The 57,671-nt window shown below is 41.0% G+C and carries 64 protein-coding genes (2 of these 64 running past the window's edge); 36 read left to right on the forward strand and 28 right to left on the reverse strand.

Features of this window, described 5'->3' with window-relative positions; genetic code table 11:
• The 11 genes from infB to argH form a co-directional block, all read left to right on the forward strand.
• Positions 1–736, forward strand: partial view of a translation initiation factor IF-2 gene (gene infB / locus BK009_RS05945; RefSeq protein WP_100905853.1) — the end only. It extends 1,043 nt beyond the left edge of the window; 736 of the gene's 1,779 nt are visible here — the last part of the coding sequence; its start codon lies off the left edge, out of view; it ends in the stop codon at positions 734–736.
• A gap of 101 nt (positions 737–837) precedes the next feature.
• On the forward strand, positions 838–1,215 hold the full coding sequence (locus tag BK009_RS05950; RefSeq protein ID WP_100905852.1) for a 30S ribosomal protein S6e: 378 nt from the start codon (positions 838–840) through the stop codon (positions 1,213–1,215).
• 17 nt (positions 1,216–1,232) lie between these two features.
• Positions 1,233–2,459, forward strand: coding sequence for a translation initiation factor IF-2 subunit gamma (locus BK009_RS05955; protein ID WP_100905851.1), 1,227 nt, complete (start codon positions 1,233–1,235; stop codon positions 2,457–2,459).
• A 27-nt stretch (positions 2,460–2,486) separates the two neighbouring features.
• Positions 2,487–2,846, forward strand: a complete 360-nt coding sequence (locus tag BK009_RS05960; protein ID WP_100905850.1) for a type II toxin-antitoxin system VapC family toxin — start codon at positions 2,487–2,489, stop codon at positions 2,844–2,846.
• A gap of 136 nt (positions 2,847–2,982) precedes the next feature.
• Positions 2,983–3,504 (forward strand): inorganic diphosphatase, encoded by a 522-nt coding sequence (locus BK009_RS05965; protein ID WP_100905849.1) that lies wholly within the window; start codon positions 2,983–2,985, stop codon positions 3,502–3,504.
• Between the two features lie 129 nt (positions 3,505–3,633).
• On the forward strand, positions 3,634–4,203 hold the full coding sequence (locus BK009_RS05970) for a DNA-directed RNA polymerase (RefSeq protein WP_198517216.1): 570 nt from the start codon (positions 3,634–3,636) through the stop codon (positions 4,201–4,203).
• Complete coding sequence (spt4, locus tag BK009_RS05975; protein WP_100905847.1) at positions 4,204–4,386, forward strand: transcription elongation factor subunit Spt4; 183 nt, start codon at positions 4,204–4,206, stop codon at positions 4,384–4,386. It begins immediately after the preceding gene.
• Complete coding sequence (locus BK009_RS05980; RefSeq protein WP_100905846.1) at positions 4,386–4,892, forward strand: GTP-dependent dephospho-CoA kinase family protein; 507 nt, start codon at positions 4,386–4,388, stop codon at positions 4,890–4,892. The genes spt4 and BK009_RS05980 overlap by 1 nt, the downstream gene beginning before the upstream one ends.
• Before the next feature lie 12 nt (positions 4,893–4,904).
• Positions 4,905–5,213 (forward strand): 30S ribosomal protein S24e, encoded by a 309-nt coding sequence (locus tag BK009_RS05985; RefSeq protein ID WP_100905845.1) that lies wholly within the window; start codon positions 4,905–4,907, stop codon positions 5,211–5,213.
• Between the two features lie 47 nt (positions 5,214–5,260).
• The gene (locus BK009_RS05990) at positions 5,261–5,425 is read left to right on the forward strand and encodes a 30S ribosomal protein S27ae (RefSeq protein ID WP_008512911.1); all 165 of its coding nucleotides are present in this window, start codon (positions 5,261–5,263) and stop codon (positions 5,423–5,425) included.
• Positions 5,426–5,464: 39 nt separating this feature from the next.
• Positions 5,465–6,877, forward strand: coding sequence for an argininosuccinate lyase (argH, locus tag BK009_RS05995; RefSeq protein WP_100905844.1), 1,413 nt, complete (start codon positions 5,465–5,467; stop codon positions 6,875–6,877).
• A gap of 13 nt (positions 6,878–6,890) precedes the next feature.
• Here argH and BK009_RS06000 read toward each other — a convergent pair whose 3' ends face one another.
• The 3 genes from BK009_RS06000 to BK009_RS06010 all read right to left on the reverse strand — a co-directional run bounded on the left by BK009_RS06000 (position 6,891) and on the right by BK009_RS06010 (position 9,038).
• A complete protein-coding gene (locus tag BK009_RS06000; RefSeq protein WP_100905843.1) occupies positions 6,891–7,094 on the reverse strand; it encodes a hypothetical protein in 204 nt (67 codons plus the stop codon).
• A 214-nt stretch (positions 7,095–7,308) separates the two neighbouring features.
• Entirely contained in the window at positions 7,309–8,505 is a 1,197-nt protein-coding gene (locus BK009_RS06005; protein ID WP_100905842.1) for a 7-cyano-7-deazaguanine synthase, read from the reverse strand.
• 62 nt (positions 8,506–8,567) lie between these two features.
• Complete coding sequence (locus BK009_RS06010) at positions 8,568–9,038, reverse strand: YbhB/YbcL family Raf kinase inhibitor-like protein (protein ID WP_100905841.1); 471 nt, start codon at positions 9,036–9,038, stop codon at positions 8,568–8,570.
• 306 nt (positions 9,039–9,344) lie between these two features.
• Here BK009_RS06010 and hfoA1 point away from each other — a divergent pair, with 306 nt between their 5' ends.
• Positions 9,345–9,551 (forward strand): histone HfoA1, encoded by a 207-nt coding sequence (gene hfoA1, locus BK009_RS06015; RefSeq protein WP_004031063.1) that lies wholly within the window; start codon positions 9,345–9,347, stop codon positions 9,549–9,551.
• A gap of 328 nt (positions 9,552–9,879) precedes the next feature.
• Positions 9,880–11,655, forward strand: a complete 1,776-nt coding sequence (locus BK009_RS06020; protein ID WP_100905840.1) for a ribosome biogenesis/translation initiation ATPase RLI — start codon at positions 9,880–9,882, stop codon at positions 11,653–11,655.
• 137 nt (positions 11,656–11,792) lie between these two features.
• Here the strand turns inward: BK009_RS06020 and BK009_RS12645 are convergent, their stop codons facing one another.
• The 5 genes from BK009_RS12645 to BK009_RS06040 form a co-directional block, all read right to left on the reverse strand.
• Positions 11,793–12,005: a hypothetical protein gene (locus BK009_RS12645; protein WP_236951045.1), complete on the reverse strand. Its 213-nt coding sequence runs from the start codon at positions 12,003–12,005 to the stop codon at positions 11,793–11,795.
• Between the two features lie 3 nt (positions 12,006–12,008).
• Positions 12,009–12,170 carry a hypothetical protein gene (locus BK009_RS12650; RefSeq protein ID WP_169032588.1) on the reverse strand — a complete coding sequence of 54 codons (162 nt, stop codon included), beginning with the start codon at positions 12,168–12,170 and terminating at the stop codon, positions 12,009–12,011.
• An 87-nt stretch (positions 12,171–12,257) separates the two neighbouring features.
• Positions 12,258–13,418 (reverse strand): pyridoxal phosphate-dependent aminotransferase, encoded by a 1,161-nt coding sequence (locus tag BK009_RS06030; RefSeq protein WP_100909229.1) that lies wholly within the window; start codon positions 13,416–13,418, stop codon positions 12,258–12,260.
• Between the two features lie 201 nt (positions 13,419–13,619).
• Positions 13,620–14,318, reverse strand: coding sequence for a DNA repair and recombination protein RadB (gene radB / locus BK009_RS06035; RefSeq protein WP_100909230.1), 699 nt, complete (start codon positions 14,316–14,318; stop codon positions 13,620–13,622).
• A 286-nt stretch (positions 14,319–14,604) separates the two neighbouring features.
• On the reverse strand, positions 14,605–15,222 hold the full coding sequence (locus BK009_RS06040; RefSeq protein WP_100905839.1) for an L-threonylcarbamoyladenylate synthase: 618 nt from the start codon (positions 15,220–15,222) through the stop codon (positions 14,605–14,607).
• A 54-nt stretch (positions 15,223–15,276) separates the two neighbouring features.
• Between BK009_RS06040 and pgsA the strand changes: the two genes are divergently transcribed.
• The 4 genes from pgsA to BK009_RS06060 all read left to right on the forward strand — a co-directional run bounded on the left by pgsA (position 15,277) and on the right by BK009_RS06060 (position 17,663).
• Entirely contained in the window at positions 15,277–15,852 is a 576-nt protein-coding gene (gene pgsA / locus BK009_RS06045; protein ID WP_100905838.1) for an archaetidylinositol phosphate synthase, read from the forward strand.
• A 105-nt stretch (positions 15,853–15,957) separates the two neighbouring features.
• Entirely contained in the window at positions 15,958–16,200 is a 243-nt protein-coding gene (locus tag BK009_RS06050; RefSeq protein WP_100905837.1) for a DUF357 domain-containing protein, read from the forward strand.
• 58 nt (positions 16,201–16,258) lie between these two features.
• Positions 16,259–16,915, forward strand: a complete 657-nt coding sequence (locus tag BK009_RS06055) for a TIGR00153 family protein (RefSeq protein ID WP_100909231.1) — start codon at positions 16,259–16,261, stop codon at positions 16,913–16,915.
• A 70-nt stretch (positions 16,916–16,985) separates the two neighbouring features.
• Positions 16,986–17,663, forward strand: a complete 678-nt coding sequence (locus tag BK009_RS06060) for a DUF434 domain-containing protein (protein ID WP_100905836.1) — start codon at positions 16,986–16,988, stop codon at positions 17,661–17,663.
• Positions 17,664–17,675: 12 nt separating this feature from the next.
• Here BK009_RS06060 and BK009_RS06065 read toward each other — a convergent pair whose 3' ends face one another.
• From BK009_RS06065 to BK009_RS06075, 3 genes are all read right to left on the reverse strand, one after another.
• Positions 17,676–18,047 carry a response regulator gene (locus BK009_RS06065; protein ID WP_100909232.1) on the reverse strand — a complete coding sequence of 124 codons (372 nt, stop codon included), beginning with the start codon at positions 18,045–18,047 and terminating at the stop codon, positions 17,676–17,678.
• 73 nt (positions 18,048–18,120) lie between these two features.
• Positions 18,121–19,227 (reverse strand): fructose-1,6-bisphosphate aldolase/phosphatase, encoded by a 1,107-nt coding sequence (fbp, locus tag BK009_RS06070; RefSeq protein ID WP_100905834.1) that lies wholly within the window; start codon positions 19,225–19,227, stop codon positions 18,121–18,123.
• A 249-nt stretch (positions 19,228–19,476) separates the two neighbouring features.
• Positions 19,477–20,490, reverse strand: a complete 1,014-nt coding sequence (locus tag BK009_RS06075; RefSeq protein WP_100909233.1) for an isocitrate/isopropylmalate dehydrogenase family protein — start codon at positions 20,488–20,490, stop codon at positions 19,477–19,479.
• Between the two features lie 353 nt (positions 20,491–20,843).
• On the opposite strand from BK009_RS06075, the gene BK009_RS06080 reads away from it, so the two are divergent.
• Positions 20,844–21,401, forward strand: coding sequence for a HEAT repeat domain-containing protein (locus tag BK009_RS06080; RefSeq protein ID WP_100905832.1), 558 nt, complete (start codon positions 20,844–20,846; stop codon positions 21,399–21,401).
• A gap of 85 nt (positions 21,402–21,486) precedes the next feature.
• The gene (locus BK009_RS06085) at positions 21,487–22,452 is read left to right on the forward strand and encodes a malate dehydrogenase (RefSeq protein WP_100905831.1); all 966 of its coding nucleotides are present in this window, start codon (positions 21,487–21,489) and stop codon (positions 22,450–22,452) included.
• Positions 22,453–22,595: 143 nt separating this feature from the next.
• On the opposite strand, the gene BK009_RS06090 is transcribed toward BK009_RS06085, so the two are convergent.
• The 4 genes from BK009_RS06090 to BK009_RS06105 all read right to left on the reverse strand — a co-directional run bounded on the left by BK009_RS06090 (position 22,596) and on the right by BK009_RS06105 (position 25,753).
• Positions 22,596–22,880, reverse strand: a complete 285-nt coding sequence (locus tag BK009_RS06090; protein WP_100905830.1) for a hypothetical protein — start codon at positions 22,878–22,880, stop codon at positions 22,596–22,598.
• A 303-nt stretch (positions 22,881–23,183) separates the two neighbouring features.
• Positions 23,184–23,930, reverse strand: a complete 747-nt coding sequence (locus BK009_RS06095) for an MIP/aquaporin family protein (protein WP_100905829.1) — start codon at positions 23,928–23,930, stop codon at positions 23,184–23,186.
• Positions 23,931–23,935: 5 nt separating this feature from the next.
• Entirely contained in the window at positions 23,936–24,160 is a 225-nt protein-coding gene (locus BK009_RS06100; RefSeq protein WP_100905828.1) for a DUF2180 family protein, read from the reverse strand.
• A gap of 93 nt (positions 24,161–24,253) precedes the next feature.
• On the reverse strand, positions 24,254–25,753 hold the full coding sequence (locus tag BK009_RS06105; RefSeq protein WP_100909234.1) for a DUF2193 domain-containing protein: 1,500 nt from the start codon (positions 25,751–25,753) through the stop codon (positions 24,254–24,256).
• Between the two features lie 520 nt (positions 25,754–26,273).
• Between BK009_RS06105 and pdxT the strand changes: the two genes are divergently transcribed.
• The 10 genes from pdxT to BK009_RS06155 all read left to right on the forward strand — a co-directional run bounded on the left by pdxT (position 26,274) and on the right by BK009_RS06155 (position 36,245).
• Positions 26,274–26,858: a pyridoxal 5'-phosphate synthase glutaminase subunit PdxT gene (gene pdxT / locus BK009_RS06110; RefSeq protein ID WP_100909235.1), complete on the forward strand. Its 585-nt coding sequence runs from the start codon at positions 26,274–26,276 to the stop codon at positions 26,856–26,858.
• Positions 26,846–27,763 carry a class II glutamine amidotransferase domain-containing protein gene (locus tag BK009_RS06115; RefSeq protein ID WP_100905825.1) on the forward strand — a complete coding sequence of 306 codons (918 nt, stop codon included), beginning with the start codon at positions 26,846–26,848 and terminating at the stop codon, positions 27,761–27,763. The genes pdxT and BK009_RS06115 overlap by 13 nt, the downstream gene beginning before the upstream one ends.
• Positions 27,764–27,775: 12 nt before the next feature.
• Entirely contained in the window at positions 27,776–28,468 is a 693-nt protein-coding gene (locus BK009_RS06120) for a GltB/FmdC/FwdC-like GXGXG domain-containing protein (RefSeq protein WP_100909236.1), read from the forward strand.
• Positions 28,469–29,575 (forward strand): Coenzyme F420 hydrogenase/dehydrogenase, beta subunit C-terminal domain, encoded by a 1,107-nt coding sequence (locus BK009_RS06125; protein WP_100909237.1) that lies wholly within the window; start codon positions 28,469–28,471, stop codon positions 29,573–29,575.
• The gene (locus BK009_RS06130; RefSeq protein WP_100905822.1) at positions 29,576–31,075 is read left to right on the forward strand and encodes a glutamate synthase-related protein; all 1,500 of its coding nucleotides are present in this window, start codon (positions 29,576–29,578) and stop codon (positions 31,073–31,075) included. It abuts the gene before it with no gap.
• A gap of 385 nt (positions 31,076–31,460) precedes the next feature.
• Entirely contained in the window at positions 31,461–32,690 is a 1,230-nt protein-coding gene (locus BK009_RS06135; protein WP_100906921.1) for an ammonium transporter, read from the forward strand.
• A gap of 63 nt (positions 32,691–32,753) precedes the next feature.
• Positions 32,754–33,092, forward strand: coding sequence for a P-II family nitrogen regulator (locus BK009_RS06140; RefSeq protein WP_100905820.1), 339 nt, complete (start codon positions 32,754–32,756; stop codon positions 33,090–33,092).
• Positions 33,093–33,565: 473 nt separating this feature from the next.
• Positions 33,566–34,792 (forward strand): ammonium transporter, encoded by a 1,227-nt coding sequence (locus tag BK009_RS06145; RefSeq protein WP_100909238.1) that lies wholly within the window; start codon positions 33,566–33,568, stop codon positions 34,790–34,792.
• Positions 34,793–34,821: 29 nt separating this feature from the next.
• Entirely contained in the window at positions 34,822–35,160 is a 339-nt protein-coding gene (locus tag BK009_RS06150; RefSeq protein ID WP_100905818.1) for a P-II family nitrogen regulator, read from the forward strand.
• Positions 35,161–35,462: 302 nt separating this feature from the next.
• Complete coding sequence (locus BK009_RS06155) at positions 35,463–36,245, forward strand: Fpg/Nei family DNA glycosylase (RefSeq protein ID WP_100906922.1); 783 nt, start codon at positions 35,463–35,465, stop codon at positions 36,243–36,245.
• Positions 36,246–36,358: 113 nt separating this feature from the next.
• Here BK009_RS06155 and pdxS read toward each other — a convergent pair whose 3' ends face one another.
• Positions 36,359–37,240, reverse strand: coding sequence for a pyridoxal 5'-phosphate synthase lyase subunit PdxS (pdxS, locus tag BK009_RS06160; protein WP_100906923.1), 882 nt, complete (start codon positions 37,238–37,240; stop codon positions 36,359–36,361).
• Positions 37,241–37,811: 571 nt separating this feature from the next.
• Between pdxS and BK009_RS06165 the strand changes: the two genes are divergently transcribed.
• The 3 genes from BK009_RS06165 (at position 37,812) to BK009_RS06175 (ending at position 39,823) form a co-directional block, all read left to right on the forward strand.
• Positions 37,812–38,303: a hypothetical protein gene (locus BK009_RS06165; RefSeq protein WP_100905816.1), complete on the forward strand. Its 492-nt coding sequence runs from the start codon at positions 37,812–37,814 to the stop codon at positions 38,301–38,303.
• Between the two features lie 599 nt (positions 38,304–38,902).
• A complete protein-coding gene (locus tag BK009_RS06170; protein WP_100909239.1) occupies positions 38,903–39,391 on the forward strand; it encodes a tetratricopeptide repeat protein in 489 nt (162 codons plus the stop codon).
• Positions 39,392–39,529: 138 nt separating this feature from the next.
• Positions 39,530–39,823, forward strand: coding sequence for a 4a-hydroxytetrahydrobiopterin dehydratase (locus BK009_RS06175; RefSeq protein ID WP_100905814.1), 294 nt, complete (start codon positions 39,530–39,532; stop codon positions 39,821–39,823).
• A 247-nt stretch (positions 39,824–40,070) separates the two neighbouring features.
• Here BK009_RS06175 and BK009_RS06180 read toward each other — a convergent pair whose 3' ends face one another.
• The 6 genes from BK009_RS06180 to BK009_RS06205 form a co-directional block, all read right to left on the reverse strand.
• Positions 40,071–41,201, reverse strand: coding sequence for a DUF763 domain-containing protein (locus BK009_RS06180; RefSeq protein ID WP_100909240.1), 1,131 nt, complete (start codon positions 41,199–41,201; stop codon positions 40,071–40,073).
• Positions 41,202–41,437: 236 nt separating this feature from the next.
• Positions 41,438–43,189, reverse strand: coding sequence for an MJ1255/VC2487 family glycosyltransferase (locus tag BK009_RS06185; protein WP_100909241.1), 1,752 nt, complete (start codon positions 43,187–43,189; stop codon positions 41,438–41,440).
• A gap of 52 nt (positions 43,190–43,241) precedes the next feature.
• Positions 43,242–44,252 (reverse strand): hypothetical protein, encoded by a 1,011-nt coding sequence (locus tag BK009_RS06190; RefSeq protein WP_100909242.1) that lies wholly within the window; start codon positions 44,250–44,252, stop codon positions 43,242–43,244.
• Between the two features lie 60 nt (positions 44,253–44,312).
• The gene (nadA, locus tag BK009_RS06195) at positions 44,313–45,254 is read right to left on the reverse strand and encodes a quinolinate synthase NadA (protein ID WP_205835882.1); all 942 of its coding nucleotides are present in this window, start codon (positions 45,252–45,254) and stop codon (positions 44,313–44,315) included.
• 203 nt (positions 45,255–45,457) lie between these two features.
• Positions 45,458–46,237 carry an S-methyl-5'-thioadenosine phosphorylase gene (gene mtnP, locus BK009_RS06200; RefSeq protein WP_100905810.1) on the reverse strand — a complete coding sequence of 260 codons (780 nt, stop codon included), beginning with the start codon at positions 46,235–46,237 and terminating at the stop codon, positions 45,458–45,460.
• Between the two features lie 50 nt (positions 46,238–46,287).
• Positions 46,288–47,736, reverse strand: a complete 1,449-nt coding sequence (locus tag BK009_RS06205; RefSeq protein WP_100909244.1) for an RtcB family protein — start codon at positions 47,734–47,736, stop codon at positions 46,288–46,290.
• Positions 47,737–48,026: 290 nt separating this feature from the next.
• On the opposite strand from BK009_RS06205, the gene BK009_RS06210 reads away from it, so the two are divergent.
• Entirely contained in the window at positions 48,027–48,383 is a 357-nt protein-coding gene (locus BK009_RS06210; protein WP_100906737.1) for a hypothetical protein, read from the forward strand.
• A 226-nt stretch (positions 48,384–48,609) separates the two neighbouring features.
• Here the strand turns inward: BK009_RS06210 and BK009_RS06215 are convergent, their stop codons facing one another.
• The 3 genes from BK009_RS06215 to BK009_RS06225 form a co-directional block, all read right to left on the reverse strand.
• A complete protein-coding gene (locus tag BK009_RS06215) occupies positions 48,610–49,671 on the reverse strand; it encodes a DUF2927 domain-containing protein (protein ID WP_100909245.1) in 1,062 nt (353 codons plus the stop codon).
• Positions 49,672–49,724: 53 nt separating this feature from the next.
• Positions 49,725–50,171 (reverse strand): archease, encoded by a 447-nt coding sequence (locus tag BK009_RS06220; RefSeq protein ID WP_100905807.1) that lies wholly within the window; start codon positions 50,169–50,171, stop codon positions 49,725–49,727.
• A 122-nt stretch (positions 50,172–50,293) separates the two neighbouring features.
• Positions 50,294–52,576 carry a CDC48 family AAA ATPase gene (locus tag BK009_RS06225; RefSeq protein ID WP_100909246.1) on the reverse strand — a complete coding sequence of 761 codons (2,283 nt, stop codon included), beginning with the start codon at positions 52,574–52,576 and terminating at the stop codon, positions 50,294–50,296.
• Positions 52,577–52,811: 235 nt separating this feature from the next.
• On the opposite strand from BK009_RS06225, the gene BK009_RS06230 reads away from it, so the two are divergent.
• Positions 52,812–53,000: a hypothetical protein gene (locus BK009_RS06230; protein WP_100905805.1), complete on the forward strand. Its 189-nt coding sequence runs from the start codon at positions 52,812–52,814 to the stop codon at positions 52,998–53,000.
• Positions 53,001–53,097: 97 nt separating this feature from the next.
• On the opposite strand, the gene BK009_RS06235 is transcribed toward BK009_RS06230, so the two are convergent.
• On the reverse strand, positions 53,098–53,466 hold the full coding sequence (locus BK009_RS06235; RefSeq protein WP_100909247.1) for a hypothetical protein: 369 nt from the start codon (positions 53,464–53,466) through the stop codon (positions 53,098–53,100).
• A gap of 216 nt (positions 53,467–53,682) precedes the next feature.
• Here BK009_RS06235 and BK009_RS06240 point away from each other — a divergent pair, with 216 nt between their 5' ends.
• Together BK009_RS06240 and BK009_RS06245 are read left to right on the forward strand one after the other, a co-directional pair.
• Positions 53,683–54,903, forward strand: a complete 1,221-nt coding sequence (locus BK009_RS06240) for a DUF1616 domain-containing protein (RefSeq protein WP_169923157.1) — start codon at positions 53,683–53,685, stop codon at positions 54,901–54,903.
• Positions 54,904–54,969: 66 nt separating this feature from the next.
• Entirely contained in the window at positions 54,970–55,797 is an 828-nt protein-coding gene (locus tag BK009_RS06245) for an LCP family protein (RefSeq protein WP_100905802.1), read from the forward strand.
• Positions 55,798–55,887: 90 nt separating this feature from the next.
• Here the strand turns inward: BK009_RS06245 and BK009_RS06250 are convergent, their stop codons facing one another.
• Both BK009_RS06250 and BK009_RS06255 read right to left on the reverse strand, forming a co-directional pair.
• A complete protein-coding gene (locus BK009_RS06250) occupies positions 55,888–57,294 on the reverse strand; it encodes an undecaprenyl-phosphate glucose phosphotransferase (RefSeq protein ID WP_100909249.1) in 1,407 nt (468 codons plus the stop codon).
• A gap of 8 nt (positions 57,295–57,302) precedes the next feature.
• Positions 57,303–57,671: the 3' end of a glycosyltransferase family 2 protein gene (locus tag BK009_RS06255; protein ID WP_100909250.1), read on the reverse strand. 525 nt of this gene lie beyond the right edge of the window; the window shows 369 of its 894 coding nt (coding positions 526–894); its start codon lies off the right edge, out of view; it ends in the stop codon at positions 57,303–57,305.

Raw genomic sequence — 57,671 nt, forward strand, 5'->3', positions numbered from 1 at the left:
TACCGATGAGATGGGAGTCATAGTTAAGGCTGACACCTTGGGATCACTGGAAGCACTGGTGAACATGCTACAAGAAATGGAAGTACCCATCCGTGCCGCAGATATTGGTGATGTTTCCCGCAGAGATGTGGTGGACGCATCCATAGTCACCCAGGAAGATGACCTCCACGGAGTGATCATCGCCTTCAACGTTAAGATATTACCCTCAGCAGCTGAGGAAATTAAAAACACTGATTTGAAGATATTCCAGGCCAACGTGATCTACCAGTTAACTGAAGATTACCATGAATGGATCCGGGCCGCTGAAGAACGCAGGAAAAAAGAATGGTTCGATGCCATCATAAAACCGGGTAAGATACGCATAATCCCTAAACTGATTTTCAGACAGAGTAAACCTGCAATAGCAGGTATTGAAGTTTTGGGAGGCAGCATCCGAAAAGGTAGTTCTTTAATGGGTGAAAATGGTCTGCGAGTGGGGTCAGTGGAAAGTATGCAGGATAAGGGAGATAACTTACCCTCAATTTCCAAGGGACAAAAAGTGGCCATGGCCATAAAAGATGGAGTATTCGGACGTAATCTAGAAGAAGGAGATGTACTATACGTAGAAATTCCTGAACCCCATTATAAAGTCCTGGAAACTGAAATGAAATCAGATCTCAGCGAAGATGAAATAGATATACTGCAGGAAACTGTGGATATTAAGAGAAAAGATAATCCAAGCTGGGGAATTTATTAGTAAATCTCTAATATAGTTATAATATATAGAATCATCATTATAGATGGAAAACGATAAATAATATGAACTTAAAACACCAAAAATAATATGGAGGAGATAAATTGGCATTCAAATTAATTATTTCCCAAGGTGAAAACAGTCATCAGATGGAAGTGGAAGGAGCTGAGTCCAAAAAATTAATTGGGCTGAAAATCGGCGAGGAATTCGACGCTGCACCCGTAGGGCTTGCAGGATACACTCTCCGCATAACTGGAGGAAGCGACAAAAACGGGTTCCCAATGAAAAAAGACGTTGACGGACCTCGAAGAATAAAAAGCCTCCTTTCAGGTGGAGTTGGATTCAAACCACAACGAAAAGGTCAGCGAAGAAGGAAAACTGTCCGTGGGAACACAATTTCTGATGACATAGTACAGATCAACACCATTGTGGTGAAGAAAGGTACTAAATCAATAGAAGATCTATTACAAAGTGACGAGTAAATAATCAGGTGTGACGAGTGAAAGTACAGTCTGAGATTAACATTGGGCTAGTGGGGCATGTTGACCATGGTAAAACCACCCTCACCAAGGCCTTGTCCGGCATATGGACCGACACCCATAGTGAGGAAACCAAAAGAGGTATCTCCATTCGTTTAGGTTATGCAGATATAACCTTTATGAGATGTATGGAGTGCCCCGAACCCCAGTGCTACACCACTGCTCTGGTATGTGAACACTGCGGCAGTGAAACACAGACACTACGTAAAGTTTCCTTCGTGGATTCACCAGGACACGAAACATTAATGGCTACCATGCTATCTGGAGCAGCCATAATGGACGGTGCAGTGCTGGTGATTGCAGCTAACGAACCCTGTCCTCAACCACAGACCAAAGAACACCTAATGGCACTGGATGTTATTGGTGTGAAAGAAGTCATTGTGGTTCAGAACAAGATAGATATCGTGTCCAAAGAACGCGCTGTGGAAAGTTATCAGGAAATTAAAGAGTTTGTAAAGGGCACTTGTGCCGAAGACGCTCCCATTATACCTGTATCTGCCCAGCAAGGTGCGAATATTGATATTCTTATTGAGAATATTCAACATATTATAAGAACACCCCGAAGGTCCCTTAGAAAAGCAGCCCGTATGTATGTGGCTAGGTCCTTTGATATTAATCGACCAGGTTGCAGTCCTGATAAAATTCAGGGCGGAGTAATTGGTGGATCACTTATTCAGGGGAAATTGCACATTGGGGATGAAATAGAGGTCAAACCAGGAATACAGGTTAAAAATAAGGGTAAAGTAGAATGGATGAGCCTCCATTCCGAAGTCACTGGACTAAACGGTGGGGGAGAAACTGTGGATGAAGTAGGTCCCGGTGGACTTATAGGTGTTGCCACCAATCTGGATCCGGCACTCACCAAGGCAGATTCCCTTTCTGGTTCTGTAGCTGGAAAACCTGGAACATTACCAGACATCATGCACCAGTTCACCATGAAAACCCATCTCCTGGATCGGGTAGTTGGTACCAAGGAAGAGAAGAAAGTAGATCCCATCCGTTCATCAGAACCACTGATGATCAACATTGGAACTACCACCACCATTGGAGTGGTGACCAGCGCCAGGAAAAATGAAGTGGAAGTGAAACTCAAACTACCAGTCTGCACTGAATCCGGCCAGAGGGTTGCTCTCTCCCGAAGAGTGGGTGCCAGGTGGAGGTTGATTGGTTATGGAATCATACGTTAAAGAGGCGGTCTTAGACGCAAATTTTTTATGATGGCAGCCCAGTTCCCACTGGATCTAGTGGATGAACTGGAACGCACCTTACCATCTTACCATCTTTACGTCCCTTCACCAGTGCTATTTGAACTGGAAAAAATAAAAAAACGAAGCAAAGGCAAAAACAAAATAGCAGCTTCCATAGCCCTTAAAATAGCAAAGTCCCCTCCTTTCAAACTTAAAGAAGTAGAACTTTTAAAGGGAGAAATGGTGGACGATGCTTTACTTCGCATATCCCAGGTTCTGTGTACCAACGATCGGGAACTAAGAACCAAAGCAAGGGAAAGGGGGATTAGTGTGGTTTATCTGCGCCAGAGACGGTATCTGGCCGTGGATGGGCATCTTAAACTTTAGGTTTAAAGTCTTCATCTTGAAGATGAGATTGAAATTTATTTAATCATTGACTGTCTAAAAATAATTATAATAAATCTATCATGAATTGAAATATTATGCCAGCCATTATGGGCTGGTTTTTTGGAGGAAATTTGACATGAATCTCTGGAAGGATATAAAAAGTGGACCATCAGCTCCGGACGTGGTATACGCAGTTATTGAAATACCAAAGGGATCAAGAAACAAGTATGAATATGATAAGGACATGGAAGCATTTGCCCTAGACCGGGTGCTTTACTCCCCATTCCATTACCCTGGTGAGTATGGACTAATACCCCAAACCCTTTACGATGACGGGGACCCCATGGACATTATGGTGATCATGGATCAGGCCACCTTCCCGGGCTGTGTAATTGAATCCAGACCCATCGGAATGATGCGCATGATCGATGGTGGGGACAACGATGATAAGATCTTGGCAGTGCCAGTTGACGACCCCCGTTATAAAGATGTTAAAGATATAGGCGACGTGCCACAATCATTCCTGGATGAAGTAGCCCACTTCTTTGCTGAATACAAAAGACTGGAAGGTAAAGAAACCGAAATTTTAGGATGGGAAAACGCCCAGAAAGCCAAAGAAGCAGTAGAACACTCCATAAGATTATACCAGGAACTTTAATCAATTATATCACTTATCTTAATCCATTATCTTAATTCCTGTTTGGTCTTAAGAAACCGGTTAAGGGTTTGATTAATTGCAGTACTTGAAATAAAATGAAAAATAAACTGAGGGATTTGTTTGTATTTAATATCCAAAATAGAGGACACAGTGAGAATCCCACCCCACCGCTTTGAAGAACCCCTGAACGACGTGGCCATTGAAATTATAAACGAAGGTTACGTGGGCAAAATCGACAAGAAAATGGGATTAATGGTCACTGTTAAAGATATAGAAGAAATTGGTGTGGGTAAAGTCATAATGGGTGACGGAGCCGCCTATCATGAAGTGGTATTCACTGCACTGTTCTTCAAACCCGAGCTACATGAAATCGTGGAAGGGGAAGTTATCGAAGTAACCGAATTCGGTGCTTTCATACGCATAGGGCCCATGGATGGGCTGGTGCACGTATCCCAGGTCACCGACGATTACATCAACTACGATGGGAAGAGAGGTGCCTTAATCGGTAAAGAATCCAAGAAAACCCTGGAAGAAGGTAACAAGGTGCGTGCCCGAATCGTGGCCCTCAGCCTAAAAGGTAAATCTTCCAAGGAAACCAAAATCGGCCTCACCATGAGACAACCCAACCTGGGACGGGTGGAATGGATCGAAGCAGAAAAGAAGAAAAGAACAAAGAAAGGCAAGAAGGAGAAGAAATAAATGGTTACAAAAGCATGCACCAAATGTCATCGCCTCATGGAAGAGGACAGATGTGCAGTCTGTAATCTAGCCACTTCCAAGAACTGGAGTGGATTTTTGATCATCGTGGACCCTGATAACTCACCCATTGCCCAGGAATTGCAGATCAATTTACCTGGAGAATATGCTCTGAGGGTTCGCTAGTGCTAATACTAAATCAAAAATCACGATCTGAATTCAAAAAACCCATAGGAGTACTCTACCCTTCCCTTAGTGATGCGAAGGAGTTCATAGAGTCCAAATATCCTGATGAATTGCTGATCTCAGTAGGTGATATAACCACCCAAAATCTGCAGAAAGCAGGGCTGATCCCCCATCTAGGAATTATCGATAACGTGGTGGAAAGAAAACCCGCCACCTATGACGTGGTCTATGACAACGTTACTTTAAATGTTAAAAATCCTCCTGGAGTTATAACCGATGAACTACAGGAAGCCATCAGAAAAGCATTTAAGCTGATCAAAACCGGCTTCAGGGTATTGATCCTGGTGGATGGTGAAGAAGATTTAGCTGCCATTCCCTGTGCCCTTATGGCACCCTCAGGATCATTGATCCTCTACGGACAACCTGGTGAGGGCTTGGTGGTTTGTGAAGTTGATAAAGTTTTAAATAAAGTTAAAAAGTTGAAAAATAAATTAGAGGAAAGATAGGAGAGATTAATTATGGAGATAGACATAAAAGAACAGGTTGAAAATCCACTTTTAAACCGAACTGAAATACACTTTGACTGCATTTACCAGGGCGAATCCACCCCTAAAGTAATGGAAGTTAAAAACAGGCTCGTCGCACAGTTAAACGTGGACAAGAATCTTTTAGTGGTGGACCGTGTGAAACCAAGCTTCGGTGAAGGTCGAGCTGATGGTTACGCCAAACTCTACGATTCAGAGGAAAAACTGGCCCAAATAGAAAAGGAACACGTTCTCGAGAAAAACAAAGAAGCTGCTAAAGAAGAAGCTGAAGAAGAGGAATAAAATTCCACTTAACTGAAATTTGTTAACCTAAATCAGGAGAATGGAACATGAAAAAATTCGAATTATACGAAGTTAAAGATAATAAAATCATCCGTAAAAACCCTGAATGTGTGCGTTGTTCCCATGGTGTTTTCATGGCAGACCACGGAGACCGATACGCTTGTGGTAAATGCGGTTACACCCAGTGGAAAGGTAAAGAAGGTAAAAAATAATCCTTGAATAAAGGATAATTATAATCAAGGTGTATTTTTTTGAATCTTCGTTCGGGACGACTTAAGGGGCAGATGAGTCGTGAAGTGGCTGATTTCACATCTTCCCTGGAATTCGACCGTCGCATATTCCAGGCAGATATTCTCACCAATCGTGCCCACACCACCATGCTCATGGAACAGGAGATCATTCCCCATGAGGTAGGGGAAAAAATCATTGGTGCCCTTGATGAGTTGGAAAAGGAAGGTATTGATGCTCTGGATCTGGACACTGCAGTGGAGGACATTCACATGGCAGTGGAAAACTATGTCACCAGTGTGATGGGTCCTGATGCCGGTTTTATGCACACTGCCAAGTCACGAAACGATCAGGTGGCAACTGACCTTAAAATTGCGTTAAAAGAAGAGATTCAAAAAATACAAAAAGAAGTACTCACTTTTATTGAAGTCATAACTGAGATGGCTGAGGAAAACCTGGACACCCTGATGGTGGGTTACACTCACCTGCAGCATGCCCAGCCCACTACTTTTGCCCATCACCTTCTTTCTTATGCCCAGTCCCTTAAGAGGGATTACGGGAGACTCCATGATGCTTACCAGCGGATGGATCTCTGCCCACTGGGTTCAGCTGCACTCACCACCACCAGTTTCCCCATAAATCGGGAGCGGACTGCTGAACTCCTAGGATTCCAGGGTCCTATGGAAAACTCCATAGATGGGGTGAGCAGCCGGGACTTTATAGCCGAAACTATTTTTGCACTGACCATGCTGGGAACCACCCTCTCTAAGATCTGTGAGGAACTCATTATCTGGAGTACTTACGAGTTTCGGATGGTAGAACTGACTGATGAATTCTCATCAACCTCATCCATAATGCCCCAGAAAAAGAATCCAGACGTGGCTGAGATTGTACGTGGAAAAACAGCTGTTTTAAATGGTGAACTGGTAACCATTCTCACCATAATTAAATCACTACCCCAGAGTTACAACCGGGACTTACAGGAAGTCACCCCACACTTGTGGAAGGCCACCGATACCTTAAGCTCAGCCCTGAGAATTACCATGGGTATGCTTTCATCAGTAGAGTTTAAGGGAGAACGTGGTGAGGAACTGGCACGGGCTAACTTTTCAGCAGCCACTGAACTGGCCGATCTTATGGTTAGAGATGTAGGATTGCCTTTTAGAACCGCTCACCAGATAGTGGGGCGGGCAGTGACTGTTGCCCTGGATAAGGGTATGAAGGCTGAGGAGATCGATGCCCATTTCCTGGATGAAATCTCCCAGGAATTAACTGGTGAAACACTCCAAATAGATAATGCTGTGGTGAAGAAGGCATTAAATCCCCGTGAAATCATCCGGAGTAGAAAAGTTATTGGTGGACCTGCACCCTCCATGGTCCAAAAAGTGATCGGTAACTTGAGGGAATTTATTGATGAAAATATTTCCTCTTACTAATTTTTCTTGAGCATTACCCTGAATCAGATTCTTTTTCTTCCTTTTTGATTTCCTCTAGAAATTTTTCCCTGATCTCTTCAGCCATTTCTCCATCCTCAATAACCACCGCACCCTGATATCCACAGTCCCAACACTTCCAGATAGACCACATCTGGGGATTAACCCATTTTATATTCATTGAGCCACAATTTGGGCAGAATTTTGCTGACCTTTTCATGATTAACCTCATTTTGTAATAATTAAACTCTCTTCACAATATTTATATACATTCTATTACAAAAAATAGATGTATGAAAGAAAATACTACTCAAGAAATAATCGCAATAATTGCAATTATATTAGGGGTTTTGATGCTTATTTATCCCCAGCTAGTGGGTTATCTGGCCGGATTATTCCTGATAATATACGGTATACTGGAACTAATTAAATAACTATATTATTCCAGTCATCTGTTCTAAAGCCTCACCAGGTTCTAGTACTCCCGCCCTAGTTTCCCTTAGAACTCTTTGAATAGAAAAACGACGCATATGTGGATGTTTTCTGTGAACTTCTCCAATGAGTGGACAACCATAACCTCCTCGTTTTTTAACCCCCCAATCAGCAGCTATTTTTTCCACATCACCTTTTTTAAGGGATAACAAAGCAGGTAGATTGATTTTTAAAACATTTCCCTTACTTAAAAAATTCACTTTCCTTAAACCAGTTTTATCCCCTGAAATATTTCCGTTTTCTTGAAATAAAAAAGTACTGTTCACGGAACTATTTACTTCATCATTATTTAATCCTCTTGAAATACATTTTTCCATACTGTCAGAACTATATTCTTCCAAGTGGATGGACTGTGCGCCTGAAGAGAGTAAATCTCCATAGATCACAAAGGGAATATTATTCTCACGGGTGAAATGAAAAACAGTTTCTTCAATGGTTTTAGAACACCTTCCACAGGGGTGGAATCTTCCTTCCAGGGAACCCTCAATTACCTCTTTCATGTCCACATCCAGGTACTGGTGCTTAACTTTTAGTTTTTGAGTGAGGTTTTCCACGCTTTCACGGAAATATTTGGGAAGTATGATGTCCCCCGGATTAACCGTAACTGCCAGGGGATTGAATCCTAACATTTTGGCCATTATAAGGGATGTACTGCTATCAATCCCTCCCGATAATGCCACCACTGTTTTAAATTCACCATTAGTCAGTTCCCCTTCCTGATGGAGATCCAAACCATTGAAGTCTCTCAGAACAGACCCTAAATCATAGGGATTTTCAATACGGGCATTCAGGAGGATTTTTAGATTCACAAAGGGTTTATTATATTGAGAAGGATATTTTTCTATTATTGTCTCCAGTTTTTCCACAGCAAGGCCCATACGGTACCGGGGTACGATAAAGTCAGAATATGCTTCCACATGGATGGAATTAACTCCCAACTCTTCACGGAGCCGTCCCACCACCCACCCTCCTTTTCCAATTATCACTGATTTTTCAGGACGATCCGGAGTAATAATTAGGAGAATTCCAGACTCTTCATGAAAAATAATATCAAATATACATATATCAACATCCTTATGACCAATTTCTCTTCTTATTTTAGAAATTAAAGATGTTAAGTGTTTTTTTTCAATTTTCAATATTAATTCTCCAGATATTCTAAGTGGATATTTGTCTTAAATTAATTTAGAATGCCCTCAGTTTATTTACGGGTGTAAGTACCCATTATTTGACCTTCATCCAGAATATGGCCTTCCATGGCCTTTAAAACTTCTTTTTTGGTAGTTCCAGAGGGAAGATTAAGTTTGGTGTTCAGCACGTAGATTTTGAAGTAGTAATGGTGGGTTCCGCTGGGTGGGCAGGGACCACTGTAGCCAATGTTACCCCAATTATTGGCACCCTGTAATGCTCCGTTTTCCAGTTCCTCCCGTGGCATCACCATCTCAGGCAAGCTGCTGGTTTCAGGAGGCAAATTGAAGATAACCCAGTGAACCCAGGTGCCCCCTGGTGCATCAGGATCATCACATATAATGGTTATACTCCCCCCAGAAGGTACCGATAAATCGGATTCATCCCAGTTAAGAGGGGGCGAAATATTCACATCTTCACAACTATATCTGGGAGGTATTGGTCCTCCATCATTAAATGCAGGGCTTGTTACTTTAACAGTCATTTAAATCATCCTTGTTTAAGTTTACTAACTTTACACAGGTATTATTTGTATATTTACCCATATCTCTGTTTATTTATATGGACAACAAAGTACTTATAAATGAAGTGGTTGCACAACACCCAGTTGGATGGTGGTTTTTGTTATAGGGAACTCATGACAATATACATTGGGAAATGAATGTTGAACTTAGCCATAGTTAATTATAATTTTCAAGTTGAACACCTTTGGTGGTAAGGGTTTTTTCTAAGGACAAGATCGACAAACTTAAATATTATGGAGACTCTAAAGATGAATGAGGTGATTAACATGGCTGAATTGCCAATTGCTCCAGTAGGAAGGATCATTAAAAATGCTGGTGCTCCAAGAGTAAGTGATGATGCAAGAGACGCATTAGCCAAAGTATTGGAAGAGATGGGTGAAGGGATTGCTGTAGAAGCTGTTAAATTAGCTAAACACGCAGGACGAAAAACCGTTAAAGCATCAGATATAGAGATGGCTGTTAAAGCAGCCTAATCTATTCTTTTTTTCTTTTGTTATTCTTTTTAAGTTTTATTAAGGGTTCTTATTATTGTTAATTTAGAAATTTTAGAGTAAGATAACTCTCTCTTTTCACTACTATTTTTCATGATTTCAAAATATCTGGATCTAAGATTGTTAAGATTGGTCTTAAGCGAAAAATACCAACTTGTGTAGAAAAAATTTAATTTAAAGAAAATACTTAATCCATGAATACTATATTAATTTAAAAACCCCATCAAAAAAAATATAATGAGTTTTATTGATTAAATATCATCAGCATGTCTTTTACATTACTTAAAAGCTATTTAAGGTTTTGATAATTTTGACTAGAATATCCATATTAGACCATGACCGCTGCCAGCCCAAAAAATGCAACTACATGTGTATTGAGTACTGTCCCGGCGTGCGCATGGAAGAAGACACCATCACAATCGACCCTAAGACCAAAAAACCAATAATGTCCGAGGAACTGTGTTCTGGTTGTGGAATATGCACCAATCGCTGTCCATTCAATGCAATTAGCATCATAAACCTACCAGAAGCCCTGGAAGATCCTATTCACCGTTACGGGCAAAATCAGTTCGAGTTATTCGGCTTACCCACTATAAAGGATGGTTCAGTGGTAGGACTTTTGGGACCCAATGGTATCGGTAAATCAACCATCATACGCATCCTTTCCGGAGAACTAAAACCCAACCTTGGAAACTTTGAAGAAGAAACAAGTTGGGATGATATAACCAACTTCTTTAAGGGTAATCAGCTCCAGAATTATTTCCAAAAACTCTCCGAGGGTGACTTGAAGGTAGTGCACAAGCCCCAGATGGTGGATTTACTCCCTAAAGTGGTGAAGGGCAAGGTGGATGATCTCCTTAACAGCGTGGACCAGAGGAATCGTCTGGACTTTGTCACCAGCTCCCTGCAACTGGAAACCATAATGGAAAGGGAAATAGCCAACTTGAGTGGTGGTGAACTTCAAAGGGTGGCCATCGCCGCTGCAGTTCTTCGTGATGCTGATTTCTATTACTTCGACGAACCCACCAGCTGGTTGGATGTCCGGCAGCGTCTTTATGCCATTAACGTTATCCGGGAACTGGCTGAAGAGGGAAAATCCGTCCTGGTAATAGAACACGATCTGGCAGCCCTGGATGCCATCTCCGACTATATCCACATCCTCTATGGTCAGCCCGGGGGTTACGGTGTTGTTTCGCACATGCGCGGGGTTCGTGTGGGGATAAATGCCTATATCAATGGTTTTCTCCGGGAAGAGAATGTACGCTTCCGGAAACAGCCCATTGAATTCCATGTACGACCACCCGCCACAGAAGTGGAGGCAGAGGCCTTATGTGAGTACAGCAGCCTGGAGAAGTCCTACGATGGATTCTACCTGAATGTGGATGAAGGTCTGGTGCAGCATGATGAAATCCTTACTGCCTTCGGACCCAATGGTATTGGTAAAACCACCTTTGCCAAGATGCTGGCTGGAGTGGAGAAACCAGATGAAGGGAAGATTAAGAAAAAGGTTAAAATCAGTTATAAACCCCAATATCTGGTATCAGAGTATAGTGGAACTGTTCAGGAGTTCCTGTACACCACTGCCCCCCACTATGGTACCAACCTCTTCAAAACCGAGATCATGAGGCCCTTCCTCCTGGAAGAATTATTGGAGAAGAAGATGGATGAGTTGAGTGGTGGTGAACTTCAGAGATTATCAGTGGCCATTTCACTGTCACAGGAAGCGGATATTTACCTTTTCGACGAACCCACCGCTTACATGGATGTTGAACAGCGTCTTAGGGCTGCCAAGGCCATTCGCCGAGTTACCGAAAGTCGTAACGCTGCAGCCATAATTGTGGATCACGATATAGTGTTCATTGATTACATTTCCAGTCGGGCCATGGTCTTCACCGGTGAACCTGGAGTGGAAGGGCATGCCACCAGTCCCATGGACTTGCGTTCAGCTATGAACAAGTTTCTCTCGGAGGTGGGAATCACCTTCCGCCGGGATAAAGAAACCAGAAGACCACGGGTTAACAAGCTAGATAGTTACCTGGACCGGGAACAGAAGGAAAAAGGGGAATATTATTATCTGAAAAGTTAATAAGTAAAATGATTCCCCCAATTTCCTATTTTTCTCTTATTTTGATTATAGGAACCATTAATATTATTTAATACAAATTCATTAAAACAAAAGCAATTATGGTCCTTTTCTACTATTTCATGCCCCATTTATTACATTTAATCCACTTTTCTACCTGTTTTATTATCAATGTAGATGTTGTTCAGGAATTTATGGTCCCGGGTGTAAACCGGCACTTGCCAAGCCCTAATCCTTTTATAAGTGGTTAAAACTGGTTTTCCCAGGATAACACCAGACCCCACATATTTCATTGCCAATTCCTTAGCCTCTTCAGATGATATCCCTAGAGGTGGTGGATTTTTATCTATCATTATCTACTTTTGGGACTGAGGTATTGTTAACAGAGCATCAGTGGCATTGGAATTGCCTGTATTGGTGAGGCTGGTTTTATTAGTAGGTGAAGGTTGCATAAGCCATGAAGCTGCAATAACACTGATAAAAATAATCATAACAAGAGCAAGGATAGTTCTTTTCAACCTAATCACCTCCCACACCCCATTTAAATAAAAACTAGTTCAAATTGAATGAATATGTCTAAAATAAAGAAGAAAAGATAAATAAAATTATTTAGAAACCTTCAATGCTTCCATCCCTTCCAGGAAGCACTCCGCAAAAAACTCCACCTGGGTGGGGGGTATGGAGAAGCTCACCCTTAAGTAGCGGTGCCCGAAGTGTTTACTGGTGTAGGACCCTTCCCTGGCAAATATTTTCCGTTCAATGAGGTAGTCTGCCATTTCTCGGGGGGTGACTCCAGTGTCGATCATGTCGATGGCCATCATGTTCCCATCGGAGGGGTATACTGCTATGTGGGCCCCGTCTACCTGGTCCACGGCCTGTTTGATTATGTCCTGGTTCTGGCGGGTGGTTCCTTTCACCCGGTCAATCCATTGTGGTTTGGATTCTATGGCGGCCATGGCCCCGTTCTGAGCTACCACGTTGGTTCCCAAGTCGTTGATAACTATGGAGCGTATGGAGTTGATGATTTCTGGTACTCCGATTATGGCTCCAATCCGCATACCGGCCATTCCGTAGATCTTGGAAAAACTGTACACAGTCACAGTGTGCTCCGGACAAACCTCTGCCATGAGTTGATGATCATGGGCGAAATCTCGATAGGTGATATCATGTAAGAGGTAGATGTCATGATCCTCAGCAATATCCTTGAACTCCTTTCGCTCCTGCCTAGTGTAGGATGATCCCAAGGGGTTGAGTGGATCAACTAGGGATACCAACTTCGTATTCTTATCCAAATTCTCACTAACCAGTTCCGGAGTGAGCTTGTAACCACATGTCTCATTGTAGATGGGTACTGATTTAACATGGTCCCCGAAACGGCTGGCGAAGTTATCAATGATCAGGTATCCGGGGTCACAGGTGATGGTATTGTTTTCTGGCTCCAGGATGTCATTAGCACAGAGATAGAGGGATTCTGTTGCCCCGGCAGTGATCAGAATATCATATTCACTACCCAGCCCCATGTCATCCATTACCAGTTCCTTGAGACGTGGAAAACCTTCTGGTGGGGGGTACTTGCAGTAATCATTCTCCTGTATACTGGCAATCATGGCTTCCATGATCCCGTCCTTGTCATGAAGGTGATTGGTGTTTTGACCCATCCAGATCATGTCAGGATCACTGTAAACATAGTTGAAAAATTCGTTAGCTGATTTAAAGCCTTTTGGCAGTACTTTTGTGGCTTTAGCGTACTTTTTGGGTGAAATCATATCTCTCACAACACAATCCATCTTATTTTTAGATTAAAATTAGAGATTTAGAATTAGTCCTTTTAGACCAGGGAAACTTCCATATTGATACCTTCCCTAAGGCAATATTCTAAATTCCATGGGTGAATGTAAACTTGCACCATGATCATAGGATGCATTATATCATCATTTATCATCACTTAATTTAAAACTATCTATCATCTATATTAGACCATTATCCACGATGCGGAACCGGGTGCGCAGTCCTTCCGCTCGGCTGCGATGCCTTTTCAAGATGGCATATCTTTCCCCACTAACATCTCCCCGCTCCAGTTCAACCATGATCTTGCTTCGGTATTTTAAAATAGTGCCCCCCACTGGTTCCACCATTCCCTCACCTTCAAAACTGGCGTAGACCTGGTTGGTGATCACCACTGCAATGTCGTGTTTACGGGCCAACCTTGTGAGTAATCCCATTTGCCTCCCTAGTTCCAGGTTGATCTGGGATGAGTCACCATCCCGAACCCGGTAAAGGGCTACTGCAGAGTCCAGGATAACCAGTTCCACCTTTTCACCAGATTCTACCATCTTTTCAATCCTGCGAAGGGTTGAATCCTGTTCCGTGAAGGTTGATGGTTCGAATACTATAATGTTAGAAGCCAGCTCATTGAATTCGGTTCCTGATATCTGTTTAACTCTTTCTATGGATAATCCACCCTCAGTGTCCACGAATATCCCGTTTTTACCGGTTTTGGCGTTTTGGACCAGGATGTTAAGGGCGATGTTTGTTTTACCAGACCCTGGGGGGCCGTAGAACTGTGTTATAACTCCTTTTTCAATACCCCCACCAATTAGAGAATCAATAGGGGATGATGTGGGTATCTTGCCCTTTTCTTGTATATTAGATAAAATTTCTGACATCTAGACGCCTGTTAATTTATTTAAATTGAATTAATACATTAAGAATATTTCCATTACCTATTACTTGGATTTAATCCATATAATTATAAGTAATTATTATTTAATTAATAATTATTAATATTTATTTATAGTTTCACCTTTTGAAGATATTTAATCGAGTTACAAGTCTTTACAATTTTAATATATTGAAGTAAATTTTAAAATTAAATATATTAATAGTAATTTATCTTGCATTTATTTAACTCATTAAGGATAGATTTCACGGGAAAAAATCAAACCCCTGTGTTTATCCCAGAAATTGGCGTAGTTTCACCATTCCTGCACCTTCCCTTACTATCCGGGGTGGGTTTACTGTTAAATCTACCACTGTGGAGGAGATCCCACCTGGGCAGGGTCCAGAATCAATGAGGATATCTGGATTATCATCCAATTCCCGTTGTGCTTCCTGGGCTGATTTGGGAGAAGGGTGGCCAGAGAGGTTGGCACTGGTGGTGGTTATGGGGAATTCCCGGGAAATATCCTTGCAGATAGCATTATCCGGGATTCTTACCCCTATTTTATCCATTCCCCCAGTTATCTGTGAAGGTACTGTTTCTTTCTTATTCAAAATAAGCGTGTAAGGTCCAGGGAGGATTTTCTGAATTATTTTTTCTGCTTGCAGATTCATATGAGCTACTTGGTTAATATCTTCTATTTTAGAGACACAGACAGAAATTGGCTTATCTAAAGGCCTCACCTTCATGTGGTAAACATTTAAAACAGCCTTTTCATGGAATATGTTGGCCCCTAATCCATATACGGTATCAGTAGGGTAAACCACAGTCCCCCCTGCACTTAGTACTTCCCGGATCATGGCCATTTTATTTTTTTCTGGATTGTCTGGATCAACTTCAATGACTTTCATCTTTCATACCTTTAACTCCAAAGTATATATTCTTATAAAACCCATAATCGAATTATGCTTAATAAAGTTCGGCCTCACATTCAAAGATTCATCAATCCCATAGCCAATAAAATCGGTTTACACCCCAATATTCTCACCATCATTGGATTACTGGTTAGTCTTTGTGCTGCCTATGCATTTTCCCAGAAAAGTCTCCTGTTAGGGGGGCTTCTGATCCTTTTAAGCGGTTTTTTCGATGTGATTGACGGTGCGGTAGCCCGGAATAATAACACCAAGAGTAAATTCGGTGGTTTCCTGGATTCCACATGTGACCGCTTCGCAGATGCATTCATAATCATCGGAATCATTTATGGTGGATACGTGAACTGGTTCTGGGGCATTCTTGCATTACTCGCCTCTTTGAGTGTGAGTTATGTTCGGGCCCGGGCAGAGGTGGAGGGAATTAGATGTGATGTGGGGATTGCAGAGAGGGCAGAACGACTGTTCATAATACTGGGGGGAGCATTGATTGGATACTTCACCAACCCCCAACTGGTCATGTCACTGGCCATTCTCCTGGTAGTTATACTGGGATATGTAACGGTCTTGCAACGTGTTTATCACTCCTGGAAGGAACTTAAAGATATTTAACCATGATTAAAGTACAATTATTACAAACGGGTTCAACATGAGTTTAATTTTTATTAAACGGATTAAGAAAAATATATTACTTTAATTAAGCACATCTGTGATACTATGGATGCAATAGGGAGAATTAAAAAGGATTTGGAGCTTTTTGCAAAAAATATAAAAGAAATAGAATCTATAAAACTCCATGGTGAAGAGGGTAAAATTGTGGAAATGGCCCGGAACTATCGGGATGACACCACCTATTACCTGGAACATGAGGATTATCTCACCTCTTTTGGCTGCATAACCTATGCCCACGGACTTTTAGATGCAGTACGTCTCTCACACCACCTCATAAAGGATGAATAGATTTTAGAGGATAAAGATTAAAGGATAAAGATTTCATCAATAGGATGAAGGTATTAAAATGAGGAAGTTCTTTGGTCGAGAGTCCATGGTGGAGGGGCACTCCCGCCATCATGTGGAACTGGTTTACCAGTGCGTCCAGAAACTTAGAGAAATCATGCCCCCCTTTTATCGGGGAGAGTTCGATATTCTGGATGCTAAAGTAATTGAAATGTCAATCCTGGAAACCAAGGCCGATGAAGTTCGCCGGATTATGGAGATTGAATTTTTTAAGGGAGCTTTCCTTCCCTTTGATAGGGAAGACCGGATTATCCTGGCAGAACTGGTGGATAATGTGGCAGACATGACCCAAGAAGCTGCCTATGGAATTAGTCTCAGTAAGATCACCTTCCCCCCAGATTATAAGGATGATTTTGATGAACTAGTGGATGAAGTTATTGATTCAATTGCTGTTTTAAAGGAATGTATTGAACTATTGGATGTGGATCTGGAAAGAGCCCTCAAGAAAGCCCACGAAGTTGAGGAAAGGGAAATTAATGTGGATATGATCGAAAGACGTATAATTAAAAAACTCTATCAATCCTATCGTGATGATGAATTTGGAATTTTAAGATTATTAGAACTCAAAACCATGGTCACCCGTTTAGGGAATATTGTGGACCGGGCGGAGGATGCCTCGGACCGGGTTCCCATCATCGCTGCTAAGAGAAGGGGTTGAAATCAGTTTATTTTTATTTTATATTTTATATTATTGATGTAAAAGGGATATTAATACTGGAAGAATCTAAATGAATCATAATACTATTTTAAAAGACGATGAAAACATTCTGGAAGCAGGGAAAGATTTCCAATACCTTTTAGACCGTGGTTTTCCCCGAACGGGTTCTCTGGAGTTTGTAGGGAACCATTATCTTCTGAACCAGTTAGAGCGGAATTATTTAAACCGCACTGTTTTTTCCCACCAACAAATTGAAAGACGAAAAGGTAAATTAATTCTTCTTTCGGATATTGATGGTAGGGATGTTCTCATGGACGGATACAATGTTCTCATCACCACTGAAACCATATGCGAGGGTGCCGATGATTTAATTGTAAACTGTGATGATGGTGTTACCCGGGATATTAAGGCTGTCTTTGGCAAATATAAAGAAAACGAAAGCACCAAAGAAGCCCTTAATTCGATTATTTCCTTACTGAAACTTTTCAATCCTAAAAGTGTGCTTTTTTTCTATGATAGTCCGGTGAGTAAGAGTGGGGATCTGGCCAGAACCACCCGTGAAATTTTAAATTCACATCAAGTAGTGGGGGATGCTGAAACTTCAGAAAATGTGGATAAAACTCTGATAGATTTATCTCAAGAACTAGAGGCTGTGGTGGCCACCAGTGATGGTATAATAATTGATAAAGTAAATAGCGTCCTGGATATACCTGGTTACATTTCAAGAGCCAACAAAAAAAATAGTTAAAAGATTAAGATATTAAAGATTTATTCTCATTTTAAGAGCCCTAACAATAGCATATTCTAAATGGTCACGTTTTATGGGTTTGCTTACTACAATAGCATCATCCGGTAACTGTAATGATTTACTTAAACAGTTTTTGATAAAAACTGTTAAAAATATAACTGGAATATTAAAAGATGAAAGTATTTGTTTGGCGGTTTCTACTCCACTTAATTCACCTTTTAACTCTAAACTGATTAAAATAAGGTCTACTTTTAAGTTACGAGCTTTAGAGATTGCATCAACACCACTGGAAACAGTGCCTACCACGTGATGATCCAGATTTTCTAAAATAGTATTTAAATTCCTAAGCGTGTTTATATCATTTTCAACCAGGAGAATATTCATAAAACTCAGCAGAATATAGTATTTTTGAAAAATTCGACGTAAGTAATAATTAAAATAAAAAAGAAAGATATGATTAGAGTAATTCGTCCATATCCTCTAATCTACCTTTTAATTTTTCCATTACACCCGGTAATGAAGTGTATTCCATTTCATCAGCTGGTAATCTGTGTGGTTCAAAAGGACCGTGTCTTCTCATGTAATCAGCGATTTCAGCTGCTTGTTTTCGGGCAGGATCATATGCTGGGTCATCGAACATGTCAGCAGGACCCACCAGTTTACAGTCAGCGATCTGGAATCCGAGAGCCATTACACGTGGTGGTCCGTCAAATCGTACAGGGTAAGCGTTTTTCTGTGCAACAGGCATTAATGGTCCGTTGTGGGAACCTCTCATCCATCCACCTACTAAGTGTGGGAATGCAAATGGTTCAACAACTTCTCCTGCTGCTGGGAATCCAGATTGAGATCTTACAATAGCCACTGGGTCGTCTTTACCCACGTATGCACCGGCCATTAAGTTTAGTCTTTCGGTACTGATAGAAGCAGCGATTTCATTGTCGTCTATTCTTCTGACTCTTTTTATTACATAACGGCTAATGGTACCAATGAGGGCTAATAAGTCGTACATTTCAGCAGGACATTTAAGGGTTACTTTTTTGTGTTCCATTACATCAAATACTTCAAATTCAAATCCATTGTGTAATGATGGGTCAATTACTAATCCTGCAGTGTTGAATGGGTCTGCGAACATTCTAAAGATAGGCAGGTTAAAGGCACCTGGTTCGGTTTTGTCCATACAAAAGACAACCACCGGGTCACTGGGTCTTTCTTTGAATTCCATTTCGGCGCATCCTGGACCCATTCCTTTAATGTTTCCAGAGAAAGTGTCCACCAGTAAGTCCTGGCCGGCACCATAAAGTTTCAGTTCTTTGGCAACTGCAGTTGCTTCAGTAAATGCAGTAAATGCCAGTTCATGGATCTCTTCGTTTTCTTCACCATGACGGTGAGTCATAATGAGCTCAGTGTCGTCACCACAGTTGGTGACATAAAAGTCTTCTAAGAGGGATTCTTCCTTAGCTTTTCCTAAAATTTCTTCACACTTGGAAAGTAGTGCGGGGTGAGTTAATCCGTGACCTGCTATACTTCCAACATCTGCTTTTATCACACTAATGGTGGTTTTCATATTCTTTACACCTCTAAAAAAGTCATGAACGTTTAAAACAGCATTTAAATGCTGAAAAAGGGCAGTTCGAATCAATGGTTATAAACCAGTTTTCTTTACAAAAACTAGTGCAAAAACAGTCTTATGCCTGTTCTTATCAACCCTTTCTTATTGACAAATTATGATGAGAGAGACATATAAAAGTTACTATGCTCCCTTTTCGCTGCCCTCCATGGACTTAAATATTTTCTGGAGGGGATTTAATATTATTTAACATTCTTCCAAAATTTCACGAACTGCATGGGCCATTTCCATGGTGGTGGATGTACCGCCCAAGTCGACTGTGAGATATTTTCTCTGTTTTAGAACCTTTAACAAGGCTTGTTCCAGTTTAAAAGCTTCTTGATGTTCTTCCAAAAACTGGAGCATGAGACTGGTAGATAGTATCATTGCTGCAGGGTTTGCCGCACCTGAACCAGCTATATCCGGCGCCGACCCATGAACGGGTTCAAATAATCCATTATTGTCCCCTATATTGGATGATGGTACCATTCCAAGACCTCCAACAAGCCCGGCACCCTCATCAGATAATATATCTCCAAAGAGGTTGGTGGTGACCAGTACCTGGAAGCGGTGGGGATCTTGCACCATGAACATGGCCGCAGCATCCACGTATAGTTCATCTACCTCCATATGGGAGTATTCATCCATTTCAGTGTATTTCCGGGCAATTTCCCAGAATGCCTGGCGAAAAACACCATCGGTCTTTTTAAGGACATTGGCCTTGTGAACTGCAGTAACCCGGGTCTTACCAAGTTTAAGTGCCTGCTTGAATGCAATTTCTGATATTCTCTCTGATGCTTTCCGGGTGATGACCCTTAAAGCGGTGGCTCCCTCCTCAGTTTCCTGTTCAACTCCAGAGTACAATCCTTCACTATTTTCACGAACTATTAAAAAATCCAGATCACTGTAAATTGAATTAACACCAGGATATGATTTCACCGGCCTTAAATTGGCGTAAAGACCCATTGCTTTCCTAAGGGTTATTATTGCACTTTTCTGCCCCGGAACTGTTGTAACCGCCCCGAATAATGTTGCGTCACTGTTTTTAGCCATTTCAATAGTTTCATCAGGTATGGTGGTCCCTGTTTCATGGTAACAATCATTTCCTGCTCGGGCTTCTTGAAACTTGAATTCAATGTTAAGTGCCTCCAGAACATACATGGCTGCTCCCATTACTTCTGGACCTATGCCATCCCCTGGAATTACGGTTATTGTGTACATTTTATCTCCTATGCCCTTGTGAAATTTGGTATACTCAGCGTATATTTTAAATCTGTGTTTTGGAATAATTTTCAATAGAGACAGTCTTTGGTTAATATTTTCCTGGAACTTAATGATGAACGTGTTGCCTAGCCCATCCAGTTCTAAACTTCTAATTACTTGGTGAATAGGACTGTTACCATAATATGCATTTTAAAACTTTTATTCCACGATGATAATCATTATTAAATAGTGTGTTATTTGCATAAAATATATGGCCTATTAGATACATATTATATTTTTCTAAAGGTATCATTCATGGACATGTCCCATAAAAACTATATTAAATTAATTTTCAAGGGGAGATATTAGTTATGGAAGTTGAAAAAAACATCAAAAGGCTGATTGAAACTTTAAAAGATGATGATGAACTTGTGCAAGTCCAAACTATGGAAATGCTGGAAGAAATTGGGGAACCCGCAGTAGACCAGCTTATTGATGCCCTGGATAATGAGGATAAAAATGTCCGTATGGGGGCAGCTAAGGTACTGGGCTTGATTGGTGATGGGAGAGCTATTGATCCCCTCATTGAAACCATGAAGGATGATAATAAATGGGTGCGTAGGGCTGCTTCCGGTTCCCTGAGTAACCTGGGCGAATCTGCTGTGGAACCACTGATCAAAACTTTAGAGGATGATGATTGGAGAGTCAGAGGAGGAGCTGCATGGGCTTTGAGCAGCATAAAATCCCCTGAAGCATTAGATCCATTGATCAAAGCAATGGATGACGATAGTGGATTTGTAAGGGCTGGTGCGGTAATGGCACTCGGAAACATTGGTGGGGAGAAAGCTGAAAAAGCACTGCAGGAAGCACTTGAAGATAAAAGCGGATATGTGCGCCGAGTTGCTCAAGGTTTTCTGAATAAAGACTAATTTTTTTTATATATTTCCATTTTTAAATTAATTTCAGGGACAGTAAACCTAAATAATAGTTTATTTATAAGGGATCGGGTGTGAAATGAAGGTTAGTGTGATAGGTGCAACAGGAAGAGTGGGCAAAGCCGCGGCTTTTAGTCTGGCAGAGGAAAGTGTGGTTAGTGAAGTAGTACTGGTATCCCGTGAAAAAAGTCTGAGCCAGGTCCAGGGGGAAGCCCTGGATATGAATGATGCCATGGCTGCCAAAGATATTAGGGTTTCCATAACCCCCACCTCCAATTTTGAGGATATATCTGATTCTAAAATTGTAGTAATAACTTCAGGAGTTCCACGAACTTCTGAAATGACTCGTATGGATGTGGCTGTTCCCAATGCCAAGATAGTTGCCGAATATGCGCGCTTAGTTGCCAAACATGCCCCGGAATCAATAATTCTGGTCATCACTAATCCGGTGGACATTATGACTTACGTTGCGTACAAAGCTTCTGGATTTCCCCGTAGTAGGGTGATTGGTTTGGGAAACCACTTGGACTCCCTACGGTTGAAGAACCTCATTGCCAAACATTTCAACATCCATGTTAGTGAGATACATACCAGGATCATAGGGGAGCACGGCGATCATATGGTTCTGCTTCTAAGTTCCACTTCCATTGGTGGAATACTGGTTAAAGATTTCCCCCAGTACCAATCCTTTGATGTGGAAACAATTGTGGACAAGGTAAAAAACGCTGGTAGCTATGTTATTAACAAGAAAGGCGCCACTGAATACGGACCTGCCTTCGCTATCTCCAACACTGTTAAAACCATTATAAATGATGAAAAGAGAATATTAACCCTCACTACTTATCTGGATGGTGAAATCTATGGGGTTGGAGATGTGTGTCTGGGAGTACCGGTCAAATTAGGCATTAATGGTGTTGAACGAATTATTGGCGTTAAAATGAACGATAAGGAATTGGAAGATTTTATAACAGCTGCCAAGACTGTTAAAAAAGCAAAAGATGAAATTATGGCCACACTGGAAGGAGAAATAAACCTTTCAAAATAAATCTTTTTTTGTAAAATTTAAATTAAAAAACTATTTTTTTAAAAAAAAATAATGTTTTAGGGTTTAATAACCCTAAGATGGTAGTTTAACCCTATTAACAATCTTATTTAAAACCCAGTTCTTAATTAAGAATCCAATTTTTACTATTTAGTAGTGTTTTCAACAGGGCCCGGTGTAGGTTTAGGTTTTGGATCAGTTGAAGGTGTATCAGTAGTTGTGGTGTCCGTTGTGTTTTTAACCGTAGTTTTCATGGTGTTGGTTTTGTAGTTAGTTGTGGGTGTAGTATCATAATTACTGCCATTATCATCACTTTTGTTAGTTATGTTGAGGGTGAAATTCCCGGCAGAATTCATAATACCAGTGAAGTAACCCCCAATAAATGCAAATACTACTATTACCGCCACTATAGCGATAGGTGCTTTTTTCATGTATTTTTCACTCCATAATCCACATAATAAAATTTCAGATATTTTATAAATTTGGGATATTTCTTATTAAATTTTTGATCCTAAAAGGACAATTGATGAATTATATATCTCATTGCCCTTATAATAAGCTTATCCTTAAATCATTAAAATATAATTTTTTAATAAGTAAATAATTTAATTTAGGGTTATATGTCTCTGTTTATCCATTATATCTTATATTATAGCCTTATTATTACAGATATCAAAATAATGACAATGGAATGAATTAATTTTTAAAAAATAAAAAAAAGGAGAAGATTGGATTTATACTGTCTCCTCTGAAAGATAGTTGTACACAAATGCCGCCAAAACCGCTCCTACAATAGGACCTATAATATAGATGGGGAAAAATACCCAGAAATTGGTACCTCCTAAGACCAGGTCTCCCAGGTAGGGACCAAAGGTCCTGGCAGGGTTTAAAGATGCTCCAGTTATGTTACCCAGGGTGGTTATTGCACCAGCAACGGTTAACCCGATTATCAGACCAGCGAATCCTGGTGGAGCTTCCCTATCCACAGCCACCCCCATTATGGCCAGCATGAGTAGGAATGTCCCTATAGTTTCCGCTAGAATGGCCTGGAAGTAACCTATACCTTCAAATGGTGCAGTGGCACCTAAGCCTCCAGTGGTTACTGCTCCCATCCCAATTATGTAGGCTAAGGTGAAACTGGCCAGGGCTGCTCCAATAAGTTGAGCAATCACGTAGGGTGCGACATCCCGTGATGGGAATTTTTTCACTGACCACAGAGCTATGGTCACTGCAGGGTTGATATGGCAACCGGATATCTTCCCAAATCCGTAGATACAAGCGGCTATAGCAAATCCGAAAGCCAAACCTATTGCTAACCAATCTCCCAAACCACCAAGCATACCAATTCCAATATTAAAGGAATTAGGGGGTGTTTGACCTTTGCTTATCATTAGGGTAATGATTGCAGCACCAGTACCGAAGAAAACAAGGATGAATGTCCCAATAAGTTCAGCTACTGATCTTTTCATTAAAGAAACCATTCTGTTTATCCCCCTTTAGGTGCTCCTTTTTTTAGGGCCATTGCACAGTATTTACATAGGATTCTGGGTATGGTTTCCTCTATTTTTTCTGCAGGGAATGGATATCCCCCGGTCCATAATTCGGTTTCATGACGAATGGCGTGGTCCATGCACAATCCCATTCCACAGACAATGCATATGGCAACTGCATCGGTTGATTTACCTTCTTCTGCACATATATAACACTTCATAGTTTTCCCCCTTAATCTGTTTAAAATAAATGGGAATGGTTAGTTTTAGTAACTAACCATTTTATTTAATCAACATTGCTTTTTTTATATTGATTATACTGCTTCTCTCCACTGGCAGTGGTTGTGTCTGAAGTCAACCAGGGTTGCTGCTGCACAGTTTTTGCAGGTTCTAGCTGGGGAAGCTGGGCTTTCCTTGTGCAGGGCTATGATGTTGGTCATCAAGGTGGCGGTTACTGGTTCACTGGTCAATAGACATGGGTAATCTGCCAGTCTCATGAGAGATGAGAAACGAACTGTGATGGCACATGCAGGGTAGGTGTAGCGCTGTGGATTCATGATCACCTCATTCTGATGTATTGGTTCTAAGTCCACTTCAAATCCAGCTACTTTAGGTTTAAGTGCGCCTGAAGAACCATTGAGGACTTTACGGGCCTGGTCAATGTGGCCCCATCCACGGTAGATCATGTCCATGAAGTCACTGTTGTGCAGTTCTGCAGCAGCTCCTCGGGTGGGGTATAGTTGCACGTAATTGTGGAATCTTTGTGTTAAGAGATCCACCACTGTAGGTGCGTTGAATCCGTCCAGTTCCAGTATGTACTCCACTGCACATGCTGATGATCCTGTGGCCAGAGCTAGCACCTCATGCTCATTTTTGAAATTTGGAAGAGCTTTTTTCAAGGTTGAATCCATCACTTCAGTGGTAGCTTCTATTATGGCCATGGTGACATCATCTTTACACATATTAAAGGTTGATTGAGCAATGTGGTGGGATATGTCACCCACACAGTATGCTGGGACAGTTAATATGTTACCATAGTGTACATCATCATCCATGGCTGCTTTTATGGTGTTTTCCATTTTATCCCGGTACTGGGACATGTATTTTCGGACATCGAAGGAGGTGTGACCAGCACCATCCATGAGTTCAGCTTGAGCCTCCACCGGGTTCTGGTAGATGTTTTTAATCTCAGCTATTTCATTCTCCACAGCCTGAGCCACGGTGGTTCCTTCTTCAATTTCATTGGCAAAAACTTCACCAATACCATAAGAAGTATTCATTCCCCACGATTTCGCAGCTAATATTGCTTGTTTATGATTTTCAGGAATGTCGGTAGTTTTAACTATTCTGTTTATGGTGTTGCTGGTACTACCTGGCATCAGGGCAAAATCAACCACACAGGTAGGTCCATAGAATCCACCATACCGGCGTACTACTTCTTTACCAATTAGAGCTTCTGCTTTTCCTATGGCTTCAATGAATTTATTAAGGCTTTTTTCAAATTCAGGGTCTTCATCACAAAGTATTTCCAGTATCACTGGTGTTTGATAGTGTTCCACGAAAGGATCATCTTCTGGTCTTATGGTGTCAGTTAAGCTGTCCAGTATGTGGTAATGTGCCTTCACTGAATCCACATGAAGGTTGATAACTGATTCGGATTGCTCGGCTGTTGCTTCCATTTTTTCTACCACATCAAGATAAGCTTTTGTATCTTTGATGCGGAACTGAGTTCCCCTTTTATTTTTAATAGTTTCTACATCGGCTTTTTGAGCCATCATTGCTTCTTGAACCATTTTTTCATAGAGTTCAACCATTAAATCACCCCTTTTTTTAAGAAATCCCATTATTCCATAATAATTTTGTTTTTTAAAGTATTTATAATTGGATTATAAGTGGGCTAAAAAGGACAAAAATCATTATTTTAACCAAATAATAGTTATTAACCGCCAAATGACCTAAAAATTTATAATTTATTTAATAATTTACGTTTGTGGCAGATTGAAAGCTCAAATAATGCCAGAATTCAGAAATTCATAATTTTTTCGTTTTCTTCATGATATCATTGCGTAACGAAAATAATATTCATACATTACTGGTGAAGTTTAAGTTTTTAAATTCTACTACCCCATTTTCCACGGTAGAAATATTTATATGAATGTTCAATTATAACCTATTTAATTAATATTTTTTAAACATTGTACATATTCCCCGGGATATTCGAAATTTTATTTCAAATTTATAATCCATCGGAACGTTATTTCCGGTAACTTTATATTCTATGCTGATTAAATATAACTCGCTTATCTACAAAATAATCTAAACAAAGGCATGAACATGATAAAAATAGGTATTTTAGACTTGCAAGGAGACGTTTCCGAGCACCAAATGATGGCAAAAAATGCTGTTGAAAAAATTGGTCTTAAAGCAGATGTTTCAAAGGTTAAAACAGCTTCAGAGGTAGCAGAATGTAATGGGATTATCATCTCTGGAGGGGAAAGCACTGTAATTGGGAGACTAATAAAAGAAAACAGTATCAACACTGCCATTAAAGAAAACCAAATCCCCGTACTTGGCACCTGTGCAGGCATGGTATTGTTAGGTCAAGAAACGGACTTTGAACAACCATTACTGGGATTGATACCTATGAAAGTTAAAAGAAACGGTTTTGGAAGGCAAAAATTGTCATTTGAGGCGGATTTAAACTTGAATACTCTGGAAACCCCATACCCTGGTGTTTTCATTAGAGCTCCCTATGCCTATGATGTGGAAGATGAAGCAGTTGTAGTGGGGCAAATTCAGGATAAAATCATTGCTGTGACGTATGAACACCATATGGCCACTGCTTTTCATCCAGAACTCACAAATGATACTCGGATTCATGAATATTTCTTAAAGGAGGTTTTAAATTGTGTGGAATAGCAGGAGTGGTATTTAAAGATAAAGATCTTCACCCAGTGGGACGATTCATGACCCGCATGCTTGACGCTCTACAGCACCGAGGACCAGATTCAGCAGGTTTTGCCCTGTACGGTGGTCTTGGACTGAGAGAACATGAATATCTGTTAAACATCGAGGTTAAAGAAAAACCTGGACTCTTAGATGAAGTTAAAACCAAGGTTGACACCGCTTTCCCCATTGAAAGTGAAGAAATAATCCCTTCAGTTGAAAATTACATCATATACCGTTGTAAAGTAGTTCTAGAATCATTTTCACAACTTAAACCATTGATCATGGATGTGGACAAAATTGATGATGTGATTGTCCTCAACGGAGCCCATTCATTCGAGATGATCAAGGATGTGGGGCTGGTAAAGGATATCGCTGCCCGTTACAATACCGAAGATAAGATGGGCACCCACGCCATTGGTCACACCCGTTTTTCCACCGAAAGTATAGTGGACCGCTACCATGCCCACCCCTTCCAGAGCTACATCATACCGGACATCACCGTGGTTCACAACGGACAAATTACCAACTACTGGAAAATAAGGGACCCCTTAGAACGTAAAGGACACGTCTTCGAAACAAATAATGACACGGAATGTATTGTGCATTACATAGCTGACAAATTATCCCAGGATTACAGTTTAGAAGAAGCTTTGGAACAGTCTGTGAAGGACATGGATGGTCCCTTCTCATATATTGTAGGCACACCCAACGGAGTGGGAATTGCCAAAGACCAGCTGGGACTGAGACCAGGTGTTATGGCTGAAAATGATGAAGTATTTGCCGTTGCCTCAGAAGAAGTGGCCCTAAGGGAAGTTATGGACACCTCTAATATTGAACAGATATCCCCTGGAGAAAGCCGTGCTTACACTATCTAAGGATGTGGAAAAATGAAGGAATTTAAAATTGACGCTCAAAGGATAACCCCCCAGGAACTCAACCGAACCATTAAAAAGGCAGCCCAGGATAATGACCGCATAATTATTGAAAACCCCAACGCTATGCATTACATGGTAGCAGGACTCACAAAACCTGTAGAGGTAGTCATTGACGGTTCAGCCGGTTATTTTGCCGGCACCATGATACACGGAGCCCGGGTACATATAAATGGAAACGCGGGCTGGTTCCCTGCCGACAACATGACTGAAGGAGAAGTAATTATTGACGGATCCGCTGGAGACGGAGTTGGTCAGGGAATATACGGAGGCACAGTTGTTGTACGTAAAGACGTAGGCTCTCGTACCGGGGAAATCATGAAAAACGGGACCATCATCGTGGGTGGAAACTCAGGATTCATGAGCGGCATTTTCATGATGGGAGGTCGCATGATCATTCTGGGAGATATCTCCGATGATGCTGGTGAATCCATAATCAGGGGAACTATTTACGTGGGCGGTGAGATCAAAAGCCTGGGTAAAAACGCCAAAATAGATGAACTGGAAGAAAAAGAAAGAAATGAACTGAAGAAACTCCTGGAAAGTTACAACTTCCACCTGGAAGAAGATAAATACCAGAGATTCCGTAAAATAGTGCCCCGCAGTGCCCGACCATTCTACGGCCAAGAATCAGAGGAGGGAAAATAAATGACCAAAAACACTAAAGGAGAGAGTGTTACCCTCGTAGGAACTCCCTGCCACATCATTGCCGCCGAAAAAATGGACCATTACCCAGAGATCCTGGGAGATTCTCCAGTGGAATTCAAGTTAGGACTCTTCTGTATGGAAAACTTCTCCCACAGCTACTTAAAAGAGTTCCTGAAACAGGAAAACATTGAAATTGATGATGTAAACCAGTTCAGAGTAGAAAAGGGGCATCTCTGGGCCCACCTTAAAGATGGGGATGTGTTTAAAGTCCCCCTATCCAAGGCCAAAGTCTGCATGCGGAAAAACTGCCAAGTATGCATGGATTACACATCTGAACTGGCCGACTTATCAGTAGGATCAGTGGGATCAGCCCCAGGATGGTCCACTGTAATAGCTAGAACAGAAAAAGGACTTAAAACCCTGAATAAAGCTGAATCTAAAGGTTACATTGAAACTAAACCCATGGAACAATCCGGTATTGTGTTATTGGAGAACTTAGCTAATAAAAAGAAAAAAGAAAACAAGGAAGAGATAAAAAAGAGGGAATCAGTCGCCAGACCAGTACTCTACCGGAGATACATCAACGACACGGAATTCAGGGAAGAAGTCTCATCATGCCAGTTCAACGACTTAAAAGCAGATGTGGTGGATGTGGGTAGTTGTGTGCTCTGCGGAGCCTGTTATTATGTATGTCCAGAGAACATAATATCCATCGAAGACCGTAAACCACAACTAAAGGGAACCTGCCCCCCAGATTGTAATCTATGTTACGTGGCCTGTCCCCGCACTTACCTTTCCCAGGAAGTCCTGCACCGGGATCTGGATCAAAAACCACTGGGAGACTACCTGAAAATAGTATCTGCCCGTGCAGATGGTGTGGACGGACAGGACGGAGGAGTGGCAACTGCCATTTTGAACTTTATTCTAGATGAAAACACAACTGATGAGGTAATTGTTGTGGATAAAATGGATGATAATCCCTGGAAACCAGAAGCGATCCTAACTTCCCAAGTTGAAGATGTGAAAAAAGCCGCTGGTACCAAATACTCAGCTGCTCCAGTTTTCAAGGTACTGAAAAATGAAGATTCTAAGAAGGAGGTGTCCTAGATGCCTTTTAAAATAGAGAGAAATCAGGAACTATGCAAGAGAAACTTCGACCGTCCTGGTTGCTGTTGGTATCTATGTGACAACCGGGATGAGAAGTTGTGTCAGAACTGTTACTCCTGTTACAATAACTGTCCCCACGGAGTATACGAGATAGTGGATGACGAACCATATCCCCTGCACCATGAAAAATGTGTGGGTTGCCGCATCTGTGAGGAAATGTGTCCTAACAATGCCATCGAAGTGAGTGCCACACCTGAAGACATCAGGAATGTGTGGAGCTTCAACGATCTGGTGGAGATCAACCGTAAATCCACTGAAGGATCCTACAAGGTCAGGGGATGTGGAGCCACCAGACCCTTACCCACCTTTGATGATCTGGTAATTGTACCGGCCCAGGTTTCCAGACCACCCATCGACAAATACCGGGAACCCTGCAACACCCGGGTAGTTCTGGGAAGTCGTTACGCTGAAAACCCACTGGTTATAGATACACCAATAATGATTGCAGCCATGAGTTTCGGAGCACTCTCCAAGGAAGCCAAAATCGCCCTGGCCATGGGCGCTACCCTGGCTGGAACTGCCACCAACACCGGTGAAGGGGGAATGCTTCCTGAAGAACGAAAGTACGCCAATAAACTCATTGCCCAGTACGCTTCTGGCCGTTTCGGGGTCAGCGCCGAATACTTGAATAAATCGGATGCAGTGGAGATCAAAATTGGTCAGGGGGCCAAATCAGGTATGGGAGGCCATCTCCTGGGAGAGAAGGTCACCGCCGAGGTCTCCAAGATCAGGATGATACCAGAAGGTACCGATGCCCTGAGCCCAGCCCGACACATGGATATTGTGGGACCGGAAGACCTTTCCATGAAGATCAGTCAACTCCGGGAAATCACCGATTGGAAAATACCAATCATGGTGAAGTTCACCAGTGGACGTGTCAGTGACGATGTGAAAATCGCTGCCAAAGCCGGTGCAGATGCCATAGTAGTGGATGGTATGCAAGGAGGAACTGGAGCCGGACCCGATGTGGTCACTGAACACAGTGGAGTGCCCACCATAGCCGCCATAGTGGAAGCAGACGAAGCACTCAAACACATCAACCTGAGGGAAGATGTGAGTCTCATAGCTGCCGGTGGAATAAGGAATGGTGCCGATGTGGCCAAAGCCTTAGCCCTGGGAGCCGACGCCTGTTACATTGCCACCAGTGCCCTGGTGAGTATTGGCTGTCGTGTATGTCAGATGTGTTACGCTGGAACCTGCCGTAAGGGAATCGCCACCCAGAACCCGCAGCTACGACGTAGGCTGGACTACTTGGAAGGTGGTAAACGCGTGGCCCGTTACATTGAAGCCATGACTGAAGAAGCAGTGATGCTAACTCAACAGGCCGGTAACACCGATTTACTTAAACTGGAGAAGGATGATCTGAGGGCTTTAACTGTGGAGTCATCAGCCATGACTGGAGTTAAGATGGCCGGTCTGGAAGCACCTATAAGGGGGTAATTCCCCATATTCCTTTTTTTTAATTCCTTTTTCCAGGTTTGAAATTTTTTAAATTTTAACTGCTATTTTTTGGATATTTCCTGATTTATTGATGATTTTTGAATATTGCAGATTTATTGTTAAAATTACTATTTTTTTAGGTAACTTTAATGAATTTAACTTGTTAATATCAAAATTAAGTCATTATGCTCTTTTTCCTTAAATCCAAATAACAAAATTATTTATATAACGAAAACATATCGGAAGTATGTTTCCCCCAGCCTATTGCCATCAGCTTCCGGTGTCTACCATGGACCGTGCCAAAAAACTGGGAGAACCTCTAAAAAATGTTGAAAGTGGAAAAACAAAATTTAAATGAATTATTTATAAAAAGGAGGAAATATTAATGGATCCTATTTTTAGTAGTGGTGATACGGCCTGGATGTTGATATCCACTGCCCTGGTAATTCTCATGACCATACCGGGATTAGCTCTCTTTTATGGAGGACTTATCCGTCGAGAAAACGTTTTAAACACATTGTTTTTATCATTCATTACCTTTTCAATAGTAAGTGTACTCTGGTTTATTTATGGATATGATCTGGCCTTCGGTGCTGATATATGGGGAGTCTTGGGGACTCTAACCAACCCATTCTTCAATGGAGTGTTAGAATCAGGCACCCTATCTAGTTACGCCCCCACCATACCCGAAGGACTTTATGCCGTTTTCCAGATGACTTTTGCAGCCATAACCGTGGCACTTATCAGCGGCGCAATTGTAGAACGGATGAAATTCTCGGCATGGCTGGCCTTTGTGCCACTCTGGTTAACCATGGTCTACCTGCCCATTGCCCACTGGGTATGGGGCGGAGGATGGCTATTCCAGATGGGAGTGCTGGACTTTGCCGGGGGAATAGTAGTACATTTAAGCTCAGGTATAGGTGCCCTGGCCCTGGTGTTATTGGTGGGTATTCGAAAGAATGCCAGACTACTCCCCCACCACCTTGGCTATTCAGTAATTGGTACCGGACTCCTATGGTTTGGTTGGTTCGGATTCAACGCTGGATCTGCACTGGGAGCAACTAACCTGGCAGTTTCAGCCATGATCGTCACCAACACCTCTGCAGCCATGGGAATGCTGGCCTGGGTGCTCATGGACAAACTTAACACTGGAAAACCAACCCTACTGGGAGCTTTATCCGGAGCAGTAGCAGGTTTAGCTACCATAACACCTGCCGCTGGTTATGTGAACATTACCTCCGCACTGATAATTGGTTTCATGTCCTCAGTGATCTGTTACTATGCAGTCAGTCATCTTAAACCCTTAATCGGCTATGATGATGCTCTGGATGTATTCGGTATCCACGGAATGTCCGGGATCATAGGAACCCTGGCTGCAGGTATATTTGCAACCCCCCTCATAAACAGTGCCATAAAAGGAGGTCTCATAGCCGGTAACCCTGCTCAACTTGGAATCCAGCTCCTGGCAGTAGTTGTTGTTGGACTTTACTCCTTTGTAGCCACCTATCTTATTGGTAAGGTTATAGATCGAACTATTGGTCTGAGAGTAGAAGAGGATCATGAAGTGCAGGGACTGGATCTTAACCTACATGAGGAATCCGGTTACAGACCATAATAGGCATCTATAAAAATACAAAACTGCCATAACCCCTTATACAATAATCATTGAGGTGATTAAATGAAGAAGATCATGACCATCATCAGACCTGACAAACTGGAAGACGTGAAACAGGCCCTGGAAGATATTGGCTGCCTGGGGATGACAGTTAAAGAAGTTAAAGGACGTGGAATACAGTTGGGAATTACGGAAAGTTACCGGGGGAAAGACTACAAAGTCGACCTGCTTCCCAAAACCCAGGTGGAAATCGTTGCCCCAGCAGAAGATGTGGAAGCGATCGTGGATACCATTGTCAAAAGTGCTCAAACTGGTTGCATTGGCGATGGAAAGATTTTCATATCTCCTGTAGAAGATGTAGTGCGAATTCGTACCGGAGAAAGGGGAAAAAAAGCCATTTAACTTAATTTCCCCACATTCTTCTTTTTATTAATCTATTGTTAAATATCCATTTTGGGCCCTAAATTTCAAAATCCGAATTGTAATAATTCAGATACAAGTTTTCAGATACAAGTTTTATTTTTTTAAGTATATACCAAAACACTGTATTAATTCCCAGAGAATATTCAGGAAAACCTGCCAAAAATATAGAGAATGGGCATTTTATCTAACGTTTGACCAAAACATTTATAAGGAGGAAGGTACAATGATCAGATGTCGGAAGTATGCTTCCGATATCCGGTAATTGGGGTGAATTTTTCATGAAGTAAATAGTGAAAAAAAGTGGAAAAAAGTGCTTTAAACATTGACCTAAGCCCAAAACAGCCCAAAAAATATCTTTAACACTTTAAAATAGTGTTTGTATCTTTGTTTACAAAAATCTAGAGAAAACCCAAATATAAAAAAATATGATGGAATAAAGGAGGAAAAAATCAATGGACCCTGTCTTAAACAGTGGTGATACCGCGTGGTTGCTCATCTCTACCGCACTGGTAATGCTCATGACCGTGCCTGGGGTGGCGCTATTCTATGGAGGTCTCACCAAGAAAGTAAATGTATTAAACACAATGTTCATGTCTCTTATCGCATTCTCAATTACCAGTATCATCTGGGTACTTTACGGTTACCAGTTCGCATTCGGAGAAGACATGTTATTTGGAATAATCGGAAATCCGGTTAATCTTCTATTCAGTGGAATAGGAGTAGACCAGTTATCAACACTGGCAACAACCGTGCCCGAAACAGTATTCATAGCCTTCCAGATGACATTTGCCGCCATCACCGTGGCACTGATCTCCGGTGCAGTGGTGGAAAGGATGAAAGTATCCTCCTGGATGGTATTTATAGCTGCCTGGGTTTCCCTGGTATACGTACCTATAGCCCACTGGGTATGGGGTGGAGGATTCCTGGCACAGTTAGGTGCTCTGGACTTCGCTGGCGGTACCGTGGTGCACATCAACTCTGGTGTAGCTGCCCTGGCCCTGATATTACTGTTAGGTAAAAGAAAAGACACCAAACTACTGCCTCACCAGTTGGGTTACTCCATAATCGGTGCAGGACTATTATGGTTCGGCTGGTTCGGATTCAACGCAGGTTCAGCATTAACTGCCGGTGGACTGGCAGGAAGTGCATTCATAGTAACCAACACTGCAGCCGCAGCAGCCATGATCTCCTGGGTAATAATCGACTACCTCAAAACTGGTAAACCAACAGTACTGGGTGCAATATCCGGTGCAATAGCCGGTTTAGTGGCAATCACACCTGCAGCAGGTTTTGTAACTGTGCAGGCTGCTGTGATCATCGGCCTAATAACCAGTGTAATTTCATACTTTGCCATAAGCTACCTCAAACCAAAACTGGGTTACGACGATGCCCTGGACGTAGTTGGTATACACGGTATGTCCGGTTTATGGGGTGCTCTAGCCACTGGTTTATTCGCCGCACCATTTGTAAATGAACTGGGAACTGGATTATTCTACGGTAACCCTGGACAGTTACTTACCCAGATAGTTGCAGTGGTGGTAGTGGCAGCATACAGTTTCGTAGCTACTCTTGTAATCGGTAAAATCATTGACATTGTCATGGGACTGCGTGTGGACGATAAGGAAGAAATCGAAGGACTGGACATCACTCAACACGAGGAGACCGGTTACCGGATCTAATAAATATGCGCAATCCATGAGGTGATATGATGAAAGAAATCGTGGCTATAATTCGGCCCAATAAATTAGACGAAGTTAAAGATGCCCTGGAAAAAATCGGATGCCATGGAATAACCGTGACTGAAGTTAAAGGTCGCGGACGACAGTTAGGTATTACCGAAAGTTACCGAGGGAGTGATTACCGAATCGACTTGCTACCCAAAACCCGTCTGGAAATAGTAGTATCAGATGAGGATTTAGAAGCTGTGATAAAAGCAATAGTAGAAACAGCACAAACCGGGGACATTGGAGATGGAAAAATATTCATCTCATCTGTAGAAGATGTTGTCCGTATACGAACCGGGGAAAGGGGAGAAGAAGCCGTTTAAAATTCCTCCAAAATCCACTTTAAACCCCCCTTTCCTCCTTTTTTCTTTTTAAAAGTCTCATAACAAATCCTTTTCTAAATTATCATAATCAAATCCTTTTCAAAGTATCATAATTAATCGATAATCGATTATATTTTTTTTTGAGATCAATTTATAATCAAACTTCATAATTTATGTTCTTACTAAAACTATTCTAACAGAGTATAGTATTCACTAAAAATAAATTAAATGAAATAACTTTGTTTTATAAACTCTAAAATAAAGGGTAATTAAAATAAACATAGAAATTAATGGTGACTTAAATGCCAGAACTACCCAGTGTGGAAACTTTCAAAAGATACTTTGATAAAACCTCCCTATTGCAACCAATAACCGCTGTGACGGTAATCAGTCCAGAAATCCTAGTGGGAACCAGCACCACCCAGATGAGAGAATCCCTGGAAGGACACGAATTTATAGAAAGTCTTAGATACGGGAAATATCTCTTCGGAAAGCTGGATAATGAACTGTTCTTGATAATGCACTTCGGAATGACCGGATTCCTGCACTATGATAAAAAAAATAGTTCCAGATACCCCAGGCTGCTGATAAAGTTTTCCAGTGGCAATTTCCTATCCTTTGATGATGCCCGTAAATTCGGGAAACTGGGCCTAACCCGAAATCCGATTGAATTCATTAAAAGTAGAGGATTGGGTCCTGATGCGCTGGAGGTGAATTATGAAGATTTTCGGAAAATTCTACAGGGTAAAAAAGGTATGATGAAATCATTACTCTTAAACCAGAACATATTAGCAGGCATTGGTAATCTTTACGCTGATGAAATACTCTACCAGAGCCGGGTACACCCTATGACACCAGCAAATTTATTAAATGACCCTGAATGGGAACGGGTTTTCAGTGCTATGAAGAAAGTACTCCAAAAAGCCATAGATCACCATGATAAAATTGAATCCCTTCCCGAATCATATATTCTTCCCCACCGCCATAAAGGTGGAGAATGTCCGGAAGGGTACCCATTAAAGATTATAAAGGTTGGGGGCCGGACCACATTCCTATGCCCCCACCGACAGAAGATGAGAAAATAGATAAACCCAATATTTTATTTTGATTAGGGACTTTTAGCTATTTTACATCAACTATTCTACATAAATAAAAACTATTGGTAATCAAAAATAAAAATAAGTGAATAGGGGTTAGTTTACCATCCTCTATCCTGTAATCTCTCTGATTCTGGTATCTGGCTTATTTCCAGACCAGGCATTGCTTTACCCAGGTCACGGCTAACCTCAGCTATGACTCCAGCGTCCTCGTAGTGGGCGGTTGCTTCGGCTATAGCCTTGGCCACTATTTCTGGGTTTTCGGATTTGAAAATTCCACTTCCCACGAATACTCCATCTGCTCCTAATTGCATCATAAGGGCGGCGTCGGCTGGGGTAGCCACTCCCCCGGCAGCAAAGTTCACCACAGGCAATCGTCCCTGTTTCTGAGTTTCCTTAACCAGGTATAGTTGTGCTTCTTCCTCCCGGGCCACATTCCAAAGTTCCTCTTCGGTCATGTCCTTGAGTTCCCGGATTGTTCCCTGGATCATACGCATGTGTCGGACTGCTTCCACCACATTACCAGTACCTGCTTCTCCTTTGGTTCTGATCATTGCGGCTCCCTCATCGATCCTTCGGAGAGCTTCACCCAGGTTTCTGGCTCCGCAGACAAATGGTATGGTGAATTGTTTTTTATCGATATGGAATTTTTCATCGGCAGGGGTTAAAACCTCGCTCTCGTCGATCATGTCCACTCCCAGTGACTCCAGGACCTGTGCTTCCACAAAGTGGCCAATCCGTACCTTGGCCATCACCGGGATGCTCACGGCATCCATGATCTCGGTAACTTTACTGGGGTCTGCCATACGGGCCACTCCCCCAGAAGCCCTTATATCGGCAGGAACCTTCTCTAAAGCCATTACAGAAACAGCTCCAGCTTCCTCGGCAATAACTGCCTGTTCAGCGTTAACCACATCCATGATAACTCCACCCTTGGTCATCTTGGCAAAACCCTTCTTCAATAATTCAGTTCCATGTAGCATGTTATTTCCTCCATGTGGATTTATTATGATTAATTAGAGACATCTAATAAAATCTCATTAATCACTGATTTACCGGGATAAAACCATTTGTAGATACGTTTTAATTCCCTAGAAAATCATTATTTTATCAAAAATTTTAAATTTTTAGTATACATATTTCAATTTTCCTTGGGGGTTATTAAAATTTTGGACCAGTTGGGATGGATTGAATATTTGAAAGATGTAAAACACCCCCTATGATCCCTGAACCCATCAAAGGTAAGACTGCTGGATAGTTATCCAGTTATTAGGATTTATATAGTCCCCATATTTCAAAGAGTGCATTAATGGAATATGTTACCGTAGAATATCTATAATATAGTAAATTTAACAGTTCTTAAGAATTAGTTCATTGTCTGGTTAGATAGTTCATTGTCTGGTTAGATAGTTCATTGTCTGGTTAGAAAATCTTCCCATATCGTGGATTTATTTAAGAACCCAGTTACATATTAGGAAACTGATTAAATAATTACAGAATTTTTAACACCCGGCTGTAGATGGAGGTTTTATCACGGAAGACCCGGAGGAAAGGTTGAGTATAATCAATAAACTAACCAGGTACAAATTATTTTTAGAAGAAGAAAGACCTAATCTGGTTGAGGAACTTTTTCAATATTATCACCGTGAAGAAACAGATGAGGTTGTCCAAGAAGTGGGGGATTTCGAGAAGGGAAATCCTAAAAAAGTTAATTTCATTCGTTACGATAACCCCTATGAAGCTTATCTTACTGCTCAGATTCAGTTGGATGAAGCCTTGATACCTATTTTAAACCAGCATATTTCCTTTCTGGAGGATGGGGATGATGTTGATCTGGTGCTGGAATCCCTGGAGCACAGCATTTACCGGGTTAAAAAACAGACCTATACCAATGTTGAAGATTGGGAAAAACTCTTGGACCACTTAACAGAGGATCAAATGGAAAAAATTGAAATCAATCCTAAAGGACCTGGAGATCTTCTCTTAAAGGAACTTATCTGGATCCGAAATTATGAAACCAGATGGATGAAAAATGAAGATCATTGATTAGTTTTATAATAAAATCATGGATAATTACTTCTTTTGGTGATAATAAGAATATTATTCTTTATGAGATTCTTTTGAGCTCAAGAATTCTACTGACATTAAAGTAATGTAATTAGTTGTAATGACTTGTAATTAAATAGTATGTATATAATTACATAATATTTTCATAGACTTTTCCCAAAAAAATCTCACTTCATACTGGAAAATAAATCAATCCATTGAAAAAACCATTCTTTTTGGCCATTATATTTATTAAGATTTCTTTAAGTATCATACATTAAAAACCTATGAGTAATACTTTTTATATATTTTTTATTAGTGATAAAAATATTTAAGTCCCCCTAATTTCACCATTATTCAACCTGTGAAAATAAGCTGATTAGAAATACTATTTTCTATTTAGAGCAAATATTAATTACCGAAAACTGTTAATTAAACAGATAAAAGTGGCCTAGATATTAATATCTACAATTATTTATTCAACATAATACGAAATATGTATTTAATTGGTATTATTGTATATTGGGTTAACTGAGTCCTTATATATTATATCAAACTTATAAGTCAACAGTAAGAGTATATAACCAGGAGTTGATTAAATGGCTATCAAAGAAGCAGAAATGTTCTATAAACAGGCCATGTCATTTTTAGAACAGGGAAAAGTGGATAAATCAATAAAATTTTTTGACAGTGCACTGGAAATAGATAAAGAATATGTTTCCGCCTGGAATGATAAGGGAGTGGCTTTAATGGAGCTTGGCAAATACCAGGATGCTCTTAACTGTTTTGAACATGTTGTCAGGCTGGAACCTGGTGATAACATGGCTTGGTACAACCGGGGATATGTGCTGTTGATTCTGAAGGAATATCAAGAAGCAGTAAACACTTTCGACTTGTTCCTGGGCAGATATTCCAAAAAGGATGATTTTTACAAATACGCCCTGTATCTACAGGCTCAAGGACTCTATAACCTTAAAAAATATGATGAATCATTAAAATTAATTAAAAAAGCCCTTAAAAAAGATAAAAAATTTAAAGAAGCCCGAGATCTCATGGAACTGGTTGGAAAAGAGCTATCCAAAAAGTAGTGAAGAAACCCCAATGATCTTCACTTTCCATTCTCCAATTAGTACAGAATATAATGAGTTATTAAAGAATCTGATGGTTTAATAAAAAAAAATTTCATATTATAACAATTGATTAAAGGAATAAAATGGTGGAGTTCTATGTCCCTACCTCAACTTTTAAGTCAAAAAGAAATTGAACAGAATTCATCCCAGCTTGATAACTGGTCTGTTCTTGAAAACCGTTATCTGGTATCTGTTTTTGAATTTCCGGACTTTGTAAATGCCCTTGAATTCACAGTTAAGGTTGGTTTAGTAGCGGAAGAGATGCAACACCATCCCGAAATCAATTTATCATGGGGTAAGGTAGCCCTGGAAATAACCACTGATGACATGGGCGGATTAACCGAATTGGACTTCTTATTTGCCCTGAAAGTTAATAAATTGTTTGAATGACTGATTAATCCATTTAGCCAATATAATGCAAGAGAATTAACATTTAATATCGATACAAAGAACGTTTCGACATGTATTTTAATTCATGCTGATCATTTACACTTGAAATAGGGGTCATTTTGATGATCTGATCAGGGATGAAAGAAAATATAGGATAAAAATTTAGGGTTAATAGAAGGTGAATACAAGTTTGATTTGATTAAATAAATTACAACCATTTTAAGAATTAGAATATTCTTCTTAAATGTTAATTATCTACATTCAACAAATTTTCCAGGCGTTTAATGGCTTGATAACGATCTTTTTTTTCTAGCCTGGCCTGCTGGAGTGCATCTTGCAGCGTATGAATGGAGTGATCGTATACTTCCCGATCCACAGGGTAGGGGAAACCATCTTTACCCCCATGGGTGAAACTGTACTTAACTGGATCCTCCCAGCTGGCCCGGTTACCATAAACAAGGTCTGAAATCAAAGCCAGGGCACGAATCTTCTTAGGACCCATACCCTTTAAAGAAACTAATTCCTCATAACTTTCCGGTTGCAATTCCCAGGCATTCTGAAGAACTTCAAACTCCCGGGGAGATAGATCAGTGCCCAGCACCGGATGATGGCTGGGTAAAGTGATTTGTGGGCAGAATAAATCCAGATTAGCCTGACCTGCTTTCAGATCCACTTTTTTCTGGAAGTACTTTTTCAGATGTTGTGGGTTATCCAGAATCAGATCCAGGCTGGTTTGACGTGAGTCGAAACTCAGATCAGAGGTCATGTTCAGGGTTTTTTCCTGTTTAAGGTCGCAACAGATACCATTATGGGGTTCGTTAATGTAGTTTTCCACAGAATCAGATAACCAATGGTACCGCCGGGCGTATCTGGTGGATTCATTCATTCCCTGCTGCACCACCGCCCAGTCACCCCGTTCCGTTAAGAAAAAAACATGATGGTAAAGCTGGTAACCGTCCTGAATACATGAATTATCAATTTTAGCTGAGATTTTACTAGAATAAACCAGTTCTTCCAGTTTTGCGGAGGATAATGAGAATACTTCCCCAGCATCCAGGATCTCCTGAGGTGTTTTCCGGGAAGCCCGTCCCTTACCCCCTGCGATGAGTATGCCCTGTTCTTCAGGTTTGATGGCTGTCTTAAGAGCACCGCAGGTGGTGGTGGTTGTGCCAGAACTGTGCCAATCAAACCCCAGGACACAGGAAAATGCTTGAAACCAGTGGGGGTCCGAGATCCTGGATAAAAATTCATCTGGACCATACTCATAGATTATTGAATCTGTAACTGCTCCGGCCAGTTTAACCATGCGCTTGAACAACCAGCGGGGGGCACGACCACCGTGGAGGGGTAAATTGGCCACACCACTTCTTGAACTCATATTATCATCATTAGTTTTAAGGGATATTAGGATTAAGTGAGAGCACTTGAGAAGTATAGCATCAGATTTAGCTCCTATTTAAAATAAGATTTTATCACCAATGAAATAAGATACTCTTGATAGTAGCTGAACTAGAATAAGACATAGCTGAACTAGAATAAAAAACTTAGCACTATACATCTATTTTATCTAGTAAAGAATTATTTAATAAGCACGTACTGAATAGTTCCACTGTTTTAAGTGCATTTATCAATGAGGAAATCCAGTTCCTTTAGAATAGATTGATTTTGATCATGGGAAAACGTTAGATGGATGTTTCTTCGGTATTCATCCAGTCTGGAGAGGAAATTTTCAATATCTTCACGTCGCATATCCTCATGGAACTCACCGTACCCCAATTTTTCCAGGTAAATAGCATTTAAAGTCTGTTCGAACTGTTTTTTCACTGGAACACTTAAAACCGGTTTTCCCAGATAGAGAGCTTCGCTTATAAGGGTGAATCCACCATTGGAGATTACTGCCCGGGCCTGGGATAGGTCTGTGAAAAATTCATCCTCATTGAAACTTTTAAACAGCAGGTTTTCATCCCGCTCATCACGGTGGAATCCATAGACAATGAATTCATCATCGAATTCCTTCAGAATATCCATTAATCTCTCATTGGAGTCACTGGTCTGGTAAACCAGTACATGCTCTCCATTATATGGTTCCAGTTCCATTATGGCATCTCTCAGTACTGGTGGGAAATATTTGGTTTTATTAGAATTTTTAAGAGGAGGATAAAAATAACTGGTGATTAGATAGAATGTGGGCATTTGGATAAATGATCTGACCACACTTTCAGCGGCTATTCTATCAGTACGGAACTTTCGGGGGACATCCAATTCTGCCTGGGTAAGTACATGCATATTATCCAGACTGATCAGTGGAACACGCAGTACCTTGGAGAGGAGATTGGAATAAAATTCAAAATCAGAGATGATGATCTGGGGCTTTATTGCCTTGGCCACACTGTACATCAGCCTTAAACTTTTTTTCAAATCCCCTGGGAGGTCTTTCATCCCCTTGATGAACGTTTTGGTGTTCTGAACAGTGTTATCCTCATATACTGTGTTAAATCCGCCGATTTTGTAAACATGGTCAAAATGAGCGGCCAGGTAATCATAGGCCCGATCTGATGCAAATATGTGAACTTCATTGTTCTTGGTTAAATGGTTGAGGAGGACTCTGCCCCTTATGGCGTGTCCCATCCCTTCACCACATACTGAGTAGATTATCCTCCTTTGACCCGGATGTCCGAAGGTGTAATCCAAGTCCTCAGCAGTTATTTGCTTGCCCCGGAACTGGTAAAAAGTGCTTTTAGCATACTTTAAAACCACATTACGCATACCCTCTTCCTGAAGTCGGCGGGTGGAAACCAGGAGTTTTGGGCTTCTGAGAACCTTGAACTGGCTGATGGCACCGATGCGCTCAATGTAATCGGTGTCCTCTCCAAAGTCCAGGTCTTCGTCAAATCCTTCCACTTCATAGTGAAGGTTTCGGGTGGTGATTATACCGTAACAACCTGCCCCATGGGGTTTGATGTTTTCCACCCTTTTCATAAAGAAATTAGCAAGATCATGGGTTATTTTATTGAGGAAAGTGTCGCTTAAAGGTGCGATTTGGGTGATGGCAATTCCCAGCTTCCTTTTTTGAAATTCATCCAGACATAATTCCAGGTAATCCCTGGTTAAAATCACATCTGAATCCAGGAATAGAAGGTATTCTCCGCGTGCTGCTTCTGCACCACGGTTGCGACCTACAGCAGGAAGACCTCCCTCCACAACTTTACATCCCCATTCCTGGGCAATGTCTTTAGTGCTATCTTCGGAACCTGCATCGGCCACTATAACCTCATAATCTGAGAAATCCTGCCTTTTTATACTCTCCAGGAGATGGGGGAGGTAATTTTCCTCGTTAAAGGTAGGTATGATAATTGAAAGCTTCATTTTCACCTAAATGTTTCTATTTGACTTTTTGTTTAAGACATTTTCGGATTCATTAAAAGTAGGAGAAGAAATTCCAGGTTATGAAAAATCCATCAGCCCGACCCTCATAAGTCTTAAAAAGACTTTCCAGAGTGGTTTTATCACTCTGACTGGTGTCAATTCGTATCACCGTCATGTTACCCTGCATTTCCGTGCTTAGAACATTGTAACCACTCAGATCAACGGGTTCAAACTGGTTCAAGACTTTTATCTCATGATACGAACTGTTATTCCCTGCCAGTTCCAATGCCAACCCGGACAATGCCACCAGAAAGATGAGTGCCAGGGGTAAGATTAGTTGGCGGAACTGGAAATGTTTTTTCACGAAGTAAAGGATGAATAAAAGACCCAGTCCTATGAGTAGGGGCTGGCTGTAAAGTCCACCATCCACCATCCCTATCAGGGCCAGAGCCAATGCAAATGCCAGAATAACCCTGTATATATCCTTTCCCATGTTTAAAGACAGCAATCCAGTTATATATGCCAGGGGGAGGGTTATGAATATGAAGTAACCCCAGGGAATCACTTCAGGGTAGAGGCTGCCTCCAGTGTGAACATTTTCCGGGACCAATCCACCCATAGTATCGGCAATATGTCCGAAAACTGATTTGAAGACATGGGTGTGCATGGGGCTGGTGGTCGTGGAAGTGGGGTTGGTGGAGACGAAAATGGTTAAAGGAGACACACCATACTTAAAACGAATGGAAAACTCGATTAAAAGTCCTACCAGACAGGTTAACAGGATTATGAGTATGGTCCATTTGAGGAATTTTTTACCATCCGGACTGTATTCTGTGGTTTTTTCATTTACTGGTGCTAAAAACCGGTTGGTATTAATCAAGGAGTTCAGGATTAGGAAACTACCTATTAACATCATGAAAAGGACTGCTTTACCCTCGGATGAACCAGATAAAAGTGGCCAGGTGATCATCATAACCAGCTGGTCCAGTGAGGATGTGGCGTAAACAATCAGCCCTACAAGTATCAGTATAACTCCAAATAATCCTGTTTTATCTATTTTCACTACGTATCACCATAAAAATAATTCTAATCAATTGAATGCTAATAATTTTACTACTGAAAGTTATTTACTGACTTCCAGCATTCTCTCCACCGCTACCCTGGCCTTATTTGCAATTTCTTCTGGAACTTTGACCTGGAATTTTTCCTCAATCAGGGATGTTTTAACCTTTTCCAGGGTGTGGAGTTTCATATTTTCACATATAGCTTCGTCCAGTAATGGGTAGATAAGTTTATCCGGGTTTTCCCTGCGCAGCCTGGTTACCATGTCCACTTCCGTGCCTATGAGGAAACTTTTATTTTCAGACAGAGCCAGGTGTCTTATCATTCCCCCGGTGCTTAGTATGTGGTCTGCCATTTCCTGTACTTCCGCATCACATTCCGGGTGTACCAGTACTTCTGCATCAGCATAGTTCTCCCGGGAAAAGGTTACATCGGCAGTGTTGAACATTTTATGAACGTAACAGTAGCCCAACTCGGGGATGGGGATTATTTCCTTATCTGTTCTTTTTTCCACGAAGCTGGCCAGGTTCATATCGGGACCAAAGAGTACCTGATCCGATTCAAGGCTTTCTACTACCTGAACTGCGTTGGCTGATGTGCATAATATGTCTGCTTCGGCTTTAGCTTCAGCCAGAGTGTTAACATATAACACCACCTCCGCTTGAGGGTATCTCTTTTTATATTTTCTTACTTCTTCAGCTGGGAGCATGTGGGCCATGGGACACTCTGCCTGGGTATCAGGTATCACTATCTTTTTGGATGGATTTAAGATGGCCGCAGTTTCGGCCATGAAGTCCACTCCACAAAAGATAACCAGATCCGCTTCCTCTATTTGCGAAGCTTTGATACACAGTTCCAGAGAATCGCCTAAAAAATCTGCAATCTCCTGTATTTCCTGAGTTTGATAATTATGAGCCAGTATTATGGCATTTTTTTCTTCTTTAAGTTTAAGAATTTCTTCCTGTTCTTGGTTCAACCTGAACTCTCCTTTAATTAGGTTCATTAGAATGATAGTCCCTGGTTTAGGGATGTGAAGATTACAAAAAATGGCAAGAATGACCTATATAAAAAATCTTATTATATTTCCCTATTAAAAAAACTTTCCCATATTTGTAAAGATTTAATATGATCAGAAGATATTGGATATAACCCCTGAAATAAGGGATTATTTTAGATTTATCCTTAGAATACCCCTATTTAGCTAAACTAATCTATTTCTGCACCTTCCAGGGCACATTTGCAGGGACAATTTCCATCACTAGAAATGTTAATAACCGAATTGTAAATTAGTTTGGTTAATTCCTTCTTTTTCTCATCCAGAATTTCAAATACCTCATCTATGGTGATTTTCTCTGAGGATACTGAAGCTGCGTAATTGGAAACCATGCATATGGATGCGTAGCACATTTCAAGTTCCCGGGCCAGGACGACTTCGGGTAGGCCAGTCATACCCACCACTGTACCCCCGATCTGGCGGAACATGCGGATCTCGGCTGGGGTTTCAAATCTGGGCCCCTCGGTGCACACGTATACACCGCCCTTAATTAGTTTACCATCTACCTTTCGCCCGGCAGAGATTATGGTTTCTGCCAGCTGGGGACAGTATGGTTGAGTGACGTCCACGTGAACTGCACGGTCATCATAGAAGGTGAAAGGCCTTTTGCGGGTGAAATCCAAAAAATCGTCAGGTATTAGGAATTCTCCAGGTTTAATGGATTCATCTAGGGATCCTACTGCATTGGTGGCAATGATTGCTTCGGCCCCCAGCATTTTAAGAGCGTAGATGTTGGCCTGGTAATTGATCATGTGGGGCGGGTTATCATGACCCTCCCGGTGGCGTGGTAAGAAGGCAACCTCCTGATCTTCAAATTTTAGTATAGATATGGGGGGAGATTCACCAAATGGTGTGTTTAAGACCTTTTTCTCCTTTAATTCTCCCATTTCGACTATCTGGTACACTCCAGTGCCACCTACAATTCCGATCATGTTCTCTAGTTCTCCTTTTGTAACCTTAAAAAAAATATTATAAAGGGTTTTTATCCCTTGGCTACTCCCATTGGCACCATTCTACCCACTAATCTAGAGATACCTGCTGTGTGTGCGGTTTTAACCACTTGGTCCACATCTTTATAGGCTCCTGGGGCTTCTTCTGCCACCACTGGCATGGAATTGGCCTTCACATATATGCCCTTACCTTCCAGGATTTTGAGGATGTCTTCTCCACGGTAGCTACGTTTGGCACCGGCACGGCTCATCTGGCGTCCGGCACCATGGGCAGTGGATCCAAAGGTTTCATCCATTGCAGTCTGTGTACCGTGTAAGACATAGGAAGATGTACCCATGGTTCCAGGGATGAGTACAGGCTGACCAATTTTCCGATAATCTGATGGTAATTCCTCTCTTCCAGGTCCAAATGCACGAGTGGCTCCTTTTCGATGGACATAGAGCTGATTGTTCTTTCCTTTAATGGTGTGTATCTCTTTCTTGGCAATATTATGGGCCACATCATAAACAATCTTCATACCCATGTCTTCGGCATCCCTATGGAATATCTGTTCAAAGGATTCCCGTACCCAGTGAACAATCATTTGTCGGTTGGTCCAGGCGTAGTTGGCAGCAGCAGACATTGCCGCGAAATAATCATGGGCTTCTTCTGATTCTACAGGGGCACAGGCTAGTTGTCTGTCAGGTAGGTTGATCTGGTAACGTTTGGCTGCCTTGTCCATGGTACGCAGGTAATCACTGCAAACCTGGTGTCCGCATCCCCTACTTCCAGAATGGATGAGTACGGTTACCTGTCCTTCTTCCAGGCCGAATGTTTCAGCGGCTTCTTTATCGAATATTTCCTCTACTTTCTGAACTTCCAGGAAGTGGTTTCCCGAGCCCAGGCTGCCCAGCTGGGGTATTCCCCTTTTCTTGGCCTTATCACTCACCCGGGCCGAGTCGGCATCAGCCATGCATCCCTTCTCCTCCAGGTATTCCAGGTCTTCTTCCCAGCCGTAACCATTTTCCACAGCCCACTTGGCACCGTTGTCCAGGACATCATCGATTTCACCCTCTCGGAGTCTTATTTTTCCTTTGCTCCCTACACCTGAGGGTACGTTCCGGAACATGACATCAATCAGTTCTTTGATTCGGGGCTGAACCTCATCATAGGTTAGATCTGTGCGGAGAAGTCTTACACCACAGTTTATATCAAATCCCACCCCTCCAGGACTTATAACTCCGGTTCGACTGCTGAAAGCTCCGACCCCACCTATGCTGAATCCGTAGCCGAAGTGGATGTCAGGTAGGCCTATGGAAAATTTCTGTATCCCTGGTAGGCAGGCTACGTTGGCCACCTGATCTACTGCTCCCTTTTCCAGGGTTTTAATTGACTCATCATCAAGATATATCCGACCAGGTACTCTCATTTCCTTTTTATAATCTCCAGGAACTTCCCAAACACAATCACGTACCTTTTTAAGAGTTTCTTCCATAACCATGATAATCAAATCTCCTAATTTTGTTAATTAGTCCTATAGGTATTTCAAAAAATATGAAACTTAAATCTTTAAATATCAAATAAACTTCTCTACTAGATAAACTATAGGTGTAACTGGTATACCAAGATTTCTATTTTTCTAACTTTTGTAATCCTGAACCTAGAAAAATGGGGATATAAAGTTAAACCATGATGGAATAAAGAGGAAAACATGGTATGGGAAAAAACAGTGCCACGTATAAGAATGGGCCTGCAGTGAATTAAACCTCTTAATAGTGGAGATATATGATTATGGAATCTAAAGATGAAGTAATAATAACCGAGAATGATGTCATGGGTATAATGGATGTTTTTACCCGTGTCCCGCCATTAATTCTCAAAATGGTGGTTAAAGGTAACAAAAATGTGGTTAAATCATTTGAAACCCAGATAAAAGAGTACCAAAAACAGCTTGATTCCAGTGATATGGTGAAAATAGAGAAGGTCCTGGAGATGGATGTTCCTGATCTTCAAGAGATACTAAGGAAGGCTTATCTTGAAACTGGGCAGAAACAGTTGAAAATACTGGCTGACCCCCATGCCGAGGAATTTATTTCTGGAAATCTTAGGGAACTTAAAAAGATACTTTTCCCCAGTAGATTTATTTAGGAAAATTTTCTAAAAAATCATGACTGGGAAGGAATAACAGATATTCCCAAAATATTGTAGGTATTTCTAAATAATTAGAATAGGATATATTTCTAAAAGTAGAGTTGGAGGTATTTCTAAATTAAGAGTTGGAGGTATTTTTAAATTAAGAGTTGGAGGTATTTCTAAATTAAGAGTTGGAGGTATTTTTAAATTAAGAGTTGGAGGTATTTTTAAATTAATATTCCTAAAAAAAGCTCCTTCTTGAATTATTAAGAATTGTTTCAACCTGGGATCTGGACATGTAGGGTTGTAAGTCTTTCCTGTATAATATTCGTATCATGGTTTTATCCAGATCAGATAATTCAGTTAAGTCTGGACCGTTAATGCACACTACACTGTTTTGATTATGGTTATGATGTAATCCAAGGCCATGGGCCAATTCATGGACAATTACATGTGAACGACGCTTCTGGCTTAATCCGTCGATTCCAATGAAAATTCGGGATTTGAATATCTCACCAGCAGAGTTGCCACCGTAAATACCACTGATACTTACCTTCCATTCTGTGAAACCATCAACTTTAGATGGGTTAATCGAAAATTGGGAAAATTCCGAGTGGGGGACAAAATAAATTTCCATATCTGCTTCTAACTGATTTTTATCATCAATTTTAAGCTGAAAATCTTTAACATTTGCATTTATATCATCAATAGCCTTATTAAGGGTTTTAAGATCTTCTGGTGTGGGCGAGCCCATAACTCTTATTCTTACCACGTTGATATTCCATTTGCCCACCTTATCATAGCTGTTACCATAATCATCAGCACTGAAGGCACTTTCCATGAAGGTGTTAATCTCTTCATCACTGTATTTTTCATTTTCATTGGAATTGAACACACCGTAACTATCATTTTTGGTGGTGATTAACCCTAAAGATATGATCAAAAGAATAATAACTCCTATTATTAGGCTTATTCTTAATAAATTCGATGTGGAATGGTTTCTGTTAGTCCCCAAGTCTGCTTGTGCAGTGTCATCATCATAAATAAGTGGTTCCTCTAATGATTTTATATTTAGGAATTCCTCTTCAAGCAATTCTACAGTAGATGATTCATCCCCAAGAGATTCCCTGTGGATGGGTGATTCTTCCCCCAGTGATTCCCTATGGGAGGATGATTCTTCCCCCAGTGATACCCGGTATTCCAGATCACCACCACAATTGCATTTATCATAAAAATCATCAGGAGATTCTCCTTCCTGAAGCTGGTAATATCCTCCGCATTTTTTGCAGACTAGGTAGGGCATTAGATACAACACTCCCGGTTTGATGATAAACTATCATTAAAAGGGTGTAACCATTAAGTATCCACAATAACTTGCAGAGTACACCTATTTTCTTCCTTAACAATTTCCATTAAATGAAAGGTTACTGCTTTAACCTCATCCCTTACTTCATGGGTGGCCTGGTTAAATTCTTCTCCCCACACCACAGCACTGAGGTTGAAAGTCTCAGGATCCTTTTGTTGTATAGTAACTGTAAATTGGGAGAAAACCAGACCCTCATAATCATGGATAAATAGTAATTCACTGAGCCAGTCATAAAGCAGTGCTTTTTCATCCTCGGATTCCACCAAAATTTCTCTTATAACTTTTGGCTTTACCTGGGATGTGTCCGTCATCACTTCAAACATTGCCAGGGCAGCGTTGCCAAAAGCATCATTAAGATCCTGACCATAGGCCCGAAAGCCCACATCAGCAGTAACATCGAAAAATTCGAATTGTTTTAGGGTGTTTTTATTATCCACTCAAATCTAACCTCTTATAGTTTCGGAAAACTCAAATCTAACCTATTATAATTTTGAAATCTAAATTTAACCTCTCATAATTGGAAAAATTATAAAATAGAAAGTAGTGGCCCATTAATTGTTTAGGCCACTTCACGGAAGTCTTCCCTCACCTTTTTAGGTTCTAAACCCCTTCCCAGTTTCTGAGCAATTTGCTCGTAATATTCCGTGGTTTTAGGAGTTGTGGATGGATTAATTTTCTTCAGAGCAGATTTGAAATGGCGGTAGGACACCTTTAGAATATTCATATCTTCATGGAGAGCTATCATCCCAGCTTTACGGCATAAAACTTCTATATCTGCACCAGAGTATCCTTCAGTTTTTTTGGCCAGTTCTTTAAGTTTAACATCCTCATCTAACTCCATGTGTCCCACGTGAACCTTTAATATTTCTTTTCGTGCTTTTTCATCAGGAGGAGGTACCAGTACCACCTCATCAAATCTTCCAGGACGTAGCAATGCTGGATCCATTAGATCAGGACGGTTAGTGGCCCCAATAACCACCACTCCTCTGAGTTCTTCCAGCCCATCCATCTCGGAGAGAATAGTGTTAACCATTCGCTCGGTGACTCTTGGTTCACCGGCAGCGGCACCCCTGATGGGAGCTATGGCATCGATTTCATCAAAGAAAATGATGCAGGGAGATGCCTGTTTGGCTTTTTTGAATATTTCAGAGATTTTCCGTTCGGATTCACCGAACCATTTACTGAGTATTTCTGATCCCTTTACTGAGATAAAGTTGGCCTTGGATTCTGTGGCCACTGCCTTGGTGAGCAGGGTTTTTCCAGTTCCAGGAGGGCCGAACAGGAGAATTCCTTTGGAAGGTTGTATTCCAATTCGCTGGAAAGAGGAGATGTTGCTCAAGGGCCATTCCACCACTTCTTTCAGGCTTTCCTTCAGTTCATCCAGTCCACCGATATCTTCCCAATGGACGTTGGGTACTTCAATGAATACTTCACGCAGTGCAGAGGGGCTGATGGATTTCATGGAATCTAAAAAATCATTGTTGGTTACGAAGAGTTTTTCCAGGATTCCAGGAGCAATACGCTGCTCTTGTAGGTCAATATCAGGTAAAACTCTTCTTAAAGCATTCATAGCTGCTTCTCTACAAAGTGCTGCCAGATCTGCACCTACAAATCCATGGGTGGTTTCTGCCAGTTCATCAATGTTAACGTCATCTGCCAGAGGCATGGCACGGGTGTGTATCTCCAGTATTTCAATCCTTCCTTCCCGGTCAGGCACACGTAATTCAATTTCACGGTCAAAGCGTCCAGGTCTGCGTAAGGCCTGGTCCAGGGCATCAGGACGGTTGGTGGCGCCAATAACAATTACCTTTCCCCTTTCTTTCAACCCATCCATAAGGGCCAATATCTGAGCTACCACCCTTCGTTCAACCTCACCAGTGACTTCTTCCCTTTTAGGGGCTATGGCATCGATTTCATCAATGAAAATCACAGTGGGAGCATTTTCGGCAGCTTCTTCGAATATTTCACGTATCTTCTTTTCAGCCTCTCCCACAAATTTACTCATTACTTCAGGCCCATTTATGGCCACAAAATTTGAACCACTCTCACTAGACACTGCTTTTGCCAGTAATGTCTTCCCTGTGCCCGGTGCACCATGTAATAGCACTCCTTTTGGTGGATCTATACCCAGACGGTCAAATATTTCGGGGTGGCGGAGGGGAAGTTCTATCATTTCCCGGACTTTTGATATTTCCTTTTTAAGTCCCCCTACATCGTCATAAGTGACATCGGGGACTTTTTTTTCCATTACCTCCACTGCTTCTGGTCGAACTTCTACCTGGGTAGTGTCATTGATACGAACCAGTCCCGCAGGATTGGATGATACCACGGTAAATTTGATTTCTCCCAGAGAAAAGGGGGTGGTTGCTTCGAAAAATTCACGGAATATGTCTTCTGAACCTGGGAATTCCCTTAATGTTTCCTTGGTTCTCTTGGGGGATACCAGGGCTATTACATCTCCCCTGGTAACGGCCCGTCCCATGAGATTTCGTTTTATGATGTCTCCTGAGGCCATTATGCGCATTCCCTTCGCTGCTGGGGCAATGACAACTTTACTGGCCATTCTAGGTTGTGCTTTACGTATGGTGATCATTTCTCCAATGGAAGTTCCTGCATTGGAACGAGCCAATCCGTCCATACGCACGATTTCCAATCCCACATCTGCCGGATAGGAGTTTCCAGCAATAGCACCGGTAGTTCTTTTACCGATTATTTCCACAATGTCACCAGGAGATGCTCCGATTTTAGCCATCAATTCATGGTCTATTCGTACCATTCCTTTGCCTACATCCTGTTGTAGTGCTTCAGCAACTCTAAGCTCTATTTCACCACTATCCTGCAATATATTACCTCCAAAAGTGTTAAAAGCATATTTTTATTTTTAAAATTTTTAAGCATTTAGGCTCTTATTACTTTTCATCTAGGGTTTATCTATGTGGAAAATGATTTAAGTTTTTTATTGATTTTTTCCACAAGCAACCCTAAATGATAATGTAATTCGGATTAGTTTTCAAATGCTCTCTATCTCTTTCCTTAAATATGTTAGATGCCCCATTCCTTAATAAAGGAGGCATAACATGCAAAAAAGTTACAATAAAAACTCAATTCCGGATTTAAGAAGAAAAGTTCAATACAGGGACGAAATAGACCTTCGCTATCTTGGTATGCGTTACCTGGTTCCAGTGGTGATCATGCTTGTTATAATGATGATCAGTGTGATGATGGTGGCAGCAACCCCCAACTCCAACTTCCCAGTGAACATGTGAATCCATTCAAAACATATCCCTATTTAAAATTAGATTACCATCACTAAGGCGTGTTAAATTAAAAAAATAATAAATAAAAAATTTGAATATTATTCTGTTAGTAGTCGTCTACAGGAATTTCTGGGTCTGGAGTTGGTTCTGGAGTTGGTTCTGGAGTTGGTTCTGGTGCTGGATTTGGTGCGGGAGTTGGTGAATTATCACCATTGTTGTTGTTTGTACTTCTAGATGTAGTTGATCCGTCATTGGTCACCTGGTTATCAGTATCAGTTTGATCAGAATCATCTGCATCAGATTGTTCACTGGTTACCGTGTCATTAGTACTGGTTGTATCTGAGCCATTGTAATCCACTTGATGTATCTGATTTGAATCAGATTGTGAACCTAAAACCGGGATTCCATACAAACTAATGCACAAAATCAATATAATAGGTATCATAAAACCCATTAATTTATAATCTTTGTTCATAATAACACAACCTAATTTTATGTAATTAGCAGTATATATAAATGATCTGCATGGCCCCGTTTAAATAACATGATAGCAATATATCTGATTTAAAGTCCCTTTGGGAGAATAATACCAGCAGGGACATTTATAATTGTTGCACTGAATTAGCTCGATAAATAAACATTAGATAAAGTTTATTAAAAAATTATGCCTAGGGATAAATGGAGGATCATAATGAAAAAGGCACCATCCAAAGATTTAGTATTATTTCTAGTATTATCAATAATCATTGTAGTATTCACATCAATCAAGCTCATTGATAACTTCATCATGGACATCATTTTGTTTATATTAATTTTTGTATCATCTGGATATTCATTGATAGCTGTACTTTACCCTGAAGAAAACCACAAGGGACTCTTAAAAAAACCCCTCCTGTTTTTGGAGTTAAGCGTGTTCCTGACTGTTTTAGTAAGTGTTATACTGAAATATTCCTCATTAGGCCTACAATTCAGAGATCTGATTCTGATTTTGTCCTTGACAACGATAGTGCTTACCATTACCACCTATGTTCTCCGGACTAACCAGTTTAAAGCAGAGGTGGAAGAAGAACATGCGGAACCTGTTACAACCTCTCAAATGTTAACTTTCACCTCAAAGGGAGGATTACCCTATCTGACTGCTTTAACCATACTCAGTTTACTAATGATCATCACAGTCATAGTCCCACCACTTAACAAAACAGCACTATGGATGGTTCCAGGTTGTTTATTCATATGTTTCATACCCGGATATCTATTACTGGCAATCATGTTCCCGAAAAATGATGACCTGGAATTGATTGAACGCTTGGCACTGGCAGGTGGAGCCAGTTTAATTTTAACCTCCCTGGTTGGTTTAACCTTTAACTATACTTCATGGAGCATACGTTTAGAACTTATACTAATAGTTCTAGCTGTTTTTAGTCTCCTATTCTCCCTGATAACCATCTTCAGAATGAAAAAATTACCCTCAGAAATGAGACTTTCCATTCCTAAACTGGAAAAAATATTAACCATCTTCCTAATTCTCTGCATCATCCTGACCATAGGCACAGCTGGTTACACTCTCATAAAACCAAGTGGAAATGGAACAACGGATAAAAATAATACCACCGACTTTTACATTAAAGGAATAGATGGTAATACTCTAAATCTCAGTTCAGGGACAAAAAACAACATAACCGCGGTTATAGTTAACCAGGAAGGACGCGCTATAAATTATAGTATACTGGTCCGGGTCAACACCACCATCCTAAAGCAGGATAACATTACCCTGCAAAATAATCAGAAAATTGAAATACCTGTTGACTTCACAGCAGGAACACCAGGCCAGAGGAAAATTGAATTCATCCTGTACAAACTTCCTAGTGATAAACCGTACAAAACACGAGATTTACTGATGAATATCAACTAATGTGGATGAATATCAACAATTGGTTGAAATCAGATTTAACCAATGATAAGTTATTGGGGGTTGTAAATGAATAAAAAAATGGTAATCTTAATATTAATAGGAATAATCGTTTTAGGGGTAAGCTTATCTTTTTTCATGTTTTCTCCTAAAACAAATTCATCCAGTGAAAGGATTAATATATTATTTTTAGGTGCAGATGCCCGAACACCCCAGACTCAAGGATACACAGATTCCATTAACATCCTATCCATTGATAAGAAAACAAAGGAAGTTTCCCTTCTATCCATACCCCGTGATACAAGGGTAGAGATAGCAGGGAAGGGTGTGGATAAAATCAACAGTGCCTATGCCTATGGAGACATCAACACCACCAAAGAGACTGTGGAGAACTTTTTGAAGGTGAGAATTGATTACTATATACTGGTTGATTTCACTGATTTTAAGGAAATGGTAGACACCCTGGGGGGCATCACCATGAATGTGGAACCCCACATCTCTAAAGCAAGACCAGAATTACACGGGAAAACCGGAGTTAGTAAATTAACTGGTGAAGAAGCTCTGATCTACGTTCGGTTCAGGCAGGACTCGGAATCAGAGGGTGGTCGGATGAGGAGACATCGCGAGGCAATTCAAGCCATTATTGACGGAGCTTTAAACCCATCTAACATACTTCAAGCCCCGGCAGTGTTGAACCAGTTAAGGGAAAATGTGAAAACTGATATACCACCCCTGGAGACAACAGTGATTGAAACATTAATCACCGGGTTTGATATCGAAAATGCCAGGATAGGTGTGGTTACCGGAGAATACACCCATATCAATGGGATAAATTACATGATTCCGGACATGGATAAAACCGAAAAGACCGTGAATGAACTAGGGCTGCGAAAATAAATTCCAGCCATTATACCTTTTTTTTAAACCTTCTTTAATAAGCTTAAACCTTTTTTTACCTTAAACCTTTATTAAAAATCTTAAAATCTTTTAATAGGCATTTTCATCCCTGAATAAATTTATCAAAGTTCTGAAAAAAATCTTCACATCAAGAAGTAAACTCCAGTTTTCCACATAGAAAATATCATGCTCGATCCTCTTTTTTATGGAAGTATTCCCCCGGTAACCATTCAACTGTGCCCAGCCAGTCATTCCCGGGTGCACGTGGTGCTTAACCATGTACTTTGGAATTTCCTCCTTGAATCTTTCCACGAAATGAGGACGTTCAGGTCTGGGACCTATTAAACTCATTTCTCCCTTTAATATGTTGAAAAACTGTGGTAATTCATCGATACTGGTTCTTCTAATAAATGAACCAAATCTGGTTTTGCGGGGATCATCCTCGGTGGTCCAATGGTGTTTTTCATCCCCCTCATCCTGGATTCTCATACTGCGGAACTTATACATCTGGAAACTTTTCTTATCAAGCCCCAGTCTTTCCTGTTTGAATATCACCGGCCCGGGAGAGCTCAGTTTAACAAGAATCGCCACTAGAATAAGTAGTGGGGATAAAATTACAATGGCAGGCACCACCAATAATAAGTCAAAACACCGCTTCACGAACTTGTTAAATGAATTATCCAGGGGTATGTGCCTGATCTTGATTAAGGGCATGCCCTCAATGACATCCAGATGTGGTTTGGTTGGCATGTAGATGTAATATGAAGGTACGATCTCGGCACGCACTCCGCATTTTTCACAGGTTTCAACCACCCCTTCCAAGAGGTTGTAGTTCTCATGGGAGATGGCCACAACCACCCGGTCAACCAGGTTGTGGGATAAAACATCTTCCAGATCTCCAACTGTGCCTAAAATCTTAAAACCATTAATTAAATCAGCCTTGGAATGATTCTCATCTAAAAAGCCCATGATGGCAAATCCCAGATATTCATTCCTGATGATTAACTCAGAAAATTTCCGGGCCAGTTCTCCAGTTCCCACAACCAGAATGTACTTGATGTTGTACCGTCTGCTACGTAAAAACTGCAACAACTTCCTGATTACGAATCTCTCAGCTATGGATAGAACAGTGCTGAATATACCGAACATGGCCAGCATGTAACGTGAATAGTCAGTGAGCTCCAGTACAAATAGCATGGTTATAAGGAAAAATAATCCCACACAGTTAGCCTGGATGATCTTCAGTGCTTCTGAGGTTATGGTCTTTTTAGTTCTCTGGGGTGTGTACAAACCCAGGAGATAATATATAATAATGTATGATGGTAAAATTAGGATGATTGGTAGGGTGTAATGGTAGAATCCCCCCACATCACTGCCAAAGCCCAGAAGATTCGTTGCAAAACGGATATACCATGCCAGGATCAGAGCCAGGGTGATGACTGAAAAATCAATGACCACTAGGGCCATGTTAAAAATTCTTTGATTTTCCCTGATCATTTCTATCACTACTTGGATAAAGCGTTATTTAAACGATTTAACATTATTCTCAGCCCATAAATCCCCCATATCCCCGTATAAGTAATTCCAGTTATGATAAATGGATAATTATCCCGGTAATGTTTATTGTAAAAAAGGTACATTGAACGGTAGAATTCATATATAAGTCGGGGTTTAACCGGTTTATTATTACTTCCCCCTTTATAATGAATGATCTCCGCATCACTGTAGTAGACCACCTTCCAACCCCCGGATTTAATACGGTAACACCAGTCAATATCCTCACCGTACATGAAGAATTCCTCATCTAAGAGGCCTACCTCCTGGATTGCATCTGATCTAACCATCATAAAAGCCCCGACTAAACTATCCACCTC

Origin of the sequence: Methanobacterium subterraneum, from assembly GCF_002813695.1 — an archaeon.
GTDB classification, from domain to species: domain Archaea; phylum Methanobacteriota; class Methanobacteria; order Methanobacteriales; family Methanobacteriaceae; genus Methanobacterium; species Methanobacterium subterraneum.

Coding starts and splice junctions, on each gene's coding strand:
- BK009_RS06090 (WP_100905830.1), bottom strand. CDS start 22,880: ATGAAAAAAGCACCTATCGCTATAGTGGCGGTAATAGTAGTATTTGCA.
- nadA (WP_205835882.1), bottom strand. CDS start 45,254: ATGAACCTAATTAAAGGAGAGTTCAGGTTGAACCAAGAACAGGAAGAA.
- BK009_RS12645 (WP_236951045.1), bottom strand. CDS start 12,005: ATGATAGATAAAAATCCACCACCTCTAGGGATATCATCTGAAGAGGCT.
- BK009_RS05965 (WP_100905849.1), top strand. CDS start 2,983: ATGAATCTCTGGAAGGATATAAAAAGTGGACCATCAGCTCCGGACGTG.
- fbp (WP_100905834.1), bottom strand. CDS start 19,227: ATGAAAACCACCATTAGTGTGATAAAAGCAGATGTTGGAAGTATAGCA.
- BK009_RS06135 (WP_100906921.1), top strand. CDS start 31,461: ATGGATCCTATTTTTAGTAGTGGTGATACGGCCTGGATGTTGATATCC.
- BK009_RS06125 (WP_100909237.1), top strand. CDS start 28,469: ATGACCAAAAACACTAAAGGAGAGAGTGTTACCCTCGTAGGAACTCCC.
- BK009_RS06100 (WP_100905828.1), bottom strand. CDS start 24,160: ATGAAGTGTTATATATGTGCAGAAGAAGGTAAATCAACCGATGCAGTT.
- BK009_RS06105 (WP_100909234.1), bottom strand. CDS start 25,753: ATGGTTGAACTCTATGAAAAAATGGTTCAAGAAGCAATGATGGCTCAA.
- BK009_RS06065 (WP_100909232.1), bottom strand. CDS start 18,047: ATGAATATTCTCCTGGTTGAAAATGATATAAACACGCTTAGGAATTTA.
- BK009_RS06060 (WP_100905836.1), top strand. CDS start 16,986: ATGAATCATAATACTATTTTAAAAGACGATGAAAACATTCTGGAAGCA.
- BK009_RS05985 (WP_100905845.1), top strand. CDS start 4,905: ATGGAGATAGACATAAAAGAACAGGTTGAAAATCCACTTTTAAACCGA.
- BK009_RS06215 (WP_100909245.1), bottom strand. CDS start 49,671: ATGCCCTACCTAGTCTGCAAAAAATGCGGAGGATATTACCAGCTTCAG.
- BK009_RS06120 (WP_100909236.1), top strand. CDS start 27,776: ATGAAGGAATTTAAAATTGACGCTCAAAGGATAACCCCCCAGGAACTC.
- pdxS (WP_100906923.1), bottom strand. CDS start 37,240: ATGCTACATGGAACTGAATTATTGAAGAAGGGTTTTGCCAAGATGACC.
- BK009_RS06050 (WP_100905837.1), top strand. CDS start 15,958: ATGGATGCAATAGGGAGAATTAAAAAGGATTTGGAGCTTTTTGCAAAA.
- BK009_RS06140 (WP_100905820.1), top strand. CDS start 32,754: ATGAAGAAGATCATGACCATCATCAGACCTGACAAACTGGAAGACGTG.
- BK009_RS06130 (WP_100905822.1), top strand. CDS start 29,576: ATGCCTTTTAAAATAGAGAGAAATCAGGAACTATGCAAGAGAAACTTC.
- BK009_RS06175 (WP_100905814.1), top strand. CDS start 39,530: ATGTCCCTACCTCAACTTTTAAGTCAAAAAGAAATTGAACAGAATTCA.
- BK009_RS06055 (WP_100909231.1), top strand. CDS start 16,259: ATGAGGAAGTTCTTTGGTCGAGAGTCCATGGTGGAGGGGCACTCCCGC.
- BK009_RS06205 (WP_100909244.1), bottom strand. CDS start 47,736: ATGGTTATGGAAGAAACTCTTAAAAAGGTACGTGATTGTGTTTGGGAA.
- BK009_RS06170 (WP_100909239.1), top strand. CDS start 38,903: ATGGCTATCAAAGAAGCAGAAATGTTCTATAAACAGGCCATGTCATTT.
- mtnP (WP_100905810.1), bottom strand. CDS start 46,237: ATGATCGGAATTGTAGGTGGCACTGGAGTGTACCAGATAGTCGAAATG.
- pgsA (WP_100905838.1), top strand. CDS start 15,277: ATGCTTAATAAAGTTCGGCCTCACATTCAAAGATTCATCAATCCCATA.
- BK009_RS06245 (WP_100905802.1), top strand. CDS start 54,970: ATGAATAAAAAAATGGTAATCTTAATATTAATAGGAATAATCGTTTTA.
- radB (WP_100909230.1), bottom strand. CDS start 14,318: ATGTCAGAAATTTTATCTAATATACAAGAAAAGGGCAAGATACCCACA.
- BK009_RS06230 (WP_100905805.1), top strand. CDS start 52,812: ATGCAAAAAAGTTACAATAAAAACTCAATTCCGGATTTAAGAAGAAAA.
- BK009_RS06155 (WP_100906922.1), top strand. CDS start 35,463: ATGCCAGAACTACCCAGTGTGGAAACTTTCAAAAGATACTTTGATAAA.
- BK009_RS06030 (WP_100909229.1), bottom strand. CDS start 13,418: ATGATTTCACCCAAAAAGTACGCTAAAGCCACAAAAGTACTGCCAAAA.
- BK009_RS06235 (WP_100909247.1), bottom strand. CDS start 53,466: ATGAACAAAGATTATAAATTAATGGGTTTTATGATACCTATTATATTG.
- BK009_RS06145 (WP_100909238.1), top strand. CDS start 33,566: ATGGACCCTGTCTTAAACAGTGGTGATACCGCGTGGTTGCTCATCTCT.
- BK009_RS06075 (WP_100909233.1), bottom strand. CDS start 20,490: ATGTACACAATAACCGTAATTCCAGGGGATGGCATAGGTCCAGAAGTA.
- BK009_RS06010 (WP_100905841.1), bottom strand. CDS start 9,038: ATGACTGTTAAAGTAACAAGCCCTGCATTTAATGATGGAGGACCAATA.
- BK009_RS06210 (WP_100906737.1), top strand. CDS start 48,027: ATGGAATCTAAAGATGAAGTAATAATAACCGAGAATGATGTCATGGGT.
- BK009_RS06080 (WP_100905832.1), top strand. CDS start 20,844: ATGGAAGTTGAAAAAAACATCAAAAGGCTGATTGAAACTTTAAAAGAT.
- BK009_RS06085 (WP_100905831.1), top strand. CDS start 21,487: ATGAAGGTTAGTGTGATAGGTGCAACAGGAAGAGTGGGCAAAGCCGCG.
- BK009_RS05990 (WP_008512911.1), top strand. CDS start 5,261: ATGAAAAAATTCGAATTATACGAAGTTAAAGATAATAAAATCATCCGT.
- pdxT (WP_100909235.1), top strand. CDS start 26,274: ATGATAAAAATAGGTATTTTAGACTTGCAAGGAGACGTTTCCGAGCAC.
- BK009_RS05960 (WP_100905850.1), top strand. CDS start 2,487: ATGATGGCAGCCCAGTTCCCACTGGATCTAGTGGATGAACTGGAACGC.
- BK009_RS06040 (WP_100905839.1), bottom strand. CDS start 15,222: ATGAAAGTCATTGAAGTTGATCCAGACAATCCAGAAAAAAATAAAATG.
- BK009_RS06250 (WP_100909249.1), bottom strand. CDS start 57,294: ATGATCAGGGAAAATCAAAGAATTTTTAACATGGCCCTAGTGGTCATT.
- BK009_RS06000 (WP_100905843.1), bottom strand. CDS start 7,094: ATGAAAAGGTCAGCAAAATTCTGCCCAAATTGTGGCTCAATGAATATA.
- hfoA1 (WP_004031063.1), top strand. CDS start 9,345: ATGGCTGAATTGCCAATTGCTCCAGTAGGAAGGATCATTAAAAATGCT.
- BK009_RS06180 (WP_100909240.1), bottom strand. CDS start 41,201: ATGAGTTCAAGAAGTGGTGTGGCCAATTTACCCCTCCACGGTGGTCGT.
- BK009_RS06150 (WP_100905818.1), top strand. CDS start 34,822: ATGAAAGAAATCGTGGCTATAATTCGGCCCAATAAATTAGACGAAGTT.
- BK009_RS06095 (WP_100905829.1), bottom strand. CDS start 23,930: ATGGTTTCTTTAATGAAAAGATCAGTAGCTGAACTTATTGGGACATTC.
- spt4 (WP_100905847.1), top strand. CDS start 4,204: ATGGTTACAAAAGCATGCACCAAATGTCATCGCCTCATGGAAGAGGAC.
- BK009_RS06185 (WP_100909241.1), bottom strand. CDS start 43,189: ATGAAGCTTTCAATTATCATACCTACCTTTAACGAGGAAAATTACCTC.
- BK009_RS06240 (WP_169923157.1), top strand. CDS start 53,683: ATGAAAAAGGCACCATCCAAAGATTTAGTATTATTTCTAGTATTATCA.